This window comes from Plantactinospora sp. B5E13 (assembly GCF_039871775.1).
GTDB lineage: Bacteria > Actinomycetota > Actinomycetes > Mycobacteriales > Micromonosporaceae > Plantactinospora.
Map to the genome: position 1 here is coordinate 1 of NZ_JBDPLT010000060.1, position 50,814 is coordinate 50,814.

The following is a 50,814-nucleotide window of genomic DNA, read 5'->3' on the forward strand; positions in this document are numbered from 1 at the left end:
GATGCTGTCGTCGATCTTCACGTACAGTGCGGTCAAGAGGGTGTCCAGGTCTTGCGTCACAACATGATCTTGGATGCCCTCTCCTCATGCCTGGACATCGACCCCTGACTTCGGAACTACTCGTCTAGGACGCGGTAACGATGGGGATACTAGGAACTGTTCCCGCATGGTGCGCTCATCACCGCCTTACGACAGGAAACCCGACCACGCATCGATCTTCGCATGACGGTCCGCACGGCTCGGCGCATGATCACGTGCGCGGTTCTAGCCGCAACCCGCGTGCTGACCGTGCCGGCTGGTAACCCAGCGTAAGGGGACCGCCGACGCCAACGCCGCCCGAACGGTACGACGCGACACCTGATGCCGGCGCGCCAACTCTCGCTGAGACACCGACGGATCTGCCCGCCGATCAGCCCGGATGCGCTCGAACAACTCGACACGCGTGAACACCCCGGCCTCCCGATATGATCGGGATCAACCTAAACCCGGCGATATCAACAAGTCGAATAAGAAAGGCATAGCAGGCATCCCGCGTGTCAAACATGGTGCCGAAACAAGTTGCCGATCTTTCCTATCGACGAATGACGACCGCTAGTGCCGTCGGCCCCCCTGGTGCCCAAAGAACCTGCCGGAGTGGTCCCCGTTCGACCTGCCGGAATCATGGTGGTGACCGGTCCGGGTGAGGTGCTGCTCCGGGACGAGGAGGCGGCCCCGCTGACCGGGGGGACGTTCCGGGTGGAGACGCTGTCAGTGGGGTGTCGGCCGGCACCGAGCTGTCGTACCTGAAGGGGACGAACCCGTACCTGTCGGCGGGCTGGGACGCCGAACTGGGGCTGTTCGTGGCGGGCGGGGCGGCGTCGCCGTACCCGGTGACGAGGCTCGGCCACATGGAGGTCGGGCGGGTGACGGAGAGTCGTACGTCGGCGGTCACCGAGGGCGCGACGGTGGCGATGACGTACGGGCACCGGACCGGGTTTCGGGGTGATCCCCGGATCGACCGGGTGGTGCCGGTGCCGGAGGACCTGGACCCGCTGCTCGGGATCTACCTGGCGCACATGGGCCCGATCTGCGCCAACGGGCTGCTGCACGCCGCCGCCGACCTGTGCGGCCAGGCGGTCCGCGACCTCGCCGACGGCGTACGTGGTCGACGGGTGGCGGTGACCGGGGCGGGTGTGGTGGCGCTGCTGACCGCGCTCTTCGCCCGGCTCGGCGGGGCCGCCTCGGTGGTCGTACTCGACCCGACGCCGGAGCGGCGGGCGGTGGCCGAGGCGCTGGGGTTGGAGACACTCGACCCCGACGGTGCGGACCCGGCGGTGGTGTTGAAGACCCGGTGGCGGCACGCGGCCGGCGACCGGGGCGCCGACGTGGTCTTCCAGTGCCGGGGTCAGGCGTCCGCGCTGCACCTGGCGCTGCGGCTGCTCCGACCGCAGGGGACGGTGGTCGACCTCGCGTTCTACCAGGGCGGGGCGGACGCGTTGCGGCTCGGTGAGGAGTTCCACCACAACGGGCTGTCGGTGCGGTGCGCGCAGATCGGCCGGGTGCCGCGCGGGTTGGCCTCGACCTGGGACCGGGACCGCCTGTCGGCGGAGACGGTCACCCTGCTCCGCGAGTACGGAGACCTGGTACGCAAGCATCTGGTCTCGGCGGTGGTGCCGTTCGACGAGGCGGCGACGGTGCTGCGGGAGATGGCCGCCGGCCGCCGCCACGAGTCGCAGGTGGTGCTCGCCCGCTGAGTGCCGTCCGCGCACCGCCGCCACGCCGGGCCGCGGTGCGCGGACCGGCCCGGGGTCAGCGCACCCGGTCACCCGCCCGTCGGGTGGGTCGCCAGATCAGTGTCAGCACAGCGATGGTGAGCAGGGCGCCGAGGACGAGCAGGGCCCTGATCCAGGTGTCGGGGATCAGGGTAAAGACGACGCACCGGCCGGCCAACTGGATGCCGAGCAGCACGGTCAGCAGTACCCGGTGGGCGCGTCGACCGGTGGGCAGGCATAGCGCGAGCCAGGCGTACGCGGCCCCGAAGGTGAGGTGGAAGACGTGCTCGACGCCCAGCTCGTACGGCGGGGTGACGAGCGCGAACACGTGCTCGACCACCAGCACCCAGACCAGCACGGCGGCCGTTCGCAGTCGGCGGGGCGGCACCACCGTCGGCGCCGGCCCGCCCTTCCCGTCCGTTCGGCTCGCCGTCGTCTCGGTCATGTTCGTCGTTCCATCCGGCACGACAACCCCCAAAGCTCTCATCCGAGATAGTCTCGGCTGAGAGTATCTGTCTCGGGTCCTAGAATCCAGAGATGACCGCCGCCCGATCACCGTCCGCCCCGGCTCCCCTGGGCTTCCTGCCCCCGGACGTCGCCACCGGGATGCTGATCAGCACGGTCCACCGACGCTGCCAGAAGCTCTTCAACGAGTCGTTACGACCGCTCGGCATCGAGGAACGGCACTTCGCCACGCTGGCGGTGCTGAACGGCACCGGGCCGCTGACCCAACGCCGCCTCGCCGACCTGCTCGACCTGGACAAGTCGTCGCTCGGCCGGATCGTCGACGACCTGGAACGGCAGCGGCTCGCCGAACGGCGTCCCCTGCCGGGTGACCGGCGCGCCCACGCGATCCACCTGACCGAGCAGGGCCGCCGGCACGTACGCGACGGCCAGCGGATCGCCGCCCAGGTGGGTCGGCAGCTCTTCGGGCACCTCGCGCCGAGCACCCGCGAAACCCTCGACCACGCCCTGCGCCACATCCTGACCGCGTCCGGAGCCGACCCGTCAGCGCCGGCCAATCCGTCCACGGCGGACGATCCGTCCGGTACGGCCGACCAGCCTCGGCGATAGGCTGCCCGACCACCGCGCAGAGAACGGGAAACGATGAACAACGGGGACTGGAACACCTGGCACGAGCACTACGCGGACCCGGACAGCACACTCGCCCGCCGGCTGGTCGTGGTCCAGCAGCGGATCCGGGAGTTCCTCGACGAGGCGCCGCCGGGGCCGCTGCGGGTGGTCAGCATCTGCGCCGGCCAGGGCCGGGACCTGCTCGGAGTGCTGGTCGACCATCCCCGCCGGGACGACGTCACCGCCCGGCTGGTGGAACTGGACGAACGCAACGCGGAGGAGGCCGCGACAACGGCCCGGACGGCCGGACTCGACAACGTCGAGGTGGTGACCGGCGACGCCGCGCTGCCCGGGCAGTACGCCGGCCTCGTACCGGCGGATCTCGTACTGGCCTGTGGGATCTACGGGAACATCTCCGACGCCGACATCCGTCGTACCGTCGCGGGCTGTGCCCAACTCTGTGCCACCGGCGGCACGGTGATCTGGACCCGGCACCGCCGGATCAGCCCGGTCGACATGGTGCCGCAGATCTGCGACTGGTACGCCGAGGAGGGCTTCGAGTTGCGCTGGCTCTCCGACCCGGCGGAGCGGTTCGGGGTGGGCGTGCACCGGTTCACCGGTACGCCCCGACCACTCGACCGCGGCGTGCGGCTCTTCACCTTCACCCAACCGCCCGCCGGCTGAGCCCCGCTGCGGCTCTGCTCCCCCGACTCGGGCGCTGGTCCCGACACAGGTGCGGAACGCGTGGAGCACCACGCCCGCGTACCGGCGCCGCAGCACTGGGTGCCGCCGGTCGCGTCTCGGAAATAGTCTTGCAGGTGAGAATCGTACGGCGAAGAATCGCGTGCCGTGTCGATCGTGGGTATGGATGCAGAGGTCCTGCCCGGCACCGTCGTCGTCGTCATCGATGTCATCCGTGCCTTCACGACGGCCGCGGTCGCCTTCGAGCGTGGCGCAACGGAGATACTCTGCGCGCCGTCGACCAAGGTCGGCCGAGATCTCCGGCGGCTGCACCCCCGACCACCTGCTCGTCGGCGAGACCAGTGGGCTCAAGCCCGCGGACTTCGACTTCGGGAACTCGCCGTTCGAGATGTCGACGGCACAGCTGAACGGCCGACGTCTGATCCAGGCGACATCGAACGGTACACGCGGGCTCCTCCGGTATCCGGACCCGGCGGCGCTGCTCGCGGCGTCAGCGCCGAATGTCGGCGCCACCGCTCGGTGGATCGGGACGAACCAGGCCGGGGACTCCGTGCACTCTCGTCTGCACCGGACAGACCCCCGAGGACCAGGCCTGTGCGAGATACCTGAGCGACCTTCTCCAGGGGGCAGAGCCGAGGCGGGCGGACCTGGTCGCGGGAATCATGGAGGGCGCCGCCGAGCATGTCCGTGGGTACGCACGGCAACCCGTGCCCGAACGCGTTGACCTGTCGAAGGATCTTCCGTTCTGCTGCGATGTCGACCGGTCCGAATTCGTCCTGGTCGGCGAAATTCGCCGGGAGCACGTCGCGCTCACCAAAGTGCCATGCTGAACGCGGCAGTGCACCGCGACAACCGTCTCGTGGCTGTGGCCGACTCACCCACCGCTGACGGCGTCGGCGCTCCCTGACTGCTCCAGGTCGACGAGCATCGCCGCGGCCTGCTGAAGTTGCCCTTCGTGGAACACCGGAATGCCGTGACGCAGCAGTTCCTCTGCGGCTACTCCCCGTCCCGGTACGGTGCGACCGGTGAACGAACCGTCATAGACGACGCTGCTGCCGCAGGTGGGGCTGCCGTCGACAAGGACCGCGAGCGCGACTCCCGCCTCTACTGCCCGTTCCAGCGCTCGTCGAGCGGCAAGCCGGAACAGGCCGGTGACGTCTGCGCCGGTAGCTTCCTCAACCCGCGCGAGACCTGCGAGAACGTCCCCTGCGGTTCCGCCGACTATCTCGGCTGGCGGCCGAGGAACGGGAAACCCCACCGCGACCTCCGGGCAGAACCGTACGAGGCGCCCCTCGGTCGACCAACGATCCCAGATCAGCGAGTTCACCGGCACATGTGTCGCGTTGTAACGCAGGGCCCGCCCCTGCAGGCATCCGCTGACGAGTACCTTCCGCACGGGGCCGAACGGTATCACCGGGCGAACGGGACGTACTGAGAATCGGGGCCCAGGGCCGGACCGCCGCCTGCCACCGACCGGGCGTCACCGTACGCGGTGAGGCGGTGACAAGCGCGCAGATCGGAACCGCGGGTCAGGCCCGACAGGCTCGTTGTGGTGCGTCAAGGTCAGGTGCACGCCCATGCCGATGAACGCACACTCCTCGGAGTCGTGGTTCGATGCCCGACCATGGTCGCCCGGTCTGGGCAGAGGCCCCGGCCGGTACGCTCGGGGCGTGTTCCGTGAGGCTCGGCCAGACGACTTCCCCGACGTCCTTCGCTTGTACCGGCAACTGCAGCCTGACGACCCGTGGCTCGATGATGGATCTGACGCGGAAGCGTTCGATCGGATCCTGAGCTCCCCGGGACTGCATCTCTTCGTGTTCGACCTTGACGGGGCTGTCGTCGCTACGACGTACCTGAACGTGATCCCGAACATCAGTCGGTCAGCATCGCCGTACGCCGTCATCGAGAACGTCGTCGTGGAGGAATCCCTCCGAGGTTCAGGCCTGGGCAGGCAGATCATGGCCGCCACGCTCGAGGCGGCATGGGCAGCGGGCTGTTACAAGGCGATGCTGATGACGGGCTCGCGCGAGCCAGCTGTCCACAACTTCTACCGAGCCTGCGGTTTCTCGGCCGAAGCCAAGACGGCATATCTGGCCCGGCCGTCGTAGGGCCGTAGGAACCTGGCAAGTCGTCCGCCGCTTGCAGACCACGGCAATCGACCCCACTCAACTGCGCAGGCCAGGTGAGAGCACACGACCAGCGCGAGGCGGCGGTCACGTCGTACCCGCAACGCCCGGACGCGCGACGGCCGCGACGTCCTTCGGACGCCGCGGCCGTGGAGTCGCGCGGGAACGCTGCCGGGTCAGGCGCGGGCGGGTACCGCCAGCGGCTGCGTGGACGGGGCGACCGGGGCCGGCAACGGCTCGGCCCCGCCCAGGTGGCGGTGGATCGCGGCGGCCGCGGCCCGACCCTCGGCGATCGCCCAGACGATCAGCGACGCGCCCCGGTGCATGTCCCCGGCGACGAAGACCCCGGGCCCGGCCTGCCAGGTGTCGTCGGTGTCGACCGCGCCCCGCCGGTTGCGGGCCACCCCGAACTGGTCGAGCAGCGGCTGCTCCTCGGTCCCCTCGAACCCGATCGCGAGCAGCACCAGGTCGGCCGGCAGCTCCCGCTCGGTCCCCGGGACCACGGTCAGCAGCCGCTGACCGTCCCGCTTCTCCACGGTCACCTCGGCGATCCGGACCGCCCGGACCTGGCCGGTGCCGTCGTCGACGAACTCCTGGACGGCGACCGCGAAGACCCGCTCGCCGCCCTCCTCATGCGCCGGGTACTCCCGCAGGATCCACGGCCAGGTCGGCCACGGGTCGCGCTCCTCGTCCCGCTCGCGCGGCGGTCGCGGATAGAGGTCGAGCTGGTGTACGCCGGCCGCACCCTGCCGGTGCGCCACCCCGAGGCAGTCGGCGGCGGTGTCGCCACCACCGATGATCACCACGTGCTTCCCGGCGGCGTCGATCGGAGTGCTGTCCTCCCGGCCGGCGACCACCCGGTTCGCCGCCACCAGGTGCTCCATCGCCTGGTGCACACCCCGCAGGGCCCGGCCCGGCGTCGCCGGGGTGTCCCGGCCGGCGAGCGCGCCGCAGGCGAGCAGCACCGCGTCGTACTCGGCCCGGAGCTGCTCGGCGGTGACGTCGACCCCGACGTCCACCCCGGTCCGGAACTCGACGCCCTCGGCGGTGAGCTGCGCCAGCCGCCGGTCGATGTGCTCCTTCTCCAGCTTGAAGTCGGGGATGCCGTACCGGAGCAGACCGCCGATCGCGTCGTCGCGTTCGTACACCGTGACACCGTGACCGACGCGGACCAGTTGCTGGGCGGCGGCGAGCCCGGCCGGGCCGGAGCCGACCACCGCGACCCGGCGGCCGGACGGCGCGGCGGTCTGTCGCGGGGTGACCAGGTCCAGGTCGAAGGCCCGGTTGACGATCTCGACCTCGACCTGCTTGATCGCGACCGGGGCCCGCCCGCCGATCCCGAGTACACAGGCGGCCTCGCACGGGGCCGGGCAGAGCCGGCCGGTGAACTCCGGGAAGTTGTTGGTGGCGTGCAGCGCCTCGATCGCCGCCGCCCAGTTACCGGTCCGGACCAGGTCGTTCCAGTCCGGGATCCGGTTGCCGAGCGGGCAGCCGTCGTGGCAGAACGGGATGCCGCAGTCCATGCAGCGGGTCGCCTGCTCGCGGATCAGCCCCTCCTCGGCGGACGGGTAGACCTCGCGCCAGTCGGCGATCCGGACCGGCACCGGACGGCGGGCCGGCAGCCGCCGCTCGTGCTTGAGGAATCCACTCGGGTCAGGCACGGGCCACCTCCTGGGAAGAGTGCAACTCGCCGCCCGGCGGCTGGACGGGTACGGACACGTCGGGAACGGTCGGCGTGGTCGGGGCGGTGCCGGCCGCCGGGGTCGCGGCGGACGGGGCGGCCGGCGTCCCCATCACCGCCTCGTCGACGTCGCGGCCCTCCGCCTCGGCGGCCCGCATCAGCTCCATCACCCGCTTGTAGTCGCGCGGCACCACGGCGGTGAACTCCTCCACCGCCTCCGGCCAGCGCTTCAACAGCGCCTCCGCCACCGACGAGTCGGTCTCGGCGAAGTGCCGCTGCACCAGGTCGTGCAGGGTGACCCGCTCCTCGTCGGTGAGCGGCGCCAGGTCCACCAGCTCCGGGTTCACCCGACGCGGGTCGAGCCGCCAGACGAAGGCCGTGCCGCCGGACATGCCGGCGGCGAAGTTGCGGCCGGTCTGGCCGAGCACCACCACGGTCCCACCGGTCATGTACTCGCAGCCGTGGTCGCCGACGCCCTCGACCACCGCCGCCGCGCCGGAGTTACGGACCGCGAACCGCTCGCCGACCCGGCCGCGCAGGAAGAGTTCACCGCCGGTGGCGCCGTACAGGATGGTGTTGCCGGCGATGATCTGGTCCTCGGCCCGGCCGTTAGGTCCGGGCGGGGCGTCCAGGCCACCGGCGAACGGCGCCTCGGGGTGTGGCCGGACCACGATCCGGCCGCCGGAGAGGCCCTTGCCGACGTAGTCGTTGGCGTCGCCGGCCAGCCGCAGGGTCACCCCGCTGGGCAGGAAGGCGCCGAACGACTGCCCGGCGGTGCCGGTCAGGTCGAACTCGATGGTGTCGGCGGGGAGCCCGGCGCCGCCGTACCGGCGGGCGACCTCGCCGCCGAGCATCGCGCCGACGCTGCGGTGCTCGTTGCGGACCGCGACCGCTGCCCGGACCCGGTCACCGTCGCGCAGCGCCGGCTCGGCCAGCGCCAGCAACTGGTTGTCGAGCGACCGGTCGAGGCCGTGGTCCTGGGCCCGTACGCCACGCCGGGCGGCACCGGCCGGCAGCTCCGGCGTGTACAGCACCGGCCGCAGGTCGACTCCCTTGGCCTTCCAGTGGTCCAGCGCCGGTACGAAGTCGAGCAGCTCGGCCGCGCCGATCGCCTCCTCGAGGCTGCGGAAGCCCAGTTCGGCGAGGTAGCCGCGGACCTCCTCGGCGAGGAAGAGGAAGAAGTTCTCCACGAACTCGGGGCGGCCGGTGTAGCGCTCACGCAGCACCGGGTTCTGGGTGGCGATGCCGACCGGGCAGGTGTCGAGGTGGCAGACCCGCATCATCACGCAGCCGGCGACGATCAGCGGGGCGGTGGCGAAGCCGTACTCCTCGGCGCCGAGCAGCGCGGCGACGATGATGTCCCGGCCGGTCTTGAGCTGGCCGTCGACCTGCACGGTGACCCGGTCCCGGAGCCGGTTGAGCAGCAGCGTCTGCTGCGCCTCGGCCAGCCCCAGTTCCCACGGGGTGCCGGCGTGCTTGAGCGAGTTCAGCGGGGAGGCGCCGGTGCCGCCGTCGTGGCCGGAGATCAGGATGACGTCGGCTTTGAGCTTGGCGACGCCGGCGGCGACGGTGCCGACGCCGACCTCGCTGACCAGCTTGACGTGGATCCGGGCGGCCGGGTTCACGCTCTTCAGGTCGTGGACGAGCTGGGCCAGGTCCTCGATCGAGTAGATGTCGTGGTGCGGCGGCGGGGAGATCAGTCCGACGCCCGGGGTGGCGTGCCGGGTGCGGGCGATCCACGGCCACACCTTGTTGCCGGGGAGCTGGCCGCCCTCGCCGGGCTTGGCGCCCTGGGCCATCTTGATCTGGATGTCGTCGGCGTTGACGAGGTATTCGGTGGTCACCCCGAACCGGCCGCTGGCGACCTGCTTGACCGAGGAGCGCCGGGTGGGGTCGTAGAGCCGTTCGACGGTCTCGCCGCCCTCACCGGTGTTGGACTTGCCGCCGAGCCGGTTCATCGCGATGGCGAGGGTCTCGTGCGCCTCGGCCGAGATCGAGCCGTACGACATGGCGCCGGTGGCGAACCGTTTGACGATCTCGCTGGCCGGCTCGACCTCGTCGAGCGGGACCGGCGGCCGGACCCCGGTGCGGAGCCGGAACAGTCCACGCAGCGAGCCGGCCTGCTCGGCGAGCGCGTCGACCTTGCGGGTGTAGTCGCGGAAGACGTCGTACTGGCGGCTGCGGGTGGCGTGCTGGAGCAGGAAGACCGTCTCCGGGTTGAACAGGTGCAGCTCGCCCTCGCGGCGCCACTGGTACTCGCCGCCGACCTCGAGCGGCCGGTGGGTGTGCTGGGCGTCGCCGGTCGGGTAGGCGCGGGAGTGTCGGGCGGCGACCTCGGCGTGGATCTCGGCCAGCCCGATGCCGCCGATCTTGCCGGCGGTGCCGGCGAAGTAGCGCTGGAGCAGCCCGTTGTCGAGTCCGACCGCCTCGAAGACCTGGGCGCCGCAGTACGACGAGACGGTCGAGATTCCCATCTTCGACATGATCTTGAGTACGCCCTTGCCGAGCGCCTTGACGTAGTTGCGGACCGCGGTACGCGGTTCGATGCCGGTCAGCGTCCCCGTGGTGATCAGGTCCTCGACCGACTCGAAGGCGAGGTACGGGTTGACCGCGGCGGCACCGTACCCGATCAGCAGCGCGGTGTGGTGCACCTCGCGGCAGTCGCCGGTCTCGACGATCAGCGCCACCTGGGTCCGGGTCTGCTCCCGGACCAGGTGCTGGTGCACGGCGGCGGTGAGCAGCAGCGACGGGATCGGCGCCAGGTCGGCGGTGGAGTCGCGGTCGGAGAGGACGAGGATGCGTACCCCGTCCTCGATCGCCTCGGAGACGTGCCGGCAGATCTCGGTGAGCCGGGCCTTGATCCCCGGCGCGCCCTCCCGGATCCGGTACAGCCCGGAGACCCGGACCGCCTTGAGGCCGGGCAGGTCACCATCCTCGTCGATGGAGAGCAGCTTGGCCAGCTCGTCGTTGTCGATCACCGGGTACGGCAGCACCACCTGCCGACAGCTCGCCGGGGTCGGCTCCAGCAGGTTGCCCTCCGGCCCGATGGTCGCCTGCAGGCTGGTCACCAGCTCTTCCCGGATGGCGTCCAGCGGCGGGTTGGTGACCTGGGCGAAGAGCTGGTGGAAGTAGTCGTAGAGCAGCCGGGGCCGGGTGGACAGCGGCGAGATCGGGGTGTCGGTGCCCATCGAGCCGACCGGTTCGGCACCGGCCCGGGCCATCGGCCCGAGCAGGATCTTCAGCTCCTCCTCGGTGTAGCCGAAGGTCTGCTGCCGGCGCTGCACCGAGTCGTGGGTGTAGACGATGTGTTCGCGGGGCGGCAGGTCGGCCAGGTCGATCAGGCCGGCGTGCAGCCACTCGTCGTACGGTGCGGCGGCGGCCAGCTCCGCCTTGATCTCCTCGTCGGTGATGATCCGCCCGGCGGCGGTGTCGACCAGGAACATCCGGCCCGGCTGCAGCCGGCCCTTGGCGACCACGCCCGCCGGGTCGAGGTCGAGCACGCCGGCCTCGCTGCCGAGCACGACCAGGCCGTCGGAGGTGAGCCACCAGCGGCCCGGCCGCAGCCCGTTGCGGTCGAGGACCGCGCCGACCAGCGAGCCGTCGGTGAAGGCGACCGACGCCGGGCCGTCCCACGGCTCCATCAGGCTGGCGTGGAACCGGTAGAAGGCCCGCTTCGCCGGGGCCATGTCCGGGTCGTTCTCCCACGCCTCCGGGATCATCATCAGCACCGCGTGCGGCAGGCTCCGCCCCGCCAGGTGCAGCAGTTCGAGGACCTCGTCGAAGTTGGCGGAGTCGGAGGCGGCCGGGGTGCAGATCGGGAACAGCCGCTTCAGGTTGCCCGGGATGTGCTGGGCGGCTCCGCCGCCCTTGCCGGAACCGCCGCTGGCCATCATCGATTCTCGGGCCTGCATCCAGTTCTTGTTGCCCCGGATGGTGTTGATCTCGCCGTTGTGCGCGATGAACCGGTACGGGTGCGCCAGCGGCCAGGACGGGAAGGTGTTGGTGGAGAACCGGGAGTGCACCAGGGCGATCGCGCTGGTCACCCGGGGGTCGGTCAGGTCCGGGAAGAACTCCGGGAGCTGGTCCGGGGTGAGCATGCCCTTGTAGACCATGGTCCGGGCGGACAGCGACGGGAAGTAGGCGGCGACGCCCCGCTCGGCGGTCTCCCGTTCGGCCTGCTTGCGGACGCAGAAGGCGACCCGGTCCAGGTCGAGGCCGGTCAGCGGGGTGCCGGCGGAGCCGGCCGGCGAGCCGGTGAGCCGGCGAGCGGCGAGGAAGACCTGCCGGATCGTCGGGCGGGCCGCCAGCGCGGTCTCACCCAGGTCGTCGGCGCGCACCGGTACGTCCCGCCAGCCGAGGATCTCGGCCCCCTCGACCAGCGCGTACTTCTCCAGCACGGTCCGGGCGCGGGCCTCGTCGGCCGGGTCGGTGGGCAGGAAGACCAGGCCGGTGGCGTACTGCCCGGCGGGCGGCAACGGGAAGTCGACCACCTCGCGCAGGAATCCGTCCGGCACCTGGATCATGATCCCGGCGCCGTCCCCGGTGTTCTGCTCGGCGCCCCGGGCGCCCCGGTGGTCGAGCCGGCAGAGCGCGGCGAGCCCCTTGTCGACCACGTCGTGGGAGCGGCGGCCGTACAGGTCGGCCACGAATGCCACCCCACAGGCGTCCCGCTCGGTGGCGGGGTCGTACAGCCCCTGCGCGGGCGGCGCGCCGGTCACGGGCGCGGAGGCGAGGTCGGCGGTCGCCGACGAGGAGGGGTGCGGTTCCTGAGGGTACGGAAAGGCCACCGGGGCTCCTGTCGTCATTCACGTTCAATCATGCGGTCGGGACGACGTCGGCCCTGCGGGTCTTCTGAGTTTACGTTAGGGGCCGACCGGGTCCACCAGTTCAGATCGATCACACGGCGCGGAATTGATCACATGCCCGGGATCCGGCACGTGTACGCTCCCCCGGTGACGTCGACGCAAAAAGAGCTTTTCGACCGGTTGGAGCGTTTCTACGACGCCGTTCCGCGTGACGTTGCCCACACCGAGACCTTTGGCGGGTTGGTGCTCTTCGTCCGGGACGGTGCGGGTTGGCCATTCTACGCCCGTCCACGGCTGGACGCCACGGAGTCACCGTCGGCCGCCGACGTCGCCGACGTACGGCAGCGGCAGCGCGAACTCGGCCTGCCCGAGGCCTTCGAGTGGGTGCACGAGAACCACCCCGACCTGCTGGCCGTGGCCCGGTCCGCCGGGCTGTCGGTGCTGGAGGCGCCACTGATGGTGCTCGACCCGGCGGCGCTGGTGTCCGCCGACGAACTGGCCAGCCTGCCGGTGCGGATCCTCGACCCGGCCGCACCCGGCTTCGCCGCCGACATCGCGGCCCGCCGGGCGGTCGCCGCGGTCGGATTCGCCGCTCCGGGCACCGCGGTCGGCGGCGCCGGGCCGGCCGCCCGGGACACCGCCCTGATCGAACTCCCCCTCGACGCTCTCGACGAGGAACGCACCAGGACCATCGCCGGGCACCGGGTCTCCGCGCTCATCGAGACCCAGCCCGAGGGCGCGGTCGCCAGCGGCATGGCGCTGCGGGTCGACGACGTCGCCGAGATCGCCGGCATCGCCACCCTGCCGTCGGCCCGCCGCCGTGGCCTCGGCGCCGCGGTCACCGCCGCGCTCGCCCGCCAACTGCTCGACGACGGCACCGACCTGGTCTTCCTCTCCGCCGGCAGCGAGGAGATCGCCCGGGTCTACCTGCGGGTCGGCTTCCGCCGGATCGGCACCGCCTGTATCGCCGAACCCACCCCCGTCCGCGGCTGAGGAAGGAGCCCCTCTCGTCGAGGTGGGAGGGGCCCGTCCCGACCGGTCGGCGGCCTCCGGTCGGCGGCCTCCGGGGGCGCCGGACAGGTCGGTCTCCGGGACGCCGGGACAACTCAGCGCCGTGGCCCGATCCTCAAATCATCCTCAAGATCATTGCTTCGTCCGCTGAGGACGATCAGGATGACCCGCATGCAGTCCCAGCTCAATCCCCCTCCCCCGGAGCTCGCATGCGTGTAGGACGACCCATCGTCATTGTTCTCTCCGCACTCCTCGCCGCCACTCTCGGTACGGTCACCGCACCGTCGACCGCGCTGGGTCAGCCGGCCTCGGCGTCCGCCGTCGCCGCCGAGCCCAACCAGGTCACCGGGCTCACCGTCAGCCAGGCCGACGGTTACGCGACCGTCGCCTGGACCCCGGTCGAGGGTGCCACCGACTACCAGATCGAACGCACCCCCGTCGACGCCGGCGACGTGGCCACCGGCCCGTCCGTGGTGGTCGGCGTCTGGCGCCCCAACCGGCAGGTCAACAACGAGTCGCCGACCTTCGCCGACGCCGGGTTCAACCCAGGCGACCGGTTCCAGTGGCGGGTACGCGCCCGGTTCGGCACCGCCGAGCAGCCGTACTCGGCGCCGGTCGCCGGCCAGACGAAGCAGCCGTGGGGCGACCCGGCCGTCCCCGGCCAGAACCTGCGTACCCAGTGGGAGACCACCCGGGCGGCGCAGTACACCAGCGACGTCGACGAGTACGCGTACACCGCCGAGGTCGACCGGCTCAGCGAGCGGGTCCGGACCGTCGAGATCGGCCGTACCGTGCTCGGCCGGCCGATCAACATGCTCGTCATCGGCTACCCGAAGCCGCCGGCCACCGCCGAGGCGGTCGCCGCCACCTCGCCACTGGCGATCAACTGCAACGTGCACGGCAACGAGCCGGGCGACCGGGAAGCCTGCCTGATCATGGCCCGGCAGCTCGCCTTCGGCACCGACCAGCGGACCGTCGACCTGCTGTCGCACACCACCGTCCTGATCGTCCCGACCATCAACGGCGACGGTCGGGCCGCCAACACCCGGGGCAACTCGACCGGGCAGGACCTCAACCGCGACTACTCGCTGATCCGCCAGCCGGAGACCGCGGCGTACGTCAACATGCTCCGTCAGTACCGGCCGGTCGCCGGCTACGACGGGCACGAGTACGGCAACTCGCAGGCCGGTGACCTGCCGATGCTGCCGCCCCGGCACCAGAACGTGGCGCAGGGCATCTTCGACGAGTCCCTCGACATGATCGAGGGTCACATGTACGTCGAGGGCGCCAAGGACGGCTGGTGGGCGTGCCCGTACGGCTGCGCCAACGGCAGCGGCGTCGGGTTGAGCGAGGAGACCATCCTGCGCAACACCCTGGGCCTGAAGAACGTGGTGAACTCGCTGCTGGAGCTGCGCAGCTCCGGCGGGGCGACCCGGCCCGACGAGGGGAACACGGCAAACAACCGGCGCCGGAAGACCTTCTCCGCACTGTGGACGTTCAACCAGTTCCTCGACTACCACCGGGCGCAGCTCGACGACATCCGGCGGGCCCGGGGTGAGGCGATCGAGTTCCAGGCCGGCAACAGCGGTCGGATCGTGTTCCGGGGTTCGCGGGTCATCCCGCTGCACCCGGCGCCGCACCCGGGCGAGGCGGGACCGCGCGAGGACCTGCCGGTGCCGGAGATGATCCTGGACAACCCGCCGTGCGCGTACAAGCTCACCGAGGAGCAGTACAACGGGGCGCGTACCGACGGTCCGGGCGGGGTCGGCGCCACCCTGGCGCAGCGGATCGCCCAGCACGGCTGGAAGGTGGTCAAGGCCGCCGACGGCTACTACGTGCCGCTGGCCCAGCCGGAGCGGGGCCTGATCCCGCTGCTGCTGGACGCGCAGGGCGCCGAGGAGTGGGTCGACGGTGAGCGGGTCTACCCGACCGGCACCGGTCGGCACAACGGGCCGCTGACCGTCTCCGGCTTCACCTGCATCGCGGGTGGTTCGGTGAACGGTCCGGTCACGGTCCGGCCGGGCGCGACCCTGGTCGCCACCGGTACGACGTTCAACGGGCCGATCAGCGCCGCCGGTGCGGCCGGGGTCTTCCTCGGCGACAGCACGGTCCGGGGCCCGGTCCAGGTCGCCAACAGCACCGGCCCGGTGTCGCTGGTCGGCAACACCGTCTCCGGTCCGCTGAACGTGGTCGGCAACACCGGCGCCGACGCGCCGCTGGTCGCCGGCAACACGGTCAACGGCCCGCTCAACTGCACCGGCAACGGTCCGACGCCGACCAACATCGAGGTGCCGAACTCGGTGCACGGTCCGCGTGCGGGGCAGTGCGCGGCGCTGTGACGCCGTACCGGTGGTGAGCTGATCGCCACCGGACGACCATCCGTCGTGGGGGGGGGGGCGGGGGCGCGGCCCGGGCCCGCCCCCCCCGCCCCGACGTCCGTTCCCCGCCGGGAGGTCCGCCGTGTCCGAGCTTGTCGTTCCGCCCGCCGACGCCGGCCCCACGGCCGGCCGCCGCGCCGGTCGGCCCGGTCGGGCCACGTGCGCCGGTCGTCCCGACCACCCGCCCCGGGTACGCCCGCGCGGCCGGCTCGGTCTGGTCGCCGCCGCCCTGCTGCTGGTGACCGCGACCGCCGCCTGCAGCTCGGACGGCTCCGGTGGCACGGCCGGCGCGGGTGGAGCCGGTTCGGCGGCGGCCGGCGGTGCGGCCGGGAACGGCGGGGTGACCGGACCGCTCTGTGCCGCGCTGCCGTCCGGTACCGACCCCGGCAACCCGGGGTCGCTGGCCGGCGAGCCGACCGACGTGGCCCTGCAGTGGCTCCCGGTGCTGACGAGGTTCGAGGCGGCGGTCCGGGCGGCCGGGCTGGCGGCCGAGCTGCGCGCCCCGGAGGGGATCACCGTCCTGGCGCCGACCGACGACGCGTTCGGCCGTAAGTTCTCCGAGGACAACCTCGACGAGCTGATGATCCACCGCCGGGACGAGCTGCGGACCCTGCTCCGGGCGCACCTGGTCGCCGGGTCGCACCCGCTGCCGGAGCTGGTCGCGGCCGGCACCGTCACCACGCTGGACGGCACCCGGCTTTCGGTGACCCGGGCGGCGGCGGAACCGATGGCCCGGTTCGGCGACACCGCCGAGACGGTCTGCGCCGACTACCGGACCGCCGGCGGCAGCCGGATCCACATCATCAACGGCGTACTCGGCAACCTGCCGACCACCGCTGGCGAGGGCGAACCCGCACACTGAGCCGAGCCGCTGCGGCACCGGCGCCGCCCTCCGAACGCGCGGCCCGAGCCGCCCCGGCATCAGCGCCGCCCTTCGACGGCCCGATCCGGCCGGCGGCATGCCTCAGCCGAGCGACCCCGGCTCAGCCGACGATTCGGCCCGGTCAGCGGCCGGCTCAGCCGGCGGCGTGGCCGGCCGGGGCGCCTTCACCGGTGCTGACCAGCGCGTCGGCACCCAACTCCCGGCCCCACCGGCAGGTATCCGGGTAGCGGTCGCCGAGCGCGGCGCGCAGCGCCTGCCGGGTCGCCTCGACGTCCGCGCGCTCGCACGCCGGCACCGGTGCCCCGATCTCGTCCCGGATCCGCTCGGCCGCGCCGAGCAGCATCGCGGCCCGGTCGGGATCACCCTCGAGTCGGGCCACCTCGGCCAACGCCTCCAACACACTCGCCGTCCGCCACCGGTCGCCGACCTGTCGGTGCGCGGCCAGACCCGCCCGCAGGTGCACCGCCGCCCGGCCGGTACGACCGGCCCGCAGCTCGACCAGCCCGCGCAGGTTGTGCGCCCAGCCGACCCCCTCCGGGAACCCCATCGCCGAGTTCCGGTGCAACGCGACGTCGAGCAGCGCCGACGCCCGGTCGACGTCACCCTGGTAGAGCGCCACCGCACCGAGGTTCAGCAGGGCGCTCGCCGCCGCGAGCGGGTCGCCCAGGGCCTCGTACCGGCGCAGGCTCGCCCGTAACCGCGAGTCGGCCCGGTCCAGGTCGCCGCCGAGCCAGGCGGTGAACCCGCGCAGTTCGATGATCTGCGCCTCGCCCCACTCGTCGCCGCACTCGGCGAAGATCGCGCCGGCGGCGGCCAGGTGCGCGGCGGACTCGGCATAGCGGGCCTGCTCGCGGGCGACCGAGCCGAGGATCTGCTCCACCCGGGCCTCGCCCGGGCGGTCCCCGACCGTCCGGCAGGCGGCCCGGGCCAGTTCCGCGTGCCTGATCGCCGCCGGATAGTCGCAGCGCAGCATCGCCAGCATCGCCGCGCCGGTGCCGGCCCGGGCCCGCAGCGCCGCCGGGGCTCCCGGGTGCCGGGCCAGGGCGGTGGCCAGCCAGCCGTGCCCCTCCCGGTAGTGGCCCTCCAACCGCCAGTACGTCCCGAGCGCGGCGGCCAGCCGCAGGTCACCGTAGGCAGGCCCGGCGGCGCCAGCCTCGGCGAGCCAGGTCAGCGCCGACCGGAGGTTCGCCGCCTCGGCCCGCAGCCGGGCCAGGGTGCGCTCCTGGTCGGCGCCACGCAGCCGGGTGTCGGCACATCGGGCCAGCTCCAGGCAGTACATGGCCAGGGTGTGCCGGGCCGCCGGCTCGGCACCGGAGGCGGCCAGCCGGGCCGCGGCGTGCCGCCGGATCGGCCCCAGCATCCGATAGCGGACCGGCTCGGCCGGCACCGGCTCGACCAGGGACGCCTCGACCAGGGCGGCGAGCGCTGCCGGGGCGGCCGGCCCGCCGAGCGCCCGGGCGACGTCGACGTCGAAGCCGCCGACGCAGATCGAGAGCCGGTCGAACAGCCGGCAGGGGTCGGCGTCCAGCTGGGCGAGGCTGGACTCCACCGCGGCAACGAGGCTGCGGTGCCGGTCCGGGGCGGTCGGGTCCGGGCTGCGCAGCAGCCGTACGTCGGCCCGCAACCGGTCGATGATCTCGTCGACGCTCAGCAGCGGGGTCCGCGCCGCGGCCAACTCGATCGCGAGCGGCAGCCCGTCGAGTTCGGCACAGAGCCGGACGACCGCGTCCGCGCTCGCCTCGGGCATGTCACGCCCGCAGACCTGCCGGGCCCGTTCGAGGAAGAGCCGGGTGGCCGGGTGGGCGGCGAGCGCCTCGATACGGTGCCCGGTCGACTCCGGGGGCAGTCCGAGGGCGGGTACCCGGATCCGGGACTCGCCGCGGACCCGCAGCCCGACCCGACTGGTGGCCAACACCCGCAGCCCCGGACAGTGCGCCAGCAGCCGGCCGACAAGTTCGGCACAGCCGGCGACCAGATGCTCGCAGTTGTCCAGGACCAGCAGCGCCTCGGCCGTACCGAGGTCGGCGAGCAGCGACTCGACGACATCCGCCCCGACGTCCGGTACGCCGAGCGCGGCGGCGACCGCCTGCGGCACCCGTACCGGGCTCTCGACCGTGGTGAGGTCGACGAACCAGACGGGGCGCCCGGTGACCCGCACCGCCGCAGCCACCGCCAGCCGGGTCTTGCCCGCGCCGCCGGTCCCGGTCAGGGTGACCAGGCGGTGCTCTCGCAGACGCTGCCCGACGGCGTCGAGCAGGTCGTCACGGCCGAGCAACACGGTGAGCGGGACCGGGAGCCGGGCCGCCGGACGGGGGCGGGTCACCGGCGGCGGCGCGACGACGTCCGGAACCGCTGCCGGTGCGGGATCCACCAGCCAGTTCTCCGTCAGCCGGCCCAGCCGTACCGCCTCCGCCAACAGACAGATCCGTCCGGCCGGCTCGATCCCGAGATGTTCGGCGAAGACCCCACGGGCCCGCCGTTCCACCTCGGCGGCGGCCCGCCGTCCCTCGGCGAGGTAGGCGGCGACGAGCAGCAGTTCCCAGAGGCGGGCCCGCAGCGGATGCCGGAGCACCGCCGCCTCCAGCTGACCCCGGGCTACCCCGGCCAACCGGGTACCCGCCGCGCCGGCGGCCACCACGGACCGGTCGGCACGCGGGCCGCCGGCGGCGGTCCACGCCGCGACGGCCGCCCGCAACTCGCCCTGCCAGCGCTGCTCGAACGCGTCGACCCGGGACAGCGGCGGCCGCGCCGCGCCACCGGCGGAAACCTGCCGACCCGCCTCGACCTGCTGGTCAGACCCGCTGTGCCGCACCTGGGAGCCCTCACCTTCGCTCCCGGGTAGTCTCCGTCGCGGGCGGCGGCGGGGTCATCCCCCCGATCGGTCGGTTACCCGGCGGACCGGGGGTACACCGGGACCCGCTCGGGCGACCGTCGACTTCGATTCGGACACCGCTGGCCCGCCCCGGTCCGGGACGACCCGACCGGAGAGATCACCGGGCCGGTCAGGACGGCGGATGCCACTGGGCGGCGGCGCTCGCCGCGCTGCCCATCAACCGGGGGGTGATGGTGCCGAGCGCCGCGTCCCGCGCCCGCAGCGCCAACCGGCCCCGGGCCTGCAGCACCGCCGACATCCGCCGGGTCTGCCGGACCACCGTCGCGGCCCGGGGCCGTCGGGTCCGGCTGTACGTCTCGACCGCCTCCCGCAGCGGAGCACCCGGGATCGCATCCCGGACCAGCACCTGCAGGGTGGCGGCGTCCTCGAGGGCCAGACAGGCGCCCTGGCCGAGGTGGTGCGGCATGGCGTGCGCCGAGTCGCCGAGCAGCACGATCCCGCCGGTGCCGGCCGGGAAGCCGTACGTCTTGGGCAGCGGTCGTAGTTCCCGGACCTCCTGCTGGACCAGGTCCTCCGGCTCGGTGGCGGCAAGGAGCTCGGCGATCGGCGCCGGCCAGTCGGCGAACCAGCGGCGGAGCAGGGCGAGCTGGGTCGCCGGGGACTCCGGGCGGGAGGCGCCGGCCGCGGTCGCCACCCAGTAGATCCCGCCCCGGGTCGAGCCGCCGGAGGATCCGCGTTGTCCGAGCGACGCCGCGACGAAGCGGTACCCGGCGCCGAGGGTCTCGCCGTCGACGGGCTGGTCCGACGGCAGCTGCGGGGCCCGGTACCAGGGGATCACCGCCCGCCAGGCCGCACAGCCGGAGCTGACCACGGTCGCGCCGGGAGCCATCCGGCGGCGTACCACGCTGTCGATGCCGTCGGCGGCGACGATCAGGTCCGCCTCGTAGGTGCTCCGGCCGTCGCCGACGCTCGGCCGTTCACCGTCGGCGGCCGACACCGCCCGCACCTCCACCCCGGTACGGATCTCCACCCGGTCGCCGAGCCCGGCCACCAGCGCGTCGTGCAGGTCCTCGCGGTGCACCACCACCGGGGCCCGGTCGGCGGGCACCGGTCGCGGCTGCACCAGCCACTGGCCGTCGGGCCGGCGGACGCCGGTGTCGGGCAGCGGGGTGGCGATCGCCGCCAGTCCCTCGCCGAGGCCGAGCGCCCGCAGGGCCCGCACCCCGTTGGGCCAGAGGACCAACGCGGTACGGCCGGCCCTGACCCGGTCGTCGCGTTCCAGCAGGGTCACCTGCCAGCCAGTCCGGGCCAGCGCGCCGGCGGTCGCCAGCCCACCGATCCCGGCACCCACCACCACGGCCGTACGCATCGGTCCGGCGCCCCCGTTCAACGGTCCCGATCGGCGGCGGGCCCGGGGGTCGCCTCGGCCGGGGAATCGGCGTTGTTGTCGGTCGGCGAGTCGACGTTGTCAGCCGGCGAGTCGACGGTGCTCCCGCCGCCGGCCGGGCCGGTCTCGGCCGGGCGGTCCGCGCCAGCCGGTCCGTCGGCACCGGCGCGCGTTTCGGCGCCGGCCGGTGCGGCGGCGGTGGCGGTCTCCGGACCGTCGGTGCCGCCGGTGTTGTCGTCACCGTCCGGTCCGTCCGCCTCTGGCGGGGCCTCGCCGGTCCGTTGGTAGTGCGTGAACTGCTCCTCGGTCACCACCCGGTAGCCGCTCGGCGCGACCGCGGTGGCCTGGCGGGTACGCGAGACGTCCACCTGGGAGACGTCCCCGCCGGTCGCCGGGACCGGTTCGGTGGCGACGTCGACCGGAATCACGAACTCCTGGGGGCCCCGGACCCGGACGAAGTAGACCAACGCGCCGAGGAAGACCAGGAGAGCGGTCCAGACGTTGAGCCGCAGCCCGAGGATGTGGTTCGCCTCGTCGGTCCGCATCATCTCGATCCAGAACCGGCCGGCGGTGTAGCCCATCACGTAGAGGGCGAAGGCCCGGCCCCGGCCGAATTTGAATTTCCGGTCGAGGGCGTAGACCAGACCGGCGACGCCGACGTTCCAGATCGCCTCGTAGAGGAACGTCGGGTGGAACAGCCCGGGTTCGAGCACCGGGTTGCCGCTGTCGTCGCGGAGCGCGTGCCCGGGGTTCGCCGGGTCCATCCGGTGGACCTCGAGCCCCCAGGGCAGGGACGTCGGGCCGCCGAAGAGTTCGTTGTTGAACCAGTTGCCGACCCGGCCGACCGCCTGGGCCAGCGGAAGCCCCGGCGCCAGCGCGTCGGCCACCAGGGTCAGCGGGAGGCCGAGTTGCCGGACGGCCAGCCAGGCGCCGACCGCGCCGCCGGCCACCGCCCCCCAGATGCCGAGGCCGCCCTGCCAGATGTAGAGGGCCCGGATCGGCTCGCCACCCTCGCCGAAGTAGTCCCCGGGAGAGGTGATCACGTGGTAGATCCGGGCGCCGACGATGCCGAACGGCACCGCCCAGACCGCGATGTCGAGGACCGCCCAGGGAGCGACGCCACGGCGGCGCAGTCGCAGCTCCGTCACCACGGAGGCGACCACGATGCCGAGCACGATGCAGAGCGCGTACGCCCGGACCGGCACCGGCCCGAGCTGCCACACGGCGGTGGCGGGACTGGGCAGGGCCGCCTGAGGAGTTAGCGAGGCGAGGGTCACGGGTGCACAGGCTACCGTCGTCACCCCGGTCGGCGGCACCCCGGTCCGGTTGGCAACCGGTGGCGAACTGAGTCTGGTTTGCCCCACCCTGCACGGATCAGGCCCGGAAGACCCGAAACCTAATGGGACCCACGAGCCAGAACCGGGACACGAACCGGGCGTGCCCCGGGGTGGGGCCGGGTGCCCCGCGACGGGATCAAGCCTGACCGCCCAGAGCGGGGCACCCGGCCCCACCCCACCCGGCTCAGGCGGCGGAAACCGCCCGTACACCCTCGGCGAGCTCGGCGCTGAGCGTCCGCAGGGCGGCCAGGCCCGCCGCCTGGTCCGGCGCGTCCAGCAGGGTACGGATCAACGCACTACCGACGATCACGCCGTCGGCGTACCGGCCGACCTCGGCGGCCTGTGCCCCGGTGCCGACGCCCAGACCGACCCCGACCGGCAGGTCGGTGACCTGCCGAACCCGGCCGACCAGCCTCGGGGCGGCGTCCGAGGTGCGTTCCCGAGCGCCGGTGACGCCCATCAGCGCGGTGGCGTAGACGAAGCCCCGGCAGTGCGCCACGGTCATCGCCAGCCGTTCGTCGGTCGACGACGGGGCGACCAGGAAGGTCCGGTCCAGCCCGTACGCGTCGGAGGCGGCCAGCCACTCGGCCGCCTCCTCCGGGATCAGGTCCGGGGTGATCAGCCCGGTGCCGCCGGCGTTGGCGAGGTCCCGGGCGAAGGAGTCGACGCCGTACCGCTCGATCGGGTTCCAGTAGGTCATGGTGACCACCGGAGCTCCGGTGGCGGCGACCGTCTCGATGATCCGCAGCGCGTCGGCGACCCGTACGCCGCCAGCCAGGGCGATGTCGCTGGCCCGCTGGATGACCGGACCGTCCATCACCGGGTCGGAGTACGGGATCTCCAGTTCGATCACGTCGACGCCGGCCTCGACCATCGCGGTCATCGCGGCGATGCTGCCCGGCACGGTCGGGAAGCCGGCCGGCATGCAACCGATCAGCAGGGCCCTGCCCTCCGCGCTGGCCTTGCCGAAGGCGACCGCGATGCTCCGCTCCGCCGGGGTGCCCTGCGATTGTGGCGCCGTCACCGCGCCCGCAACGTCGCCCATCACGACTGCTCCCCGTCGAGGATGCCGAAGTACGCCCCGGCGGTGTGCACGTCCTTGTCACCCCGGCCGGAAAGGTTGACCACGATGGTGGGCTCGCGGCCCAGCTCGGCGGTGAGCGCCGGGATGATCCGCAGCGTGCCGGCGAGCGCGTGGGAACTCTCGATCGCCGGGATGATCCCCTCGGTCCGGCAGAGCAGCTGGAAGGCGTCCATCGCCTCGGCGTCGGTGACCGGCTCGTACCGGGCCCGGCCGAGGTCGTTGAGCCAGGCGTGCTCGGGTCCGACGCCCGGGTAGTCGAGTCCGGCGGAGATCGAGTGTGACTCGATCGTCTGTCCATCCTCGTCCTGCAGCACGTAGGTCCGGGTGCCGTGCAGCACGCCGGAGGAGCCGCCGGTGATGCTGGCCGCGTGCCGGTCGGTCTCCACCCCGTCGCCGCCGGCCTCGAAGCCGTAGAGCCGGACCTCGTCGTCGGGGACGAAGGCGTGGAAGATGCCGAGCGCGTTGGAGCCACCGCCGACGCAGGCGGTGACCGCGTCCGGCAGTCCGCCGGTCAGCTCCAGGCACTGCTGGCGGGCCTCGACCCCGATGCCGCGAACGAACTCCCGGACCATGGCCGGGAACGGGTGCGGCCCGGCGACGGTGCCGATCAGGTAGTGGGTCTGGTCGACGTTGGCGACCCAGTCCCGCATCGCCTCGTTCATCGCGTCCTTGAGGGTGCGGGAGCCGGCGGTGACCGGGACCACGGTGGCGCCGAGCATCCGCATCCGGGCGACGTTCAGTGCCTGCCGCTGGGTGTCCACCTCACCCATGTAGACCACGCACTCCAGGTCGAGGTACGCGGCCGCGGTGGCGCTGGCCACCCCGTGCTGCCCGGCGCCGGTCTCGGCGATCACCCGGGGCTTGCCCATCCGCTTGGTGAGCAGCGCCTGGCCGAGGACGTTGCGGACCTTGTGCGCCCCGGTGTGGTTGAGGTCCTCCCGCTTGAGCAGGATCCGGGCCCCGACCCGCTCGGAGAGCCGTTCGGCCCGGTAGAGCAGGGACGGGGTGCCGGCGTACTCGCGCAGCAACCGATCGAACTCGGCCTGGAAGGTCGGGTCGGCCAGCGCCTCCCGGTACGCCACGTCCAGCTCGTCGAGCGCGGCGACCAGCGCCTCGGGGACGAACCGGCCGCCGTACCGGCCGAAGTGGCCGGCGGCGTCGGGCACCGGGGTACCGGTGGTCAGGGACGGCGCGGTCATGCCGACCTCCTCGTGCTCATCGCACCGGGCGGGGCGTGGCGGGGTGGTTGCCGGCGTTGACCAGCTCGGCCACCGCCTCCCGGGGGCTCTTCTGGGTGACCAGTCCCTCACCGACCAGTACGGCGTCGGCACCGGCCGAGGCGTACCGGATCAGGTCGTGCGGACCGCGTACCCCGGACTCGGCGATCTTGACGACGCTGTTCGGCAGTCCGGGCGCGATCCGTTCGAAGACCGACCGGTCGACCTCGAGGGTACGCAGGTTGCGGGCGTTCACCCCGATGACCTGGGCCCCGGCCTCCAGCGCCCGGTCGGCCTCCTCCTCGTCGTGCACCTCGACGAGCGCGGTCATGCCGAGCGACTCGATCCGTTCGAGGAGCCCGACCAGCACGTTCTGCTCCAGGGCAGCGACGATCAACAGGACCAGGTCGGCACCGTGTGCCCGGGCCTCGTGCACCTGGTAGCTGGAGACGACGAAGTCCTTCCGCAGCACCGGGATCTTCACCGCGGCCCGGACCGCCGCCAGGTCCGCCAGGGACCCGCCGAACCACCGGCCCTCGGTCAGCACACTGATGCAGCGGGCCCCGCCGGCGGCGTAGTCGCCGGCCAGGTCCGCCGGATCCGCGATCTCGGCGAGCTGCCCCTTCGACGGCGACGACCGCTTCACCTCGGCGATCACCGCCACGCCGGGCCGGCGCAGCGCCGCGTACGCGTCGAGCGGCGGTGGGGCCGCTGCGGCGAGCTGCTTCACCTGCTCCAGCGGGACCTGTTGCTGCCGGCGCTCGAGATCCTCCCGGACTCCCGCGAGGATCTCGTCGAGGACATTGGCGGACGCGGCCGGCGCGGCGTCGCCCCCCTCCGCGTGCGGATGCTCAGCAGTCACCAACGGACTCCCCTCTCCGGGTGTCATGCGCCGATGCTAGGCGGCGCCACGGGGCGGACGCCGTCGGGGGTATGGCGTGCTTCACGAGATGGCCTGGGGCATAATGCCGGACCTTTGTGAGCAGAAGATCACGCTCCGCCATCGTCGAACCGGCCGTTCCCGAGTGATGGCGGCCGATTCTCACCCGCTGTGACGCAACTCAATCGAGCAGGGACCGCTCGGGACGGTCCGTCCGGTAGACCATGGAAGGGCGACGCCGCGGATGCCCATGGACGGAACCGTTGATCTCGGGGTGACCCGGCGGAAACACCACATCGGCACCATCAACCTCGGGCACACTGGTCGCGGGGCGCCGTCGGCCAGTCGGATCGATCGTCGTACGGGGAAGACATGAGCGTGACGAAACCGGGCTCGACCATCGACCTGATCAGCATTCCGCGGACCGTTCTCTCGGTCGCCGTCACGATGGTGCAGAGCGTGGAACGGGCGATGGTGGGCGAGACCCGGATCCGGACCTCCCGGGGCAACGCCTGGGAGGCGATCTGCGCCGACCGGGAACGGGCACACCGGCGGGCCGAGGTCGCGGCGCTGGTGGCCGCGCTCGCCGCCACGCCGCCCGCCCGGAGCGACCGGGCCGCCGAGCGACGCGGGTGGCGGCAGCCGGTCAGCTGACCGTCGGGTCCTCACCCCGGTCGAGCGCGTCCCAGGCAGCGGTGGTCCGCCGGCCCTCCAGCCGGCCGGGTGCCTCCGGGGCCGGTCCGACCTTCGCCGGTCCGCCGCCCCGGCCGGCCCGCTCGTAACGGGCCCCCATCACCGGCCAGCCCGCACCGCGTACCGCGGTGACCACACCGGCGGCGGTGGCGAGCAGGCCGCCGACGGCGCAGAGCACCGGCCAGCCGACCGAGATCCCGTCCGACGTGGGACCGAACCCGCCGTATCCCCCGCCGGCCACCAGACCGGCACCGACCAGAGCCAGCAGCACGCCGACCAGCCGGCGACCGAGGCCACGGGTGGCGAGGACCGCGCCGGCGGCGGCCAGCCCGACCAGGGCCAGCGCCGGCAGCCAGGGCAGCAGGTCACCGCCGGTGCGCACGGTCCGGATCGGCGGCAGGGGCGCCGGCCGTGGGGTGAGTTCGACCCCCCAGGTCCGGGTCGCCGCGAAGACCGCCAGGCCGGCTCCGAGCAGGCAGAGCAGGACCGCGTACGTCAGCGCGCGCCGGCCGGCCCGCTCCGGTCCGCCACCGGTGTCGGCGCTGCCGGTGCCGGCCTCGCTGATGCTGGTACCGCTGGTGGTGCCGGTGGTCTGGGCGGCGGCGGAATCGGTACCGCTGGCCTGGGCGGCGGCGGGATCGGTGCCGCCCATCGGGCCGCTCACCGGGCCGACCGGAGTGTCTCGGCGGCGGCGATCGCGGCCAGCACGGCGGCCGCCTTGCTCCGGGTCTCCCGCTCCTCGGCGGCCGGGTCGGAGTCGGCGACGATCCCCGCACCGGCCTGCACGTACGCCCGGCCGGCGCGGAACAGCGCGGTCCGGATCGCGATCGCCATGTCCAGGTCACCGCCGAACCCGAAGTAGCCGACGGTGCCGCCGTACAGGCCGCGCCGTACCGGCTCCAACTCCTCGATGATCTCCATTGCCCGTACCTTGGGCGCGCCGGAGAGGGTGCCGGCCGGGAAGGTCGCGGCCAGCGCGTCGAAGGCGGTCCGGTCCTCGCGCAGCGTGCCGACGACCGTGGAGACGATGTGCATCACGTGGCTGTACCGCTCGATGGTGGCGAACTCCGGCACCTCGACGGTGCCCGGTCGGCAGACCCGGCCGAGGTCGTTGCGGCCCAGGTCGACGAGCATGACGTGCTCGGAGCGCTCCTTCGGGTCGCTGATCAGCTCGGTGGCGAGCCGGCCGTCGTCGGCCGGGTCGACGCCCCGGGGCCGGGTACCGGCGATCGGGTGCAGCATCGCCCGCCGCTCCCCGTCCTCGCCGATGGTGACCTTGACGTGCGCCTCGGGTGAGGAGCCGACGATGTCGAAGTCGTCGAAGCGCAGCAGGTACATGTACGGGCTCGGGTTGGTGGCCCGCAGCACCCGGTAGACGTCGAGCGGGTCGGCCTCGGTCTGCCGCTCGAAACGCTGGGACAGCACGATCTGGAAGCACTCACCGGCCCGGATCGCCTCCTTGGCGACCTCGACCGCCTTCGGAAACTCACCCGCCGGCGTACGGCTGACCACCTCGCCCACCGCCGGCCGGTCGACCATGGAGATCATCGGCGGGTTGGGCCGGGACAGTGCGGTGGTCATCGCGTCCAGCCGCCCGACCGCCTGGTGGTAGGCGGCCGTCACCTGGGCGGCCCGGTCCGGCGGCACGTCGCCGGTCGGGACCCGGCCGGCGGGGTCCGGGGCGGGCGCGGCCGGCGACGGGTCGGCCGTCGTCGGGTCGGCCGTCGTCGGGTCGGCCGTCGTCGGGTCGGCCGTCGTCGGGTCGGCCGTCGTCGGGTCGGCCGTCGTCGGGTCGGCCGTCGTCGGGTCGGTCGGCGGCAGGACGGCGTTCGCGACCAGGATCGCCGAGCCGTCGAAGTGGTCCAGCACCACCAGGTCGGTGGCGAGCATCATGCCCAGTTCGGGCACGCCCAGCTCGTCCTCGGTCAGCGAGGGCAGCCGCTCGATCCGGCGTACCACGTCGTAGCCGAGGTAGCCGACCATGCCGCCGGTCAGCGGGGGCAACGGGCCGGTGCCACCGGTGGGCGTGGTCGGCCCGGTCAGCGCCGTGACGGTGGCCCGGAGCACCGCCATCGGGTCACCGTCGGTCGGCACCCCCTGCGGCGGCGTACCCAGCCAGTGGGCGCGGCCGTCCCGCTCGACCAGGGTGGCGCCGCTGCGTACGCCGACGAACGAGTAGCGCGACCAGGCGATGCCGGCGGCTCCGGCGCCCTGCTCGGCCGACTCGAGCAGGAACGTGCCGGGTCCACCGGCCAGTTTGCGGTAGACCCCGACCGGGGTCTCGCCGTCGGCGAGCAGCCGGCGGACCACCGGCACCACCCGCCGGGTCCGGGCCAGTTCGTGGAAGGTCGCCTCGTCCGGGCTCACCGCTCCGGTGGTCATCGGGTCACCGTCCCAGGTGTGGTCATCGGGTCGGGCCGGCCGGTGTGGCCGCGGTCACCGGCAACTCGTCGGCGAAGCAGGTCCGGTTGCCGGTGTGACAGGCCGCACCCACCTGCTCGACGCTGACCAGCACCGCGTCCCCGTCGCAGTCCAGGGCGACCGTGCGCACGTACTGGTGGTGGCCGGAGGTGTCGCCCTTGACCCAGTACTCCCGCCGGCTGCGGGACCAGTAGGTGGCCCGGCCGGTGGTGAGGGTGCGGTGCAGCGCCTCGTCGTCCATCCAGGCGACCATCAGCACCTCGCCCGAGTCGTGGGCCCGGACCACCGCGGTGACCAGGCCGTCGGGGTTGCGGCGCAGCCGGGCCGCGATCGCCGGGTCGAGCGCGGACGGTCGCGCGGGGCCGTCCGGCACCGGTCCGGGAGCGGTTACCGGGACCGCCGGGGAGAGTTCGGGTACGCGCACAGTTCCTGATTGTTCCGCACGGGGCCCCGGTGCCGTCCACCCGTCCCGCCCCGGGGTGGGCGCCGAGGGCTCGGTCGAGGCCAACTGGTGGACGTACCGGTCGAGCCGGCCGTCCCGGAGCGCGTCCGCCAACTCCGTCCCGATCATCGGGACCAGCTCGTCGGCGTACGGGCGGGCCAGCTCGACCGCGCCGACGACCAGCCGGCCCGCGGCGGCCCGCAGCCGGGGCAGGCTGGTCGTGGTGTCCAGCCCGAGGCAGGTCACCATGTCGGCGCGGTAGCCGACGGGCGCGACGGGCAGGTCGAGCGCGGCGCTGAGCGCGGCCCGCCGGCTGGCGACGGTGACCGTCGGGTTGGCGAGCCGGACGACGGAGGGGCAGCGCCGGGCCAGCTCGGCGGCGGCGAACCGGGCGCCGAACTCGTCAGCGGTGGCACAGGCCGCGCTCACCTTGCCCAGCGCGGCGACGACGTCCTCGAGTTCCGGGACGCCCGGGCGCTGCCGGATCTCGGTACGGGCGACGGACGATCGCCAGTCATCGCTTGCCCAGAGTAACCGTGTGGGCGCGACGACCGGCAGTCCGAAGGACCACTCGGCGGGCTGGTCGAGGCGCTCGAGCCAGGAGAGGACGTCCCGGACGGCGACCGAGAGATGGATCAACCGGTCGCCGGCCTCGACGAGGAAGGCCGGGTGCGCGACGTACGGCCCGCCGCTGACCAGCACATCGATGTCCACGTCGCTGTACGGCGTGGCGGTGCCCCGGGCGTGGCTGCCCCGGAGCAGTACGCCCACCACGGGCGGGCCGGACAACCGGCGCAGCCGATCCGTCCAGTCGTCCAGGAAGCCGAGTTGTAGTAACGGAACGTGATCCACGGCGTCATCGTGCCCCAGCCAGGGATCATGAAGCAACGCCCGATCGTGCGCTCACTGGGTGTTTCGAGTCTAATGTCTGAGAAATCGCTTTGATTGCTCCGGATACCGTTCCCCGGCGACCGCCGCCGGCGGCACCGACGCGGTGAGCCTGGCGAGTTGGTCCGGCGAGAGGGTGAGTTCGCCCGCCGCCACGTTCTCCTCCAGATACCGGACCCGCTTCGTACCGGGAATCGGCAGGACGTCGTCGCCCTGGGCGAGCAACCAGGCCAACGCACGGGTCTGGTCGCCGCGCCGAGCCAGCTCGGCGTACCGCCGCATGTCGCGGACCGGCATCCCGGTCCGCCGCAGCCGGGTGAGCAGCGTCAGCCTGCGCATGTCGGCGCCGGTGTAGCGCCGCCGTCCCGCCGAGTCGCGCCCGACCGGCTCGACCAGGCCCTCCTGCTCGTACCAGCGAAGGGTGTACGCGGTGAGCCCGACCTCGGCGGCGGCCGCGCCAACCGTCAGGGTCGTCTCGTCAGCAGTGCTCGTCACCGGGCCAGCCTCCCAGTTCGCGTGCACTCGAAGTCAAGCCCGGACCGACGGGGCCAGCCCGGATTGTGGGGGGCCGAAAATTCAACTACCGTTGATTTCAACAACCGTTGAGATCTAGGAAGGAGGATCCATGGACAACGCGATCGAGGTCCGCGACCTCGTCGTACGCCGGGGCGGGCGACCCGTGCTGCACGGGATCAGCTGCGCGATCCCCCGCGGCAGCGTCACCGGCCTGCTCGGGCCGAGCGGCAGCGGAAAGACCACCCTGTTACGTGCCCTGGTCGGCGTGCAGGTGGTGACCGGTGGCACGGTCACCGTGCTGGGCGAGCCGGCCGGTGTCCCCCGGCTACGGCACCGGGTCGGCTACCTGACCCAGGCGCCGAGCGTCTACCCCGACCTGACGGTCCGGGAGAACGCCCGCTACTTCGCCCGCCTACACGGTCTCGGCGCCGCCGAGGCGGACCGGGCGGTCCGCGACGTCGGGCTGGCCGGGGCTGCCGGTCAGCTCGTCGGCACCCTCTCCGGCGGCCAGCGCAGCCGGGCCTCGCTGGCGTGTGCCCTGGTCGGCCGCCCGGAGCTGTTGATCCTCGACGAACCCACGGTGGGCCAGGACCCGGTGCTCCGGGCCGAGCTGTGGCAGATGTTCCGGGCGATGGCCGCCGAGGGCCGCACCCTGCTGGTCTCCAGCCACGTGATGGACGAGGCGGCCCGTTGTGACCGGCTGCTGCTGATCCGCGACGGCCGACTGATCGCCGACGACACTCTGGCGACGGTCCGCGCCACCGCCGGCACCGACGACCTCGAGGCGGCGTTCCTGCAGCTGATCAGGGCGAACGAGACGGTGCCGGCCGAGGTCGGGGAGAGTGTCCGATGAGTCTGCCCATCCTCGCCGCCACCACCGGGCGGATCCTGCGGCAACTGCGACACGACCGGCGGACGATCGCCCTGCTGGTCGTGGTGCCCACGCTGCTGCTGACCCTGCTGTACTTCATGCTCGCGGACCAGCCCGCCCCGCCGGGCCAGCCCGGGACCTTCGACCGGATCGCCCTGGTCATGCTCGGGGTCTTCCCGTTTGTGGTGATGTTCCTGGTGACCAGCATCGCGATGCTGCGGGAGCGTACCTCCGGCACCCTCGAACGGCTGCTCACCACGCCACTGGGCAAACTCGACCTGCTGTTCGGGTATGGTCTCGCATTCGGGCTGGCCGCCGCGGTGCAGGCAGGTCTGGCCACCGCGGCGGTGTACTGGCTGTTCGGCCTGGACACCGCCGGCAGTCCCGGCCTGGTGGTGCTGATCGCGGTGGTCAACGCCGTACTCGGGGTCGCGCTCGGGCTGCTCTGCAGTGCCTTCGCGCAGACCGAGTTCCAGGCCGTACAGTTCATGCCGGTCGTGGTGGTGCCGCAGCTCCTGCTCTGCGGGCTCTTCGTCCCCCGCGACCAGATGGCGGGTTGGCTGGAGGCGGCCAGCGACGTGCTGCCGCTGTCGTACGCGGTCCAGGCCCTGCAGGAGGTCGGCCGCTACGCCGAACCGACCACCATCATGTGGCGTGACCTGGCCGTGGTGGTCGGGGCGACGATCATCGCCCTGGCGCTCGGCGCGGCCACGCTGCGCCGCCGCACCGGCTGAGGCCGGGGCGGGAAGGACCCGAGCACGAGGACGGCGATGGCACGACGGAGCGGACGGCGACCCGGCAACCCTGACACCCGGGAGGCGATCCTCGCTGCTGCCCGGGACACCTTCGCCGAACGCGGCTTCGACGGCGCCTCGATCCGCGCGATCGCGACCAGCGCCGGGGTCGACCCGGCGCTGGTCCACCACTACTTCGGCACCAAGGAGCAGCTCTTCCGGGCGACCATCAACATCCCGTTCGACCCGGACGAGCTGATCCCGCAGATCGCCGCCGGAGACGTGACCCGGGCCGGGGAGCGGCTGATCCGGACGTTCCTGCGGGTCTGGGACTCGCCCGCCGGCACGGCCGGAGCCGCGCTGATGCGGTCGGCGGTGAACAACGAGTGGACCGCCCGCCTGCTACGCGAGTTCGTGGTCACCCAGATCTTCCGCCGGGCGACCAGCCTGCTCGAGATCGACCCCGCCGAGGCTCCGCTGCGGACATCGCTGGTCGGCTCCCAACTGGTCGGCCTGGCCATGGCCCGCTACATCCTCAGGCTGGAACCGCTCGCCTCGGCCTCGCCGGATGTCGTCGTCGCCGCCATCGCCCCGACCGTGCAGCGCTACCTCACCGGCGACCTCTCCGGACCGGCCGGGGACGTCGCAGGAACGTTCCCGGGCCACTCCGGGGCGGCCTGACCGGCGACCGACGGGCCCGGCCGGCGGGCCGCAGCGACCGGCGGACCTGACCACTCACCAGGCGGTCGCGCCGCCGTCGACCGCGTAGTTGGCGCCGGTGATGTACGCGGCACGGTCGGAGGCGAGGAAGACCACCAGTTCGGCGACCTCCTCGGGCCGGGCGAAACGCTTGACCAGCGTCTTGGCGGTGATCGCGTCCCGGGCGGCCCGGTCGTCTCCCAGGTCGCGGTCACTGGCCGGGGTGAGGATCGGTCCGGGACTGATCGCCACCGCACGGATCCCGTGCGGCGCGCCCTCGAGCGCGAGCTGCCGCGTCATCCCGATGATCCCGGCGTTCGCCGCCGCGTGCCCGATCATCGGCGGGACCTGGCCGGCGATCATGCCGGCCATCGACGCGGCGCTGATGATGACACCGCCGCCCCGCCGGACCAGGTGCGGCCAGGCGAACTTCGACACGAAGAACGGGATGTCGAGTTCGCCGGTGATGGTCGCCCGCCAGTCCTCGACCGAGAAGTCGGGCATCGGCCCGAACCGGAGCGCGGCCGCGTTGTTGTAGACCACGTCGAGTCCGCCGTAGGCCGCCGCCGCCTCCTCGACGGCCTGCCGCACCTGGTCCGGATCGGTGAGATCAACCGGTGCGATGCCGGTCATCTCCCCACCGGCGCCACGGACGAGTTCGACGGTCTCGTTGTTGCCGGCGGGTTGGATGTCGATGCCGACCACCTTCGCGCCCTCCCGGGCGAAGAGCTGTGACGCGACGCGCCCCACGCCTCCTCCGGTCCCGGTGATCAGCACGATCTTGCCGTCCAGCGTTCCCATGGAAACCTCCCTGGTCCGCGCTCCACCCGGACGGCTGGTCAGCCGGTCCGGGCGGGCGCCTGGGACGCGCCACCTCGTGGGTCCGCGACCCCCTGTACTTGACGCGTCAAGCATAGCTCCTGCTTGACGCGTCAACTACTACTCGCGACGCTGCGCTGCGGTTACCCCGTCACCGGTGGACAGACCAGGGACAGGCCACTCAACCAGGGACGATCCGGTCAACCAGGCGAGACGACCCGGGGCGGCGTACGGCGGCGAATGTCGGGCAGGCCGGCACGGGGCGGCAGAGATCCGACAACCGGGCGGGTAGCGCCGACACGGCCGGCACTCCGCGGTGCGCCGGGTGTCCGACAGCGGGCGCATGGACGCCCGGTCAGCCGGTCTGGAGGTTCAACGGGTTCTCCGGTCGGACCGGGTCCGCGCGCCGCCAAGCTGTCGACGGACGAAGGCGACGATCTCCGGTCCGTGGTGCTCGGCGAGGTCGGCGAGCAGGTCGGCCTCCCGCTCGTGCAGCGGGTCCGGCTCGGCGGCGGCGTACTCGATCGGGTCGATGTCGTACCGGACGTCACCGCGGTCCAGCCGAACCTCGGCCGGTTCGTAGCGGTAGAGCGTGAACCGCTGGCCGACGTCGAGCAGGTCACCGGTCGGTACCACCTCGGCGAAGTCGACCGCCGCCCGGCGGGCCGCGTCGCCGCCGAGCGGCCGGGCCCAGCCGGAGATCCGCAGCCGGCCGAGCGACGGCGCGCCGGCGGACGGCGGCAGGTCCCGCACGTCGAGGACCACCGCCGCAGCCCGACCACCACCAGCCGGATGCCCGGCCATGCCGGACGGGCCGGCCGGCTGCCCGACGGCGCCGGCCGGTCGCAGCGCCGCCGCCAGGTCGCTGACCACCGAGACGAGCAGCAGAACCCGCCCGGAGGGGTCGGTGGCGTGCCGGACCTGGTGCGGCCCCGGCCGGTACGCCACCTGGGCGGTACCGGCGAGCCGACCGGCGGCCAGGGTGCGGGCCACCTCCGCGGGGCTGGGCTGCATGACGACAACCTCCAGCGGTTAGGCTGACCTTAGTTAGGGCAGGCTAACCTACTGTTTCATCATCGTCCATCCCGGTATCCCGGCCGGTCCCACCGACCGAACCGACCCGCGTCGAGATGTGTGAGCATGGGCTGACCATTGTCGATCGCCCCGAACGGTGACCGCGGGGCACCGGGAGGCACGATGGCGGACCAGGGCGTGTCGGGTCGCGGACGGGCAACGCGGGTCGCCTTCTGGCTCACCGTGATCGGCGCCGGCGTCGGCCTCATCGTCGGCCTGTTCGAACTGGCGGACCGCTTCGACCCGGCAGAACCACCCCGGGCCGTCCCGACGTCGACCACCTCCACCGTCCAGGAGACGCCTCCCGTTCGGCTCGCCAACGGCGACGAGGGTTTCCTCCAGCCCGGACAGTGCGCCGCGAACGTCGGAACCGCCGAAAGCCCGATCCTCAGGATCGCGGCATGCGACGCCGCCGGCGCGCTACGCGTACTCGGCCGGATCGAGCAGGAGATCTCCGACGAGGCCGAGGCGGACGCCATCTGCCAGGCGGACAGCGCCGACTACACGGAATACCACTACTCGAACTGGGCCGGCCGGTCGGACTACGTCGACGTGCTCTTCTGCCTCGGACCCGCGTAGCGGGCGGACGACACCGACGGGCGGACCGCGACAGGTGTCACCGGTGGTCCCGACCGCGACCGGACGTTCACCTGGTCTGCTCCAACCATGAGGCGTAGAGCAGGCCGTAGGTCGACTCCGGATCCCGGACCAGCTCGTCGTGCGGTCCACGCTGCACGATCCGACCCTTGTCGACCACGATCACCTCGTCGGCGGCCTGGGCGGTGGAGAGCCGGTGCGCGATCGCCACCGTGGTCCGCCCCCGGGTCACCGCATCCAGGGTTCGCTGCAGCCGTACCTCCGTCGCCGGGTCGACCGCGCTGGTCGCCTCGTCCAGCACCAGCAGGTCCGGGTCTGCGACGTACGCCCGGGCCAGCGCGACCAACTGCCGCTCACCCACGCTCAGCGCCTCGCCCCGCTCCCCGACCGGGGTCGCCAGCCCGGCCGGCAGGCCGGCCACCCAGTCGCCGAGACCGAGTTCGACCATGGCCCGGGCCAGGTCGTCGTCGGAGAGCTCCGGACGGCCGAACCGGATGTTCTCCGCCACCGTCGCGTCGAAGAGGAACCCGTCCTGCGGCACCATCACCACCCGGGAGCGCAGCGAGGCGAACCGGACCCGGTCCAGCGGTACGCCGGAGAGCAGCACCGCCCCGGTGGACGGGTCCATCAGCCGGGTCAGCAGCTTCGCGAAGGTGGTCTTGCCGCTGCCGGTCTCCCCGACCACCGCGACCCGGGTCTTGGCCGGGATCTCCACGTCCACGTCCACCAGCACCGGCGGGCCGCCCGGATAGCGGTAGCCGACGTCGGCGAACCGGATGTCGATCGGCCCGGGCGGCAGCTCGACCCCCTGCTCCCCCGGGTCCGCCACGTCCGGCTCCACGTCCAGTACGTCGAGCACCCGGCGCCAGCCCGCGATCGCGTTCTGCGCCTCGTTGAGCACCTCGGTCGCGATCTGCACCGGCTGGATGAAGAGGGTGACCAGGAAGAGGAACGCGGTCAGTTCACCGATGCCGATCGTCCCGTCGACGCCCAGCCGGACCCCGAGCAGCACCACACCGGCCAGGGCCAGCCCGGCGGCGATCTCCCCGGTGGAGAAGCTGATCACGCTGGTCCGGATCGCCCGCTGCTGGGCCCGGCGCTGCCCGTCGATGGTCCGGTCCAGCCGGGCGGCGGTCCGCCCCGCGACGCCGTACGCCCGGATCACCGGCGCCCCGACGACACTCTCCGAGACGGCGGCGAGCATCGCGCCCATCCGCTGCCGAACCACCCCGTACGCCGCCGCCAGCCGCTTCTGGAACAGCCGGATCACCAGCGCGGCCGGTACGAACGCGGCGAAGACCGCCAGGGTCAGCTGCCAGGAGTAGACCGCCATCACGATGGTGGTCACCACCACCTGGCCCACGTTGATCAGCAGGATCACCCCGCCCCACTGCAGGAACTGGGTGATCTGGTCCACGTCGCTGGTGACCCGGGAGACCAGGGACCCGCGCCGCTCCGCCTGCTGGTGCAGCGTCGACAGGTCGTGCACGTGCCGGAAGGCCCGGACCCGGACCCCGGCCAGCGCGGTCTCGCTGACCGTGAACAGCCGGCGCATCATCAGGTAGCCGCAGACGGTCGTCACCAGCAGGACGGCGGCGGTCGCCGCCACCACCCAGGCGACCACGTCCAGGTGCGGTCCGCCGGGTGCCCGCAGTCCCCGGTCGATGCCCTGCTGGATGGCGACCGGTACGGCGGCCCGGCCGACCATCGAGACCAGGGCCAGGGCGAGCGTGCCGGCGAGTCCGGTCCGCAGCTCCGGGGAGAGGGCCAGGCCACGACGCAGGGTGTGCCAGGTGGTCTCGGTCCGCTCCGTCCCGGGTGCGCTCACCGTCGTACTGGTCATGCCGCCTCCTCGCTGCGCTCGTCGGCGTCATGAGCCGTCAACCTGAACTGGCCGATTCGCTCGCTCCGCTCGCTCATGCCCCCACCTCCTGGTCCTGCCGGTCCGTCGGATCGTCGAGGATGGTCCGCGCGTCCTCCCGGTCCCGTTCCCGCTCGGCTTCCGCCCGTTCGTACGCGGTGACCAGGGCGGCGTACCCGGGGGTGGTCCGCAGCAACGTGCTGTGCGTGCCCCGCCCGACCACCCGGCCGTGTTCGACGTAGACCACCTCGTCGGCGAGCGCGATGGTCGCCCGGCGGTAGGCCACCACCAGGATCGAGGTGGCCGGGTTGAGCGGACCGGCACCGCCGTCGGGACCGGCACCGCCGTCCGGCGTGGCGGAAGTCCCGTCGGCCGGGCGCCCGGTCTCCGGCGTGGCTGTGCGTCCGCCACGCAGCGCGGCCAGGATCGCCGCCTCCACCCTCGGGTCGACCGCGCTGGTCGCGTCGTCGAGTACCAGCAGCCGGGGCCGACCGGCCAGGGCGCGGGCCAGGGTGAGGCGTTGCCGCTGTCCCCCGGAGAGCGCGGCACCCCGCTCCCCCACCACGGTGTCCAGCCCGTCCGGCAGTGCCGACACGAAGCCGTCCGCCTCGGCGAGCCGCAGAGCCGCCCAGACGTCCTCGTCGCCGATGCCGTCCCGGCCCAGGGTGACGTTCTCCCGGATGGTGTCGTCGAAGACGAACGGCACCTGGGCGACGAGGGCGGTGTTGGCCGAGAGCGAGGCGGCGGTCAGCGACCGGACGTCGACCCCGTCCAGGGTCACCGTGCCGGTGTCGGGGTCGACCAGCCGGACCGCGAGGGCGGCGATCGTCGACTTGCCGGAACCGGTGGGACCGACCAGCGCGACCGTCCGGCCGGGTGGCACGGTGAACGACACCTCGTGCAGCACCGGCGTGCCGACCGGTGCCGGCCCGGTGCCCGACGCCGTTGCGGGCGGTGCCGGGGCGGGCACCGGGGCGGCGGGTTCGGCGGTCGGCGGCGCCGGGTCGGCCGGCACGGCGACGGTGGCCGACTCCCCCGGCGGGTAGCTGAAGCTGACCCGGTCGAAGTCCAGGGTGGCGGGCCGGTCGTCGGCCCGGTCCAGGGTCGTGTCGCCGTACGGCATCTCGCCGGTCGCGGTGAGCACGGTCTGCAGCCGTTCCCAGCCGGCGACACTGCGCGGCAGTTCGGCCAGCACCCAGCCGATCGCCCGGACCGGGAAGGCCAGCACCGTGAAGAGGAACGCGACGCTGACCAGTTCGGTGATGGTGACCGCGCCCTGACTCAGCCGGACCGCGCCGACCAGCAGCACCGCCAGGGTGCCGAGGCTCGGCAGGGTCTCCAGCATCGGGTCGAAGACCCCGCGCAGCCGACCGACCGAGATCAGCGCGTCCCGCAGTTCGCCGGCCTGGGCCGCGAACCGGGCCGTCTCCCGGGCCTCCTGGCCCATGGTCTTGACCACCAGCGCGCCGTCGAAACTCTCGTGGGCGATGGCGCTGACCTCTGCCCGCATCTGCTGGGCGCGGGACTGCCGGGGCGCCATCCGCCGGGAGTAGACGACGTTCAGGGCGAACAACGCCGGGAAGATCGCGACACCGACCAGGGCCAGCACCCAGTCGGTGACGAAGAGCGAGGCCATCGCGGCGACCAGCATCACCAGGGTGCCGACCGCGAACGGCAGCGGTGCGATCGGGAACCAGGCCGCCTCGACGTCGGAGTTGGCGTTGGAGAGCAGGGTGCCGGTGGCGTGCCGCTGGTGCCAGGCGAGCGGCAGTTCGAGGTAGCGCCGGGTGACCCGGCGGCGGTAGCTCGCCTGCAGCCGGTACTGCATGTATCCGGCGCCGATCCGGCGGCCGAACATGCCCAGCACCCGGCCGAGGCTCACCGCCAGCAGCGCGGCCGCGCCGAGCGCGACGGCACCGACGTCCGCCTCGCCCCGCTCCAGCGACGGCACCACCACGTTGCCGACCACCGCGCCGACGACGTACGCGCTGGCGACGATGAGCAGGCTGTAGACGACGCTGCCGGCAGCGGCGATCGTGAAGATCCGGGGTTCGTCCCGGATCGCGTAGCCGAGGATCCGGATTCCCTTGGCCAGCACGTCCCGGCTCGTCCCACCCGCCACAGTTTCCCCCGCGTCACCGTGATCGCCCGGCACGGCGCGTTCGGGCCGGCGCCGGCGTAAGCGTTCTTCGTCCAGATCATCCTTACCGATCGGCGGCGCCCGTGACGAACCGACCGGCTCGACGGAGGACAGTCGGGCGCGGATTGTGTTGGCCGTCACACAGCCCGACACGATCGCCCGAAGATCGGCCTAGGATCAGGCACATGCCCCGGTACGCGGATTCGGAGCGTCACGCACTGGCCGACCTTCTCCTCGCCCGTGGTCCGGAGGCACCGACGATCATCCCGGAGTGGGCCACCCGCCACCTCGCCGCCCACCTGGTGCTCCGGGAGCGCCGGCCAGACGCGGCCGCCGGGATCCTGCTCCGGCCGCTGCGCGGACACGCCGAACGGGTGTTGCAGGAGTTCGCGTCCCGGCCGTACCCGCAGCTCGTCGACCTGGTCCGGCACCGCCCCCGGTGGAGCCCGCTGAGCCTGCCGCCGGTCGACGAACTGGCCAACCTGACCGAGTTCTTCGTCCATTACGAGGACGTCCGCCGCGCCGAGCCCGGCTGGCAACCCCGGCAGCTGCCCGAGGACCACCAGGCCGCGCTCTGGAAACGGATACCGTCGCTGGCCCGGATGTCGCTGCGCCGATTCCCGGCCGCGCTGCTCGTCCAGGCGCCGCCGAACCACGGCGAGGCCACGGTCGGGGCCGGCGGGGATCAGCTCCGGCTGGTCGGCTCGCCGGCCGAGTTGACCATGTTCCTGTTCGGCCGCCAGCGGGTCGCCCGGGTGCAGCTGGTCGGTCCCGCCGCCCTCACCGACCGGCTGCGGACCGCAAAGCTCGGAATCTGACCCCCCAGCAGGACCGGCGCACGCGACAGGAGCAGGATGCGCACCCTCGCCGTGGCGGCGTTGACCCGTCCGCCGTTCCCCGACCGGGTCAACGGACACGTCGGGGAGGTGGGGCACCAGTCGCTGCGCTGGGCCACCGAACTCGGCCTGGTGTCCACCCCGGACACGCTGCGCCGACTGGACCGGGCGAGCGCGGCGGAGTTGGCCGGGCGGGCCTGCCCGGACGCCGGGCCGGCGCCGCTGCGTCTGCTCACCGATCTCTTCACCTGGCTGTTCGCCTTCGACGACAGGTGTGACGACGACGGGCTCGGCCGGGACCCCGGTCGGCTCGCCCCGGTCGTCGGCGGACTGTTGGACGTCCTGGACCTGCTCGGCGGACCGGCGCCGCCGGACCCGGCCACCGTCGCCGGCCCGGCCGGCGCCGCCCTGCACGACCTGTGTCGACGGGTACGCGGTCACAACTCGCCGCACCTGCTGCTCCGATTCACCAACCAGATGCGTGACTACCTGCTCGCCCTGCTCTGGGAGGCGGCGAACCGGGAGCGGTCCCGGGTCCCGGCGGTGGCGGAGTACCTGCAGATGCGGCGGCACACCGGCGGCGTACGGCCGAGTCTGACCGTCACCGACCTGGTGTACGGCGGCGGCGACGCCGCGCACCGGACCGACCCCCGTGCGTCCACCTTGGACAACCTGGCCACCGACCTGGTGTGCTGGTGCAACGACATCTTCTCCTACGACAAGGAGTGGCGGCAGGGCGGCGACGGGCACAATCTGGTCGTCGTGCTGCACCGGAGCGCCGACGCCGCCCCGGAACGGTCCGCCCTCGTCGGCGCCGCCGACCGGTTCAACGCGGCACTGCGGACGTACCTGCGGGTGGAGTCGGAACTGCTGGTCGACGCGGACGCCGAGACGGTCCGGTTCGTCACCGCCCGCCGGTGCTGGATCCGGGGCAGCTACGACTGGTCGTTGCGGGCGAGCCGCTACCAGTGATCCGCCGCGCCCGCCCTCGCCCGGTCACCGCGCGACGGCCACGACCACCTGCGCGGCGACCTGCTCCGGGCCCGGCGGGGCTGTCAGTCGTCGTCGCTGTGGTCCTGCCAGGACGGGACCGGTTCCCCGTTCCGGCACTCGACCTCGACGTCGAGACGGCGACTCGTACCCCGGAAGGTGACCTCGGCGTCGTCGTCCGGCCCACGGTCGACGTCCTCGGCCCGGAAGCCCTGGGCCGGGGTCCAGGAGACCAGCCACACCTGGCCGCCGTCACACCGGGCGACGATCGTGCCGCCCGGGGTGGCGAGCAGCCGGGCTCCGGCGACCGGCGGGGTGGTCGCCGGGGTGCCGGGAGTCGGGGACCCGGGGACCGCCGGACCGGACGGGACCGGTGTGTGGCTGCCCGGCATGGCGTTGGTGGGAGTCGGGCCGGTCGGAACCTCCGCCAGCGCCCGGGCCACCTCCTCCGGGGTGCGGACCTCGCCCGCCGGCCCGGTGAGATCCGCACCGATCACCCGGACGGCGGCCAACCCGGTGCCGGTGGCGGCCAACGCGGCGAGCAGCCAACCACCGACCGCGAACACGGTACGTCGACGCATGCTCCGATCATGCCCGGCCGGAAGTTAAGGCCGGGGCCGGCGAAGCCTAAGAGACGGTAAAGCGCCCGCCCTCGACCCGGCGGGCACCCACTCTCGACCCGACGGGTGCTCCCGGCCGGCGGGCGGCATGGATCATAATCTTTCCCGTGACCGACCCGAGCCCCCCGGGCAGCAAACTCGACACCACCGTCGCCCACCCCGCCCGCCGCTACAACTACTGGCTCGGCGGCAAGGACCACTTCGCCGCCGACCGCGAGTCCGGCGACCAGGTGGCCGCCGCCTTCCCGACCGTCCGGATCGCCGCCCGCGCCAACCGCGACTTCCTGCGACGTACGGTGGAGTTCCTGGCTGGCGAGGCCGGGATCCGGCAGTTCCTCGACGTCGGCACCGGCCTGCCCACCGCGGACAACGTCCACGAACTCGCCCAGCGGATCGCCCCCGGGTCCCGGGTCGTCTACGTCGACAACGACCCGCTGGTGATGAGCCACGCCCGGGCGCTGCTGACCTCCACGCCCGAGGGCCGGACCGTCTACCTGGAGCGCGACGTTCGCGACCCTGACTCGATCCTGGACGCCCCCGAACTGCGGCACACCCTCGACCTCGGCCAGCCGGTCGGCCTGACGCTGGCGGCGGTGGTGCACTTCGTCCGGGACTTCGAGGACCCGTACGGCGTCGTCCGGCGGTTCGTCGACGCGCTGCCCCCGGGCAGCTACCTGGTGCTCTCCCACGGCACGTACGACGGCCTGCCGGCCGGGGTCGTCGAGCGGCTGGAACAGGCGAACGCCGCCAGCGGTGGGCTGAGCCGGACCCGGAGCCGGGCGGAGGTCGACCGGTTCTTCGACGGCCTGGAGCTGGTCGAGCCGGGGGTCGTGCCGCTCGCGCAGTGGCGGCCCGCCCCCGGTGCCGAGATCCCGGACCCGGTCGACATATGCATGTACGGCGGTGTCGCCCGGATCCCCTGAGCCGCCGACGGCACCGGTTACCGTTCCGGTGTGGCACGCCTACTGCTCATCGAGGACGATCCGGCGATCCGCAATCCGCTCCTGCACGCGCTGCGTGAGCGGGGGCACGCCGTCGCCGCCGTCGCGACCGCGATGAGTGGCCTGCAGGCGGTCCTCGACCACCGCCCCGACCTTGTGGTCCTCGATCTGGGCCTGCCTGACCTGGACGGGCTGGAGTTGCTCCGGATGCTGCGCGCGGTCAACACCACCCCGGTGATCATCGCGACCGCCCGGGACGACGAGACCGAGATCATCCGCGGGTTGGACTCGGGTGCCGACGACTATCTGGTGAAGCCGTTCACCGCGGCCCAGCTCGACGCCCGGATCCGGGCGGTACTGCGCCGGGGCACCGGCCCGGCCGGCGGGCCGCCGGTGCTGGCCGTCGGTGACCTGCGGGTCGACCCGGGCGCCCGGCTGGCGACCCTGGCCGGCACCCCCGTCGAGCTGACCCCCCGGGAGTTCGAACTGCTGCACTACCTCGCCACCCGGGCCGGCCAGGTGGTGAGTAAACGGGAACTGCTGACCGAGGTGTGGCAGTTGCCGTACGGCGGGGCGGACAAGACGGTGGACGTACACCTGTCGTGGTTGCGCCGCAAGCTCGGGGAGACCGCGCAGCGGCCGCGCTACCTGCACACCGTACGCGGGGTCGGGGTGCGGCTCGCCGCGCCCGGTGACGAGCCGGCCGGCGATCCCGGAGGTGTCCGGTGAGGCGCCGGCTGACCCTGTTGGTCGCCGCCACCACCTGCCTGGTGTTGCTGGCCTTCCTGGTCCCGCTGGCGGTGCTGTTGCGCGACGCCGCGGCCGACCGGGCGACCTCGGCGGCCACCGCCGAGGTCCAGGGGCTGGTGCCGCTGGTCGGCACCGCCGACCCGGCCCGGCTGGGGCTCGCCGCCGACCAGGTCGGCGCGCTGGCCGGCCGGCCGGTCACGGTCTTCCTGCCGGACGGTTCGGCGCTCGGGACGCCGTCGGAACGCAGCCCCGGGGTGGCGCTCGCGGCACGGGGCGAAAGCCTGACCGTGGCCGGGCCGGAGGGCCGGGAGATCCTGGTCGCGGTGCAGGGCCGGCCGGACGGTACGGCGGTGGTCCGCACCTTCGTCCCCCGGGCCGAGCTGGTCCGGGGGGTGTACCGGTCGTGGCTGGTCCTCGCCGGGCTCGGCGTGGCCCTGCTGCTGCTCGGCCTGGTCGTCGCCGACCGGTTGGCCCGGTCGATGGTGGCGCCGATCAGCGAGCTGTCGTCGGTGTCGTTGCGGCTCGCCGGGGCGGAACTGACCGCCCGGGCCCGGCCGTCGGGGCCACCGGAACTGCGGGCGGTCGCCGGCGCGCTCAACCACCTGGCCGCCCGGATCCAGGAGCTGCTCCGGGAGGAACGGGAGCAGTTGGCGGACCTGTCGCACCGGCTGCGTACCCCGTTGACGTCGTTGCGGCTGGAGGCCGAGTCGTTGACCGACCCGGCGGAGGCGGCCCGGATCGGCAACCGGATCGACGCGGTGGAGCGGGCGGTGACCGGGCTGATCCGGCAGGCCCGGCGCCGCGGCACGACCGAGGCCGGCCCCGGCGGCCCGAGCGGTGCCGAGGGTGTCTGCGACGCGACCGAGGTGGTCCGGGACCGGGTGGCGTTCTGGACGGTGCTGGCCGAGGACACCGGCCGGACGGTCGCCGTCGACCTCGCCGACCACCCACTGCCGGTACGGCTGCCCGCCGACGACCTGGCGGCGGTCCTGGACGCGCTGCTCGGCAACGTCTTCGCACACACCCCGGACGGGGTCGGGTTCTCGGTCACCTGTGTGCCGAAGGTCGGCGGCGGCGCGTTGCTGACCGTCGCGGACGCCGGTCCGGGACTGCCGTCGGCGGTGCTGAACCCGGCGACGCTGGTGGAACGGGGGGCGAGCGCCGGCGGTTCGACCGGGCTGGGGCTGGACATCGCTCGCCGGGCCGCCCGGGACAGCGGCGGACAACTCGAACTGGCCAGCGGGATCGGTGGCGGCGCCCGGGTCGCGCTCACCCTCGGCCCACCCACCCGGTCGCCGGCGGTCCCGCCGGCCTGACCGGCGCCGTACCGTCCGCGGGTGGACACCCCCGACGGCGCTGCCTCACCGCTGCCGTTCCGACGGCCCTGCCTCACTGTGGCGGCGCTGCGGCGCTGCCTCACTGTGGCGGCGCCGGCCATCCCGGCGATGACTCGGCGGTGGCCCCAGCCCGGTTGACGGCCAACTCGACCACAAGGGTGCCGAGCAGGACGAGAGTCGGGACCGCCATGACCGCCAGCGACGGCAACAGTGGCATCGCCGGCCCGCTCGCGGCGAGCACCACGATCGCGGTCACCCGGGTGCCAAGGAGGCGGCCGGTCACCACGATCTCGAAGAACAGCGTGCCGAGCAGGAAGAGTGCGGGACCACCGAGCAGGATCAGGACCCAGGACAGCGGCGGGTCGCGGTAGGGGTCGCCGACCACGAGCGAGGTGCCGGTGGAGATCAGCAGGACACCGCCGACCATCACCCCCGGTGACCCGTGGCAACGCTACAAAGGCGGACGCTTCGCACGTGGGGAACCCGGGACGGGGCACCCGAACGGCTCATAGGCTCGGAGACGTCGGACGAGGGCGGGGCACGGGAGGCAGGCCGGTCGATGGCGGAGGGCGACAGGGAGCGGATGTCGCCGCCCGGCCTGGCGTCGACGAGCCGCCCCGCCCTGCTGGAGCTCTTCTTCGACCTGGCGTACGTCGCCGCCATGATCACCCTGACCGAGCGGCTGCTCGCCGACCTGACCCCGCTGGGCGCCGCCGAGGCGCTGGTGCTGCTGGTGCCCTTCGCCCTGCTCTGGGCCCTGACCTCGTGGGGGGCCGGGGACACGGTCGACCTGAACCGGTGGACCCACGTACCGCAGTTCGTCTGGGCACGGCGGGCGTCCTGGTGATGTCCGCCGCCGTCCCGCCGCGTACGAACAGCGGGGCCTGCTGTTCGTGGTCGCCTACCTGGCGACGCACGTCGGCAGCGGCGCGTACAACCTGGTGCTGCTGGCCCGGGCGCGGGCGCCGGAGCCGGTCCGGGGGCGGCCGCCCCGGGTGCTCTTCTGGGTACTCCTCGCCGCGGTGCCGTGGATCGTCGGGGCGTTGCTGCCGCAACAGGTGCGGCTGGCGCTCTGGACGGTGGCGGCGGCGGTGGAGATGCTCGGCGTGCTGCTCAGCTGGCCGACACCGTGGGCCCGGCAGCGGCTCGCCCCGCCGCCGGTGCAGGTGGGTGAGCGGGTCTCCGAGCGGTACCGGCAGTTCGTGATCATCGCGCTCGGGGTCGCCATCTTCCTGACCGGTCGGGCGTACAGCGGCAGTGCGCACCGGCTCGCCGACACCCTCGCCCTCGCGGTGGTGTTCGGCACGACGGTGCTGATCTGGCGGATCTACATCCACCGTGCCGGGGAGTTGATGACCAGCGGCATCGCCGAGTCGTCGAACCCGTGGCGGCGTAGCCAGTTGACCGCCCTCGTCCACCTGGTCCTGGTGAGCGGCATCCTCGGAACGGCCGCCGCCAACGAGCTTGTCATCGCCCGGCCGTTCGGCGCCACGCCGGCCGCGACGGCGATGCTGATCTTCGGCGGCCCCGCACTGTTCCTGTTCGGCCGGCTGCTGCTCGACCGGATCGTCTTCGCCCGGCTGGACCGACCCCAGATCGTCGGTCTGGTCGGGTTGCTCGTGCTGGCCCCGACGGCGACGGTGCTGCCGCCGATGATGTCGGCGCTGGTCGTGCTGGCCGTGCTGACCGGTGTCGCGGCCGTCAACCTGCTGCTGACCCGGGCCCACCTGCCGATGCCGGCCCCGCACGCCGGCTGACCGGCGGGGCCGGATCTTTACCTCGGCTTAGCATTCGCACAGTGCGCCGCTATCCCCGCTCGGGCGAACCTCTGAGGGTGACAGCACAGAGGACTCAGCACCGAGGAGGGGACATGATCCGGCGCAACACGATGGTCCTGGGCATCGGCGGTGCGCTCGCCGTACTCGCCGTCGTCGGCACCGCGATCGGGGCCAACGCGGCGGAGCAGGGCGAACGCGGGCTCGGCGCCGCACCGGTGGCGACCGCCACGGCCACCGCGCCGGCTACCGAGCCGGGCACCGTTCGGGCCGCCCCGTCGACCAGCGGCCCGTCGACCGCCACCACCTCGACCGGCGGCCCGTCGACCGGTGCTCCCAGCACCACCAGCCCCGGCACGGACGATCCGATCAGCCGGGAACGCGCGGTGGAGATCGCGCTCGGCCAGGCCGGCGGCGGCCGGGTCGACGAGGTCGAGCGGGAGCGGGAACACGGCCGGACGGTCTGGAGCGTGGAGATCCAGCAGGACGGCTGGGAGGTCGAGGTCGACGTCGACACCAGCACCGGCGACATCGTCAAGACCGACCGCGACCGGGACGACGACCGGGACGACCGCGACCGGGACGACGACGATGACGACGACGACCGGGACGACGACTGAGCAACCTGCCCCGACGAACGGCCGTACCGCCCCCTTGGCGGTGCGGCCGTCGCGCTGCCGCCGCCCGCGACCGTGGCATCGCCGGCGGCGGGAAAGTGGCGTCGAGGTCGCCGCGGGACGTGACCGTGACATCGCTCGCCGACGGCTGTCGGTCGAGGCTGTTAGCGTTCGCGGCCGTGGAGACTGACGAGGAGACGGACGACATCCGCGGGGTGGTCGAGGCGTTCGTACGGCAGCAGGTGGCGCTCGGCGTCCTGCCGTACGCGACGATCGTCGAGGAGACCGGGTACCACTTCCAGGACGAGGCGAACCGGGACGTGGTCCGCCGTTGGGCCGGGGAGGTCACGGCCCGTGAACTGGCCGCACATCTCGCCGCCCAGGCGGAGTTTCCCGGGCCGACCGACAGCGACCGGCTCACCCTCGCCTTCCGCGCCCTGGACAGCGCCGGCATCGTCGCCCGGGAGGACTTCACCTGCTGCCAGAACTGCGGCGTCCAGGAGATCCGCGACGAGGCCGACGAGCGGGACCAGCGACGCGGCTACACCTTCTACCACCAGCAGGACGCGGAGCGCGGCGTCGAGGGCGGCGGGGTGTACCTCGCGTACGGGTTGTTCGACGGGCCGGCCACGGTCGAGATCGGCGAGGAGGTGGCGGCCGCACTGCGCGACCACGACCTACCGGTGCGGTGGGACGGGAGCACCGGCACCCGGATCTTCGTTCCGCTGACCCTGCGGCGTCGGCGGTTCGGCCGGCTCGCGGCGGTTCCGCCCGTCGTCGAGGACGACATACCGGTCGAGGTGGCGGTCCCCGACGCCTGGCGGGGCCCGTTCGCGCTGACCGACGGCACCCTTGCGGCGAGTTGGCTGACCGGTCTGCACCTGCCGTGGCTGCCGGTCGGAATCCGGGTCCGGGTCACCGTCGACGGGGCGTCGGTGACGGTACGACGGGACTGGGACACCCTGGTCGGCGGTTTCCCGGACGGCACCGAACTGCGGGTCGGTCGTCGGGACGGGATGACCCTGGTACGTCGGCTGCGGGGTGCGACGGCACCGGCCGCCGAGCCGACACCCGAGGCCGGGCTGGTGGAGGCGACCTGGCAGCACCCGGCCGGTCTGCAGGACCGGGCGGTGCCCCTCGAAACCGCCGAGGCTGTCGAGATGGTCCGGCGGATGCCGGTCCGGACCGGCGCCTGGATCTGCTACGTCGGCCGCTCCGACGCGGCGGTGCAGATGCGCTGGGAGCGGGGCCGGCTCTGGCTGGAGAGCCCGGACCCCGCGACGGAGACGTCGACCGGCCGACACGTGTCCCTGCCGGAGGCGGAGCGGATGGTCCGGATCCTCGCCACCGAGGACCGGGTCGCGGTGAACGAACTGGTCGGGGTGACCACCGTCAGCTGGCGCGGGAACTGAACTCCCGCGCTACCTCGTCGCGATCGTGGGACACGGTTTCACAGTCGGCCCTGCAGCCGCACCGGTACGCCGGTCCGGAACCGGGGTGGCGCCGGGCTGATCTCGACGAACCCGGGCCACTGTCCCGGACCGGTTCCGGGCGGACCGGACCGGCAGGAGCCGCCGTGTCCCTCACGCTCGCCGCACCGGCCGCCACCGGGCAGCCGCCGGTCGCAGAACACCCGGAACCGTTCGTGCTGGGCGTCCTCCGCCGAGACGGTCACCTCGCCGGCGTCGAGTTCCGGCAGGAAGGCCAGGGACTCGGTGAGCAACGCGGCCAGATCGGTGGCGGCGTCCAGCGTGGGTACGGCGACCCGCAGGTGGATGACGTGCCCCGGTGCCGCCTCGCCGCAACCGAATTCGTCCATGGACACGTTCTCTCCTCGTACCCGGGGGGGGTGGTCTGTCGCGGAAATGTGTCGACCAGGGGCCGCGGGACCTCGTCCGCCGATCGACTGGCCTGGGCCGACGCCTGGATAGCTTAGAGACGCGACGGGCCGACAAGGGTTTGCCACTCCCGGCAAATGTCGACAGTTCGTGAACAGACCAGCACGAAGAGCCAGCACCGGGACGGCCTCGACCTACCGTCCGTCCAGCCGTACCGGCTCGGTCCGATCAGCACTAGCCGAGCGGCCGGAAGAGCCAATACTCTCTGGTAACCGCGATTTAACGTGATCACCGTCACGCCACGATATCCGGAGGCTATCCCCCAATGTCTCTCGACATCCCGTACCGGTCCATCCCCGACATGTTCCTGCAACGTGTCTCGGCCACCCCCGACCGGGACGCCTTCGCCCATCCCGCGCCCGACGACTCCGGTCCGATCTGGCTCAGCTGGGCGCAGGTCGGCCAGCGGGCGAAGGCCATCGCCGCCGGACTGCGCGGTCTCGGTGTCGACCACGAGGACCGGGTGGCGATCGCGGCCAACACCCGGCTCGACTGGGTGCTCGCCGACCTCGGGATCATGTGCGCGGGCGGCGCGACCACAACGGTCTATCCGACCACCGAGCCGGAGGACACCGCCTACATCCTCACCGACTCCGGCTCGAAGATCCTGATCGCGGAGAACGCCGCCCAGGCCGCCAAGGTCGCCGCCGCGGACCTGCCCGCGCTGACCCACGTGGTGCTGATGGACGGGCCCGCGGATCCCGAGGCCAGCCCGACCCAGCTCACCCTCGGCGACCTCGAGGTGCAGGGCACGCTCGCGCTGGAACAGGATCCGGACCTGATCGAGCGGATCGTCGCCGACATCTCCCCGGACCGGCTGGCCACCCTGATCTACACCTCCGGCACCACCGGCCGGCCCAAGGGTGTGGAACTGCTGCACGCCGGCTGGTGCTGGGAGGGGGTCGCCCAGGGGACGATCGGCATCCTCGAGCCCGACGACCTGCAGTACCTCTGGCTGCCGCTGTCCCACTCGTTCGGCAAGACCCTGCTCTGCGGCGTGATCCACGTCGGGCTGCCGACGTACGTGGACGGTCGACTCGACAAGCTGGTCGAGCTGCTCGGCCTGGTCAAGCCGACCCTGATGTGCGGCGCGCCCCGGATCTACGAGAAGGTCTACAACCGCGCGGTCACCACCGCGCAGACCGGCGGCGGGGCCAAGGCGAAGATCTTCGCCTGGGCGGTACGGACCGGCAGGCGGAAGGTCGCCCTGGAGCAGGCCGGTCAACCGGTCTCCGCCGGCCTGCGGATCAGCTACGGCATCGCGGAGAAGCTGGTGTTCAGCAAGCTCCAGGCCCGGCTCGGTGGCCGGATCCGGGTACTGGTCTCCGGCGCCGCGCCGCTGAGCAAGGAGATCGCCGGGTTCTTCGCCGCCGCCGGGCTGCCGATCTACGAGGGGTACGGTCTCACCGAGAGCAGTGCGGCCAACTTCGTCAACCGGCCCGGCAGGCTCAAGATCGGCACCGTCGGTCAGGCGATCGCGGACCTGGAGTGCAGGATCGACTCCGACGGCGAGATCCTGCTCCGGGGCGCGCCGGTGATGCGTGGCTACCACAACCTGCCCGAGGAGACCGCGGCGGCGTTCACCTCGGACGGCTTCTTCCGCACGGGTGACATCGGCGAACTCGACGACGACGGCTTCCTCACCATCACGGACCGGAAGAAGGACCTGGTCAAGACCTCCGGCGGCAAGTACATCGCGCCGTCGGCGATCGAGGGGATGTTCAAGGCCATCTGCCCGTACACCGCGCAGGCGGTGGTGATCGGCCAGGCCCGCAACTACTGCACGATGCTGGTCAGCCTGGACGCCGACGCGATCGCCGCCTGGGCCGCCGGTGGACCGCTCGCCGGGCGTCCGTACGCCGAACTCGTCGCGTCGGCCGAGGTGCGCAGCCTGGTCGAGGGGTACGTCGACGACCTGAACACCAAGCTCAACCGCTGGGAGACGATCAAGAGGGTGGCCATCCTGCCCCGTGAACTGACCGTCGAGGACGGCGAGATGACACCCTCGATGAAGATCAAGCGGAAGGCCGTGGAGACCAGCTTCGCCGACGAGATCAACAAGATGTACGAGGGCACCCTCGCCCAGCTCTGAGCGGGCGGTCGGCCGGATCGGTCGGGTCGGGTGGGTCACCCGGACCGACCGATC

General features: G+C 72.9%; 41 protein-coding genes and 3 pseudogenes. 22 read left to right on the forward strand and 22 right to left on the reverse strand.

Annotated elements, in window-relative coordinates:
* Positions 1–755 precede the first annotated feature (755 nt).
* A complete protein-coding gene (locus tag ABGB05_RS32925; protein ID WP_347657864.1) occupies positions 756–1,733 on the forward strand; it encodes a zinc-binding alcohol dehydrogenase in 978 nt (325 codons plus the stop codon).
* 55 nt (positions 1,734–1,788) lie between these two features.
* Here ABGB05_RS32925 and ABGB05_RS32930 read toward each other — a convergent pair whose 3' ends face one another.
* Positions 1,789–2,196, reverse strand: a complete 408-nt coding sequence (locus ABGB05_RS32930; protein WP_347657865.1) for a hypothetical protein — start codon at positions 2,194–2,196, stop codon at positions 1,789–1,791.
* 92 nt (positions 2,197–2,288) lie between these two features.
* On the opposite strand from ABGB05_RS32930, the gene ABGB05_RS32935 reads away from it, so the two are divergent.
* Both ABGB05_RS32935 and ABGB05_RS32940 read left to right on the forward strand, forming a co-directional pair.
* Complete coding sequence (locus ABGB05_RS32935; RefSeq protein WP_347657866.1) at positions 2,289–2,825, forward strand: MarR family winged helix-turn-helix transcriptional regulator; 537 nt, start codon at positions 2,289–2,291, stop codon at positions 2,823–2,825.
* A 33-nt stretch (positions 2,826–2,858) separates the two neighbouring features.
* A complete protein-coding gene (locus ABGB05_RS32940) occupies positions 2,859–3,509 on the forward strand; it encodes a class I SAM-dependent methyltransferase family protein (protein ID WP_347657867.1) in 651 nt (216 codons plus the stop codon).
* 892 nt (positions 3,510–4,401) lie between these two features.
* Here the strand turns inward: ABGB05_RS32940 and ABGB05_RS32945 are convergent.
* Positions 4,402–4,923 (reverse strand): DUF523 domain-containing protein, encoded by a 522-nt coding sequence (locus ABGB05_RS32945; protein WP_347657868.1) that lies wholly within the window; start codon positions 4,921–4,923, stop codon positions 4,402–4,404.
* A 274-nt stretch (positions 4,924–5,197) separates the two neighbouring features.
* Here ABGB05_RS32945 and ABGB05_RS32950 point away from each other — a divergent pair, with 274 nt between their 5' ends.
* On the forward strand, positions 5,198–5,635 hold the full coding sequence (locus ABGB05_RS32950; RefSeq protein WP_347657869.1) for a GNAT family N-acetyltransferase: 438 nt from the start codon (positions 5,198–5,200) through the stop codon (positions 5,633–5,635).
* Positions 5,636–5,829: 194 nt separating this feature from the next.
* On the opposite strand, the gene ABGB05_RS32955 is transcribed toward ABGB05_RS32950, so the two are convergent.
* Positions 5,830–7,314: a glutamate synthase subunit beta gene (locus tag ABGB05_RS32955; protein WP_347657870.1), complete on the reverse strand. Its 1,485-nt coding sequence runs from the start codon at positions 7,312–7,314 to the stop codon at positions 5,830–5,832.
* A complete protein-coding gene (gene gltB / locus ABGB05_RS32960) occupies positions 7,307–12,052 on the reverse strand; it encodes a glutamate synthase large subunit (protein ID WP_347657903.1) in 4,746 nt (1,581 codons plus the stop codon). The genes ABGB05_RS32955 and gltB overlap by 8 nt, the downstream gene beginning before the upstream one ends.
* 234 nt (positions 12,053–12,286) lie before the next feature.
* Here gltB and ABGB05_RS32965 point away from each other — a divergent pair, with 234 nt between their 5' ends.
* From ABGB05_RS32965 to ABGB05_RS32975, 3 genes are all read left to right on the forward strand, one after another.
* Entirely contained in the window at positions 12,287–13,132 is an 846-nt protein-coding gene (locus tag ABGB05_RS32965; RefSeq protein WP_347657871.1) for a GNAT family N-acetyltransferase, read from the forward strand.
* A gap of 227 nt (positions 13,133–13,359) precedes the next feature.
* A complete protein-coding gene (locus ABGB05_RS32970) occupies positions 13,360–15,489 on the forward strand; it encodes a M14 family zinc carboxypeptidase (RefSeq protein WP_347657872.1) in 2,130 nt (709 codons plus the stop codon).
* A gap of 121 nt (positions 15,490–15,610) precedes the next feature.
* Positions 15,611–16,390, forward strand: coding sequence for a fasciclin domain-containing protein (locus ABGB05_RS32975; RefSeq protein ID WP_347657873.1), 780 nt, complete (start codon positions 15,611–15,613; stop codon positions 16,388–16,390).
* A 154-nt stretch (positions 16,391–16,544) separates the two neighbouring features.
* Here ABGB05_RS32975 and ABGB05_RS32980 read toward each other — a convergent pair whose 3' ends face one another.
* The 6 genes from ABGB05_RS32980 to trpC form a co-directional block, all read right to left on the reverse strand.
* On the reverse strand, positions 16,545–19,223 hold the full coding sequence (locus ABGB05_RS32980; RefSeq protein WP_347657874.1) for a hypothetical protein: 2,679 nt from the start codon (positions 19,221–19,223) through the stop codon (positions 16,545–16,547).
* Positions 19,224–19,413: 190 nt separating this feature from the next.
* Positions 19,414–20,613 carry an NAD(P)/FAD-dependent oxidoreductase gene (locus tag ABGB05_RS32985; protein ID WP_347657875.1) on the reverse strand — a complete coding sequence of 400 codons (1,200 nt, stop codon included), beginning with the start codon at positions 20,611–20,613 and terminating at the stop codon, positions 19,414–19,416.
* A gap of 17 nt (positions 20,614–20,630) precedes the next feature.
* The gene (gene lgt, locus ABGB05_RS32990; RefSeq protein ID WP_347657876.1) at positions 20,631–21,908 is read right to left on the reverse strand and encodes a prolipoprotein diacylglyceryl transferase; all 1,278 of its coding nucleotides are present in this window, start codon (positions 21,906–21,908) and stop codon (positions 20,631–20,633) included.
* Between the two features lie 244 nt (positions 21,909–22,152).
* Positions 22,153–23,013 carry a tryptophan synthase subunit alpha gene (gene trpA / locus ABGB05_RS32995; RefSeq protein ID WP_347657877.1) on the reverse strand — a complete coding sequence of 287 codons (861 nt, stop codon included), beginning with the start codon at positions 23,011–23,013 and terminating at the stop codon, positions 22,153–22,155.
* Positions 23,013–24,251, reverse strand: a complete 1,239-nt coding sequence (trpB, locus tag ABGB05_RS33000; protein WP_347657878.1) for a tryptophan synthase subunit beta — start codon at positions 24,249–24,251, stop codon at positions 23,013–23,015. The genes trpA and trpB overlap by 1 nt, the downstream gene beginning before the upstream one ends.
* Before the next feature lie 16 nt (positions 24,252–24,267).
* Positions 24,268–25,131, reverse strand: coding sequence for an indole-3-glycerol phosphate synthase TrpC (gene trpC, locus ABGB05_RS33005; RefSeq protein ID WP_347657879.1), 864 nt, complete (start codon positions 25,129–25,131; stop codon positions 24,268–24,270).
* Between the two features lie 390 nt (positions 25,132–25,521).
* Between trpC and ABGB05_RS33010 the strand changes: the two genes are divergently transcribed.
* The gene (locus tag ABGB05_RS33010) at positions 25,522–25,803 is read left to right on the forward strand and encodes a hypothetical protein (RefSeq protein ID WP_347657880.1); all 282 of its coding nucleotides are present in this window, start codon (positions 25,522–25,524) and stop codon (positions 25,801–25,803) included.
* Here the strand turns inward: ABGB05_RS33010 and ABGB05_RS33015 are convergent.
* From ABGB05_RS33015 to ABGB05_RS33035, 5 genes and pseudogenes are all read right to left on the reverse strand, one after another.
* On the reverse strand, positions 25,796–26,506 hold the full coding sequence (locus ABGB05_RS33015; RefSeq protein WP_347657881.1) for a Trp biosynthesis-associated membrane protein: 711 nt from the start codon (positions 26,504–26,506) through the stop codon (positions 25,796–25,798). The genes ABGB05_RS33010 and ABGB05_RS33015 overlap by 8 nt on opposite strands.
* Positions 26,503–28,224 (reverse strand): anthranilate synthase component I, encoded by a 1,722-nt coding sequence (locus tag ABGB05_RS33020; RefSeq protein WP_347657882.1) that lies wholly within the window; start codon positions 28,222–28,224, stop codon positions 26,503–26,505. The genes ABGB05_RS33015 and ABGB05_RS33020 overlap by 4 nt, the downstream gene beginning before the upstream one ends.
* A 22-nt stretch (positions 28,225–28,246) precedes the next feature.
* Positions 28,247–28,636: a phosphoribosyl-AMP cyclohydrolase gene (hisI, locus tag ABGB05_RS33025; RefSeq protein WP_347657904.1), complete on the reverse strand. Its 390-nt coding sequence runs from the start codon at positions 28,634–28,636 to the stop codon at positions 28,247–28,249.
* 231 nt (positions 28,637–28,867) lie between these two features.
* Positions 28,868–29,557: pseudogene (locus tag ABGB05_RS33030) on the reverse strand (nucleotidyltransferase domain-containing protein); the annotation flags it as partial.
* Between the two features lie 69 nt (positions 29,558–29,626).
* Entirely contained in the window at positions 29,627–30,088 is a 462-nt protein-coding gene (locus ABGB05_RS33035; protein ID WP_347657883.1) for an aldo/keto reductase, read from the reverse strand.
* 130 nt (positions 30,089–30,218) lie between these two features.
* Between ABGB05_RS33035 and ABGB05_RS33040 the strand changes: the two genes are divergently transcribed.
* Genes ABGB05_RS33040 through ABGB05_RS33050 form a run of 3 tightly spaced genes read left to right on the forward strand, consistent with a single transcriptional unit; the run spans position 30,219 to position 32,395 of the window.
* Positions 30,219–30,962 carry an ABC transporter ATP-binding protein gene (locus ABGB05_RS33040; RefSeq protein ID WP_347657884.1) on the forward strand — a complete coding sequence of 248 codons (744 nt, stop codon included), beginning with the start codon at positions 30,219–30,221 and terminating at the stop codon, positions 30,960–30,962.
* The gene (locus tag ABGB05_RS33045) at positions 30,959–31,714 is read left to right on the forward strand and encodes an ABC transporter permease (RefSeq protein ID WP_347657885.1); all 756 of its coding nucleotides are present in this window, start codon (positions 30,959–30,961) and stop codon (positions 31,712–31,714) included. The genes ABGB05_RS33040 and ABGB05_RS33045 overlap by 4 nt, the downstream gene beginning before the upstream one ends.
* A 36-nt stretch (positions 31,715–31,750) precedes the next feature.
* A complete protein-coding gene (locus ABGB05_RS33050) occupies positions 31,751–32,395 on the forward strand; it encodes a TetR family transcriptional regulator (RefSeq protein WP_347657886.1) in 645 nt (214 codons plus the stop codon).
* Between the two features lie 54 nt (positions 32,396–32,449).
* On the opposite strand, the gene ABGB05_RS33055 is transcribed toward ABGB05_RS33050, so the two are convergent.
* Together ABGB05_RS33055 and ABGB05_RS33060 are read right to left on the reverse strand one after the other, a co-directional pair.
* Entirely contained in the window at positions 32,450–33,214 is a 765-nt protein-coding gene (locus ABGB05_RS33055; RefSeq protein ID WP_347657887.1) for an SDR family NAD(P)-dependent oxidoreductase, read from the reverse strand.
* Between the two features lie 426 nt (positions 33,215–33,640).
* Positions 33,641–34,246 (reverse strand): annotated as a pseudogene (locus ABGB05_RS33060) (DUF2470 domain-containing protein); the annotation flags it as partial.
* A 183-nt stretch (positions 34,247–34,429) separates the two neighbouring features.
* On the opposite strand from ABGB05_RS33060, the gene ABGB05_RS33065 reads away from it, so the two are divergent.
* Positions 34,430–34,885, forward strand: coding sequence for a hypothetical protein (locus ABGB05_RS33065; RefSeq protein WP_347657888.1), 456 nt, complete (start codon positions 34,430–34,432; stop codon positions 34,883–34,885).
* Positions 34,886–34,952: 67 nt separating this feature from the next.
* Here the strand turns inward: ABGB05_RS33065 and ABGB05_RS33070 are convergent, their stop codons facing one another.
* Together ABGB05_RS33070 and ABGB05_RS33075 are read right to left on the reverse strand one after the other, a co-directional pair.
* On the reverse strand, positions 34,953–36,746 hold the full coding sequence (locus ABGB05_RS33070; RefSeq protein ID WP_347657889.1) for an ABC transporter ATP-binding protein: 1,794 nt from the start codon (positions 36,744–36,746) through the stop codon (positions 34,953–34,955).
* A 73-nt stretch (positions 36,747–36,819) separates the two neighbouring features.
* On the reverse strand, positions 36,820–38,886 hold the full coding sequence (locus ABGB05_RS33075; RefSeq protein ID WP_347657890.1) for an ABC transporter ATP-binding protein: 2,067 nt from the start codon (positions 38,884–38,886) through the stop codon (positions 36,820–36,822).
* 203 nt (positions 38,887–39,089) lie between these two features.
* Here ABGB05_RS33075 and ABGB05_RS33080 point away from each other — a divergent pair, with 203 nt between their 5' ends.
* Both ABGB05_RS33080 and ABGB05_RS33085 read left to right on the forward strand, forming a co-directional pair.
* A complete protein-coding gene (locus ABGB05_RS33080; RefSeq protein ID WP_347657891.1) occupies positions 39,090–39,722 on the forward strand; it encodes a TIGR03085 family metal-binding protein in 633 nt (210 codons plus the stop codon).
* A gap of 36 nt (positions 39,723–39,758) precedes the next feature.
* Positions 39,759–40,712, forward strand: coding sequence for a terpene synthase (locus ABGB05_RS33085; protein ID WP_347657892.1), 954 nt, complete (start codon positions 39,759–39,761; stop codon positions 40,710–40,712).
* A gap of 83 nt (positions 40,713–40,795) precedes the next feature.
* On the opposite strand, the gene ABGB05_RS33090 is transcribed toward ABGB05_RS33085, so the two are convergent.
* Complete coding sequence (locus tag ABGB05_RS33090; RefSeq protein WP_347657893.1) at positions 40,796–41,311, reverse strand: septum formation initiator; 516 nt, start codon at positions 41,309–41,311, stop codon at positions 40,796–40,798.
* Positions 41,312–41,457: 146 nt separating this feature from the next.
* On the opposite strand from ABGB05_RS33090, the gene ABGB05_RS33095 reads away from it, so the two are divergent.
* From ABGB05_RS33095 to ABGB05_RS33105, 3 genes are read left to right on the forward strand one after another with little or no spacing between them, the layout of a single operon-like run.
* Positions 41,458–42,273: an SAM-dependent methyltransferase gene (locus ABGB05_RS33095; RefSeq protein WP_347657894.1), complete on the forward strand. Its 816-nt coding sequence runs from the start codon at positions 41,458–41,460 to the stop codon at positions 42,271–42,273.
* 30 nt (positions 42,274–42,303) lie between these two features.
* Positions 42,304–43,020 carry a response regulator transcription factor gene (locus ABGB05_RS33100; RefSeq protein ID WP_347657895.1) on the forward strand — a complete coding sequence of 239 codons (717 nt, stop codon included), beginning with the start codon at positions 42,304–42,306 and terminating at the stop codon, positions 43,018–43,020.
* Positions 43,017–44,357, forward strand: coding sequence for a HAMP domain-containing sensor histidine kinase (locus ABGB05_RS33105; RefSeq protein ID WP_347657896.1), 1,341 nt, complete (start codon positions 43,017–43,019; stop codon positions 44,355–44,357). The genes ABGB05_RS33100 and ABGB05_RS33105 overlap by 4 nt, the downstream gene beginning before the upstream one ends.
* A gap of 100 nt (positions 44,358–44,457) precedes the next feature.
* Here ABGB05_RS33105 and ABGB05_RS33110 read toward each other — a convergent pair whose 3' ends face one another.
* Positions 44,458–44,805, reverse strand: coding sequence for a low temperature requirement protein A (locus ABGB05_RS33110; protein ID WP_347657897.1), 348 nt, complete (start codon positions 44,803–44,805; stop codon positions 44,458–44,460).
* A 132-nt stretch (positions 44,806–44,937) separates the two neighbouring features.
* Here ABGB05_RS33110 and ABGB05_RS33115 point away from each other — a divergent pair, with 132 nt between their 5' ends.
* The 4 genes and pseudogenes from ABGB05_RS33115 (at position 44,938) to ABGB05_RS33130 (ending at position 48,182) form a co-directional block, all read left to right on the forward strand.
* Positions 44,938–45,225 carry a low temperature requirement protein A gene (locus tag ABGB05_RS33115; RefSeq protein WP_347657898.1) on the forward strand — a complete coding sequence of 96 codons (288 nt, stop codon included), beginning with the start codon at positions 44,938–44,940 and terminating at the stop codon, positions 45,223–45,225.
* Positions 45,226–45,250: 25 nt separating this feature from the next.
* Positions 45,251–46,135, forward strand: a pseudogene (locus ABGB05_RS33120) (low temperature requirement protein A); the annotation flags it as partial.
* Positions 46,136–46,248: 113 nt separating this feature from the next.
* Positions 46,249–46,773: a PepSY domain-containing protein gene (locus ABGB05_RS33125; protein ID WP_347657899.1), complete on the forward strand. Its 525-nt coding sequence runs from the start codon at positions 46,249–46,251 to the stop codon at positions 46,771–46,773.
* 176 nt (positions 46,774–46,949) lie between these two features.
* On the forward strand, positions 46,950–48,182 hold the full coding sequence (locus ABGB05_RS33130) for a hypothetical protein (RefSeq protein ID WP_347657900.1): 1,233 nt from the start codon (positions 46,950–46,952) through the stop codon (positions 48,180–48,182).
* Between the two features lie 38 nt (positions 48,183–48,220).
* On the opposite strand, the gene ABGB05_RS33135 is transcribed toward ABGB05_RS33130, so the two are convergent.
* The gene (locus ABGB05_RS33135) at positions 48,221–48,595 is read right to left on the reverse strand and encodes a hypothetical protein (protein ID WP_347657901.1); all 375 of its coding nucleotides are present in this window, start codon (positions 48,593–48,595) and stop codon (positions 48,221–48,223) included.
* Positions 48,596–48,933: 338 nt separating this feature from the next.
* On the opposite strand from ABGB05_RS33135, the gene ABGB05_RS33140 reads away from it, so the two are divergent.
* Positions 48,934–50,760, forward strand: coding sequence for a long-chain fatty acid--CoA ligase (locus ABGB05_RS33140; protein ID WP_347657902.1), 1,827 nt, complete (start codon positions 48,934–48,936; stop codon positions 50,758–50,760).
* The last annotated feature ends 54 nt before the right edge of the window (positions 50,761–50,814 follow it).

Coding starts and splice junctions, on each gene's coding strand:
- ABGB05_RS32930 (WP_347657865.1), bottom strand. CDS start 2,196: ATGACCGAGACGACGGCGAGCCGAACGGACGGGAAGGGCGGGCCGGCG.
- ABGB05_RS32935 (WP_347657866.1), top strand. CDS start 2,289: ATGACCGCCGCCCGATCACCGTCCGCCCCGGCTCCCCTGGGCTTCCTG.
- ABGB05_RS32940 (WP_347657867.1), top strand. CDS start 2,859: ATGAACAACGGGGACTGGAACACCTGGCACGAGCACTACGCGGACCCG.
- ABGB05_RS32970 (WP_347657872.1), top strand. CDS start 13,360: ATGCGTGTAGGACGACCCATCGTCATTGTTCTCTCCGCACTCCTCGCC.
- ABGB05_RS32985 (WP_347657875.1), bottom strand. CDS start 20,613: ATGCGTACGGCCGTGGTGGTGGGTGCCGGGATCGGTGGGCTGGCGACC.
- trpA (WP_347657877.1), bottom strand. CDS start 23,013: ATGGGCGACGTTGCGGGCGCGGTGACGGCGCCACAATCGCAGGGCACC.
- trpB (WP_347657878.1), bottom strand. CDS start 24,251: ATGACCGCGCCGTCCCTGACCACCGGTACCCCGGTGCCCGACGCCGCC.
- ABGB05_RS33010 (WP_347657880.1), top strand. CDS start 25,522: ATGAGCGTGACGAAACCGGGCTCGACCATCGACCTGATCAGCATTCCG.
- ABGB05_RS33020 (WP_347657882.1), bottom strand. CDS start 28,224: ATGACCACCGGAGCGGTGAGCCCGGACGAGGCGACCTTCCACGAACTG.
- ABGB05_RS33040 (WP_347657884.1), top strand. CDS start 30,219: ATGGACAACGCGATCGAGGTCCGCGACCTCGTCGTACGCCGGGGCGGG.
- ABGB05_RS33045 (WP_347657885.1), top strand. CDS start 30,959: ATGAGTCTGCCCATCCTCGCCGCCACCACCGGGCGGATCCTGCGGCAA.
- ABGB05_RS33050 (WP_347657886.1), top strand. CDS start 31,751: ATGGCACGACGGAGCGGACGGCGACCCGGCAACCCTGACACCCGGGAG.
- ABGB05_RS33055 (WP_347657887.1), bottom strand. CDS start 33,214: ATGGGAACGCTGGACGGCAAGATCGTGCTGATCACCGGGACCGGAGGA.
- ABGB05_RS33065 (WP_347657888.1), top strand. CDS start 34,430: ATGGCGGACCAGGGCGTGTCGGGTCGCGGACGGGCAACGCGGGTCGCC.
- ABGB05_RS33070 (WP_347657889.1), bottom strand. CDS start 36,746: ATGACCAGTACGACGGTGAGCGCACCCGGGACGGAGCGGACCGAGACC.
- ABGB05_RS33080 (WP_347657891.1), top strand. CDS start 39,090: ATGCCCCGGTACGCGGATTCGGAGCGTCACGCACTGGCCGACCTTCTC.
- ABGB05_RS33085 (WP_347657892.1), top strand. CDS start 39,759: ATGCGCACCCTCGCCGTGGCGGCGTTGACCCGTCCGCCGTTCCCCGAC.
- ABGB05_RS33090 (WP_347657893.1), bottom strand. CDS start 41,311: ATGCGTCGACGTACCGTGTTCGCGGTCGGTGGTTGGCTGCTCGCCGCG.
- ABGB05_RS33110 (WP_347657897.1), bottom strand. CDS start 44,805: ATGGTCGGCGGTGTCCTGCTGATCTCCACCGGCACCTCGCTCGTGGTC.
- ABGB05_RS33115 (WP_347657898.1), top strand. CDS start 44,938: ATGGCGGAGGGCGACAGGGAGCGGATGTCGCCGCCCGGCCTGGCGTCG.
- ABGB05_RS33125 (WP_347657899.1), top strand. CDS start 46,249: ATGATCCGGCGCAACACGATGGTCCTGGGCATCGGCGGTGCGCTCGCC.
- ABGB05_RS33140 (WP_347657902.1), top strand. CDS start 48,934: ATGTCTCTCGACATCCCGTACCGGTCCATCCCCGACATGTTCCTGCAA.